Raw genomic sequence first — 57,671 nt, 5'->3', positions numbered from 1 at the left:
TGCCTGAGTATAAGGCCGCACCTGAAATTACACGTGAGCGACTGTATATTGATGCTATGGAGAAGGTGTTAAGTCATAGCCGTAAAGTGTTGGTTAATGATAAGGGAGGGAATTTGATGGTACTTCCCCTGGATCAAATGCTACGTGGGCAGACAACACTAAATAAAGCCGATGGCGATAAAAACACCAGTTTGATTGATCTGAGCCGGCCTTCGTCTGCTAAAAGCAGTCAAAGTAAGGATGTAAAAAGCGCCAGTACGGGTAGTCTCTCGGATCAAGGTCGAGCTAACGTTCAACGTAGCGTTCCCATTCGCGTAGGGAGAGAATAATCAATGCGTAAGCCTTTTTTACTTATCATCGCTATGGTAGTGATAGCGTTTTACGCGTCAGTGTTTGTTGTACAGGAAGGTCAACGCGGTATCGTACTGCGTTTTGGCAAAGTACTGCGTGATAACGATAATAAGCCGTTGGTTTATGTGCCAGGGCTCCATTTTAAAATGCCGCTTATCGAAACGGTGAAAACACTGGATGCACGTATTCAAACTATGGACAACCAGGCAGATCGCTTTGTTACTAAAGAGAAAAAAGATCTCATTGTTGATTCCTATTTAAAATGGCGTATCAGTGATTTCAGCCGTTACTATCTGGCGACAGGAGGTGGAGATGTTTCACAGGCTGAAGTGTTGCTAAAACGTAAGTTTAGTGATCGCCTGCGTTCTGAAATTGGTCGTTTGGACGTAAAGGATATTGTGACTGATTCTCGTGGTAAGCTCACGTCTGATGTGCGTAATGCTTTGAACACGGGCACAGTTGATGATGAAATGGTCACTACTGATGCAGATGATGCGATTGCGATTGCGGCGGCGCGAGTCGAGCGGGAAACTCGTGGTAAACAACCGGCGGTTAACCCGAATAGTATGGCAGCCTTAGGAATCGAAGTCGTCGACGTACGGATTAAGCAAATCAACTTACCCGCTGAAGTCTCTGACGCTATTTTCCAGCGCATGCGTGCGGAACGTGAGGCAGTAGCTCGTCGCCATCGTTCACAAGGCCAGGAAGAAGCAGAGAAACTGCGAGCAACCGCTGATTATGAAGTGACACGTACACTGGCAGAAGCAGAACGTCAGGCACGTATCACGCGTGGTCAAGGTGATGCGGAAGCTGCTAGATTGTTTGCTGAGGCTTTCAGTAAAGATCCTGATTTTTACGCTTTTATCCGGAGTCTACGTGCTTACGTAAAAAGCTTTGGCTCTAATGATGTGATGGTGCTTAGTCCTGACAGTGATTTCTTTCGTTTTATGAAATTGCCGGAAAAATCTACGAATCGTCCATGATGTAATGTTTGTTATTATTAAGGCTCGTTAATACGAGCCTTTCTTTATGAACCTGTTTGGAATCTCTTGTGCTCGCCGTGTTTTGGTCAAGTAATTCGTTAAAGGCGCGCTCAAAACGCTCATTGACTCCCTTTTGTTGTATACAAAGGGTAAACCGCGCTTTTTCGCTCATTTTTTCCTCGTCTGAGCGTCGCTCAAAAAGATTTGGACAGGTTCTTAAAATCTGTTTAAACCTATTCAATAGACTTTTTGCGTGTAATAGCTTTGTTACCACTGAGGCGATATGTTGATATTTGATGGTCGATCCATTGATACTGATGAGCAGGGTTATTTAAAAAACAGCACGGATTGGTCCGAGACGTTGGCTCCGCTTTTAGCGGAACGGGAGGGTATCGTCTTGACGGAATCACATTGGGAAATCGTGCACTTTGTACGTGATTTCTACCAAAAGTATAATACTTCACCTGCGATTCGTATGCTAGTCGTTGCTATGGCGCAAAAATTTGGTGAAGCAAAAGGTAATAGCCGTTACCTGTATCGCTTATTTCCTAAAGGTCCAGCAAAACAAGCGACTAAAATTGCCGGATTGCCTAAGCCAGTGAAATGTATCTGATCCACTATCGTCCGAGCGATTGCTTTTATTAATAAGATTTTTTAATATCAATGTGTTATCGAAAATTTTATCATTGGACTTCTTGCAAAACCGTTGTTCGTTATGTGAAGTCAAAGCGTATTCATAAACCTAAGGCATATTTCAGCACATACTCTTTCAACTTACCGGCTCGCTGTGCTGCCATCAGTGCCAGGTTGCGCACTATTTTTACAGGCAGCAAACTATTACTGAACGCGGTATAAAAAAGATCCATGCCACTTTGCATTAACAAATTGTCTCTTCTGCGTCGATACTGATAGCGTAACAATACCTCCTTACTATACCAGGCTCTGGTTAGCTCACGAGCTTGATTAAGCACATCAATCAATGCATCCACATCCTTATAGCCTAAGTTGACGCCTTGTCCGGCTAGCGGATTAATAGTGTGTGCAGCATCACCCAATAGTGCTAACCCAGATTCAACGTAATGTTGCGCATGACAGCGAGTTAGCGGGAAGGATCCCGTTGCGATAGCATTGACTTTGCCGAGACGTGCTGGAAAAGCGCGGGTGATCTCTTGATTGAGTTGTGAAAGCGGCATCGCTTGTAACTGGCGAATACGTTGCGGACTATCATACCAGGCCAACGATGCCCAATGACCAAACAATGGCAAAAAAGCACGCGGTCCGGATGGAAAAAATTGTTGCCAGGTGGTTTCCTGTTGTGGTGTTTCTGTTTCCACTGTGACTAACATACAAGCTTGACGATATTGCCAACCGCTGGTGCCTATACCCGCTAAACGTCGTACTAGCGAATGGGGGCCATCAGAACCGATGATTAAACGTGTCTTTAATTGTTGTGGTCTGTCCAGCGTCAATTGCCAGTGATCATCTATTCTTCGCATATTTTTCAATTCTGCTGGACAGAGTAATGTCAAGCCATTGCATTCTTTCATCTGTTGCCACAATGCCAGTTGTAATACGCGGTTTTCAACCATGAAACCCAATTCTGGCAACGCCAGGAATGCAGCATCAAAAATCACCTCTGAACCGGATAATTCCCAAGTTTCAAGGCGGCGATAGGGCGCGTAACGCATCTGCTGTACTCGCGCCCATACTCCTGGCTGCTTTAGCAAACCAATAGTGGTGTAATTGATGGCGGATACCCGCAGATCTGGAGGGCTATTATCATCAAAAGGTAAGAGGGCTTTGTGTTCTAACAGAGCAACCGACCAACCACATCGTGCTAAGTTTAATGCTGCAGCTGCACCCACTATTCCACCGCCCACTACGACTACATCATAATTTTGTTGATCATCATTCATGCTAGTTATACTTTTAAATTTGTGTGTTGATCGTTAAACAGTGGATTTGTGTTATTGACATTAATAGCGCTTTCCGGTGACTTTTTGCCGATTAACAGGTTATCACTGGTCAGGATGGCAGCGAATGAATACAATGCCGTTTAATTAAGTAGTTAAGCCTTTATTCATTTAAAGAGTATGGAGCAGATAAGATCCCAATGAGAAAAAAACTGCATATTAAAACCTGGGGCTGCCAGATGAACGAATACGATTCATCAAAAATAGTAGACCTGTTAGCCAGTACTCATGGCTATCAATTGACCGAACTACCGGAAGAAGCTGATCTTTTGTTGCTGAATACCTGTTCTATTCGTGAGAAAGCACAGGAAAAAGTCTTCCATTTATTGGGGCGTTGGGAGCTATTGAAAAACAGTAATCCGCAGCTACTTATTGGTGTTGGTGGCTGTGTTGCCTCGCAAGAAGGGGAAAATATCCGCCAACGTGCTCCCTGTGTAGATATAATATTTGGACCGCAAACTCTACATCGCTTACCAGAAATGATCAACCAGGTACAGGGAACACAGAGTCCGGTAGTAGATATTAGCTTTCCTGAAATTGAAAAATTTGATTGTCTGCCGGAGCCGCGTGCTGACGGGCCTTCTGCTTTTGTCTCTATCATGGAGGGGTGTAATAAATACTGTACTTTCTGTGTAGTACCCTATACTCGGGGTGAAGAGGTGAGTCGACCCAGTGATGATATTTTATTTGAAATTACTCAGTTAGCGGCTCAGAATGTCCGTGAAGTGAATTTGTTGGGTCAGAATGTAAATGCTTATCGTGGTGCTACCTATGATGGTGGTGTTTGCAGTTTTGCTGAGTTACTGCGGTTGGTTGCTGCCATTGATGGTATTGATCGTGTGCGTTTCACTACTAGTCATCCTATTGAATTTAATGATGATATTATCAAAGTATACGAAGATACGCCCGAATTGGTAAGTTTTTTGCATCTACCGGTACAAAGCGGTTCTGACCGTATATTGGTAATGATGAAACGTGCTCATACCGCATTGGAATATAAAGCGATCATTCGTAAATTGCGCAGAGCACGCCCTGGTATTCAGGTTAGCTCCGATTTTATCGTTGGTTTCCCCGGTGAAACATTAGACGATTTTGAAAAAACGATGAAACTGATAGCCGATGTTAATTTTGATACTAGCTATAGTTTTATTTATTCCCCTCGTCCTGGCACGCCAGCCGCGGATCTGCCAGATAATGTTTCTGTAGAAGAAAAAAAGCAGCGTTTACAAATTTTACAGCAACGTATTAGTCAACAGGCTATGCATTTCAGCCGTGCTATGGTTGGCACGACACAACGGATTTTAGTTGAAGGCCCATCACGCAAAAATGTGATGGAATTAGCGGGGCGCACAGAAAATAACCGTGTGGTGAATTTCGAAGGTTCACCAGCAATGATTGGTAAATTCGTTGATGTGGAAATTGCCAGCGTCTACGCAACTTCTTTGCGTGGTATCCTTGTGCGTACTGAAGAGCAAATGGATCTAAGGAACATACCACGATGCATTTCCGTGCGATAGCCCGTATTGTTGGTCATCTGGTCATCTTATTCTCCGTAACCATGATTGTTCCCGGGGTAGTGGCATTGATTTATCATGATGGGGCTGGTCGAGCCTTCGTCGAGACGCTTGTTGTTGCTGTCACCATCGGCTTGCTTCTTGCCTTGCCGAACCGAAAACAGAAACATGAATTGAAGCCTCGAGAAGGATTTTTAATAGTGGTACTTTTCTGGACGGTGTTGGGAAGTGTGGGAGCACTACCCTTTTTATTTTCTGAGCGGCCTAATCTTTCTGTCACTGATGCCTTTTTTGAATCTTTCTCTGCGGTTACTACTACCGGGGCGACCACATTGGTGGGATTAGAATCTCTACCGAAAGCGATTTTGTTTTACCGGCAAATGTTGCAATGGCTCGGTGGTATGGGCATCATCGTACTGGCTGTAGCTATTTTACCTATTCTTGGGGTTGGTGGTATGCAGTTGTATCGAGCGGAAATGCCTGGCCTGCTAAAAGATAATAAAATGCGTCCGAGGATTGCCGAAACAGCTAAAACGCTTTGGTTGATCTACGTGCTGTTGACCATTGTTTGTGCATTTGCTCTCTGGTGTGCTGGGATGTCGGTATTTGATGCTATATCTCATAGTTTTTCGACCATTGCTATAGGTGGTTTTTCCACTTACGATGCAAGTATTGGTTATTTTGCTAGCCCAGCTATTAATACCATTATTGCGCTATTTTTATTGATCTCTGGTTGTAATTTTGCGCTGCATTTTGCGGCTTTTAGTGGGTTGAATCTGAAGGTATATTGGCGCGATCTCGAGTTTCGTATATTTATCCTAATACAACTCACATTAGTTATTATCTGCACTCTTGTACTCTGGCAATACAATGTTTATCAATCCGGTTTAGAGACATTAAGTCAAGCATTTTTCCAAGTGGTTTCGATGGCAACTACCGCGGGTTTTACCACTGATAGTTTTGCTCAGTGGCCATTATTTCTGCCCATGTTGTTGTTATGTTCCGCTTTTATCGGTGGTTGCGGTGGTTCAACGGGGGAGGCTTGAAAGTGATCCGCATTTTGCTGTTATACTTGCAGGGGTTGAGGGAATTAAAACGGCTGGTCCATCCAAATGCAGTTTACACTATAAAATTGGGTCGTAGGGCACTACCGGAACGAATACTTGAAGCCGTTTGGGGTTTTTTTTCCGCGTACGCGTTGGTTTTTATTATCAGTATGCTGGCGATCATTGCGACTGGTGTGGATGAATTCACCGCATTTTCTGCGGTCACTGCAAGTTTAAACAATTTGGGACCAGGACTGGGTGTTGTGGCTGATAATTTTATCTCCATGAACGATACGGCAAAATGGATATTAGTAATCACCATGTTATTTGGTCGCCTAGAAGTTTTTACTTTACTGGTTTTGTTTACACCTACGTTTTGGCGCGAGTGATCTTAAATAGGGTCGTCACGTAATAAAAAATATATTATCACGTAGCAAGTAACGACTACTGTTGAGATGATTCAAGAATGAATTTAGCCCATCGCTGACACGATATATCCGATCATGTTTGGAGCCTACTGGAACCTCATCTGCCGGGAAGAAAAGGTATCTGGGATGGAATAGACTTGTTGCCTAATAGAGAAACGAACATTTTTTAAGCATTTTAGGGATGCGTTTTGCATTACCTCGTGCGAAAAAATCGCTTAAAGGCCCTTCTATGACGCCCGTTATTGCTGAATAAGCACCGATCTACTACAAGTCTAATAGCTCGAGATAATCGGCAGTTTATTAATGTGGTTTTCTGGATATTGAAAACCAGACCCCCCTGGCGTGACAAAGGGCTATGAGAGTCTCTCCTCGAAGAGCTAATTGTGGAGCCGGATTTTGAATGGCTAATGATGGATGCCATTCATAGTCAAGTTCATCTTCACGTGGCAGGCATAAAAGAGGGGTAATCAAGATCGGACGTACAAAGGGGGCTCAACAGTAAGATACATTTGGCCGTGGGTGCGCATGGTATGCCGGTCAGAGCGATTATTACATCAGGTACCGAAGCAGATTGTACGAGAGCTATGGACTTCATTGAGGGCATGACAGCGGAATGTCTGTTGGCTGACAAAGGCTATGACAGTAATAACATGATTAAGCAAGCAGAAGAAGTTGGCATGGAAGTGGCTGTCCCGCCCAAAAAGAATCGGAAGATTCAACGTGAATATGACAAGGACCTCTACAAACATCGACATCTTGTGGAGAATGATTTTCTACATCTCAAACGCTGGCGGGGTATTGCCACGGGTTATGCAAAAAATACCCCTCGTTTTTGGCTGCTGTACAAATACGATACATTGCTCTACGGTTCAATATTTCATGACGATACTATCTAGTACTACAGTCGTAGTTAGGTTGTGTATAATGAGGGGCTGTGGGATTGGGATTGATGTTATTTTAATCTATGGTGTTAGATGACGTCGGTGGCTCAGCGATTTTTGACAAATTAACGAACAGGCTAGGGAGTTTATTCCCTCGTTCTGAAACCCGTGAACGGGTAGCAGGTTATGTAAAGGGGTTACTGAGCCAGTGTCAGCGTAAAACCTGCTGGCAATTGGCGGAATGGTTGGGTGAGGACTCCCCGCATAGGTATTCAGTATTGACTTGAGCGAGTGCACCCAGTGGGATGCAAAGGGAGAAGGTCTCGCTGGAAAAATTGGTTCAGGTGGAAGTCGGCGCAGGCAGATTGAACAAGGCTTCCAGATGACGAAAGGTGAATGTGGACTAGACTACTATGAAGTTCGCTAGTGGAAAGGGTGGTACCGCTATATTACCCTATCACTACTTGCCCTACTGGTCGTGATACGCCAGTCCGCTCAAAAAAAACTTCCCGGGACGCGTACCCTGGTCCCTTCCCGAACTGAGGAACCTGTTCACAAGCTGGTTATGGCCACGAATACTATCGCTCTCCCATGCTTTGCAGTGGTCTGACTGGCGACGGCGCATCAATATTGTGCCTGGCAATGTCACTGGCCTCGCAGGAAAAACCTGGCACTATGAGGGGATTCGACCCAACTACGACTGCAGTACTAGAACCTATGTAAGGGACATCACTATGAAGGTACTACTACTTTATTCCAGCAAAGATGGACAAACCAAAAAAATTGCTACTTATATTTCTGGACAGTTATCAACAACGGTAACTTGTAAGATACAAAAATTGTCTCCGACAACTGAAATCGACCTGGAGCAATACCAGCAAATAATGATTGGTGCATCGGTTCGTTATGGGCATTTTAGCCCGGTATTGAATACATTTATCAGGCGACATGTAGAACAACTCAACCATATACCTGGTGCATTTTTTGCGGTTAACTTAACGGCTCGAAAATTGGAAAAACGCTCTCCACAAACGAACAGCTATGTTCGTAAATTTTTATCGAGCACACCTTGGCAACCAAGATTATCTGCCGTATTTGCGGGAGCATTGTGTTATCCGCGTTATGGCTGGTTTGATCGAATAATGATTCAGCTTATTATGCACATGACAGGTGGTGAAACAGATGCGAGTAAGGAAGTGGAATATACTGATTGGCAACAGGTAAATGATTTTGCTAAGGCTTTCAGCCTTATATCGAATGGAAAGTAAAAGGCGTTTTTATTACAGCAAATAGCTGAAAAAAAATGCAATTAAAATTCTTTTTCAAATTAAGGGTTGCAGGTTGAGATAAACTCCCTATAATGCGCCTCCACTGACGTAAGGTGATTTAACGAACCTTCGCAGTAGCTCTTTAACAATTAATCAGACAATCTGTGTGGGCACTGGCAATATGCTATCGCTTGGTTTTGAAAAAGACTGGGCAAAAGCAAGAATAAAGTGCTGAAGAATGTATGAATCCGTGATCGTTTTGTTTTTTACTGCAAAGTGGTTGAGGCTGATTTCATATTGAAGCGCAGAGCAGTAAATAAAATTGAAGAGTTTGATCATGGCTCAGATTGAACGCTGGCGGCAGGCCTAACACATGCAAGTCGAGCGGCATCGGGAAGGTAGCTTGCTATCTTTGCCGGCGAGCGGCGGACGGGTGAGTAAAGTCTGGGGATCTGCCTGATGGAGGGGGATAACTACTGGAAACGGTAGCTAATACCGCATGATGTTACGCGACCAAAGCGGGGGACCTCCGGGCCTCGCGCCATCAGATGAACCCAGATGGGATTAGCTAGTAGGAGAGGTAATGGCTCCCCTAGGCGACGATCCCTAGCTGGTCTGAGAGGATAACCAGCCACACTGGAACTGAGAGACGGTCCAGACTCCTACGGGAGGCAGCAGTGGGGAATATTGCACAATGGGCGCAAGCCTGATGCAGCCATGCCGCGTGTGTGAAGAAGGCCTTCGGGTTGTAAAGCACTTTCAGCGAGGAGGAATGAAGCAATGCAAAGAGTGTTGCTAATGGACGTTACTCGCAGAAGAAGCACCGGCTAACTCCGTGCCAGCAGCCGCGGTAATACGGAGGGTGCGAGCGTTAATCGGAATTACTGGGCGTAAAGGGCACGTAGGCGGTTTCTTAAGTCAGATGTGAAATCCCCGAGCTTCACTTGGGAACGGCATTTGAAACTGAGAGTCTAGAGTTTTGTAGAGGGGGTAGAATTCCAGGTGTAGCGGTGAAATGCGTAGATATCTGGAGGAATACCGGTGGCGAAGGCGGCCCCCTGGACAGAGACTGACGCTGAGGTGCGAAAGCGTGGGTAGCAAACAGGATTAGATACCCTGGTAGTCCACGCTGTAAACGATGTCGATTTGTAGGTTGTGGTTATAAACTGTGGCTTGCGGAGCAAACGCGTTAAATCGACCGCCTGGGGAGTACGGCCGCAAGGTTAAAACTCAAATGAATTGACGGGGGCCCGCACAAGCGGTGGAGCATGTGGTTTAATTCGATGCAACGCGAAGAACCTTACCTACTCTTGACATCCAGAGGAGTCGACAGAGATGTTGACGTGCCCTTCGGGGAGCTTTGAGACAGGTGCTGCATGGCTGTCGTCAGCTCGTGTTGTGAAATGTTGGGTTAAGTCCCGCAACGAGCGCAACCCTTATCTTTTGTTGCCAGCACGTAGAGGTGGGAACTCAAGAGAGACTGCCGGTGATAAACCGGAGGAAGGTGGGGATGACGTCAAGTCATCATGGCCCTTACGAGTAGGGCTACACACGTGCTACAATGGCGTATACAAAGAGAAGCGAGCCTGCGAGGGTGAGCGGACCTCATAAAGTACGTCGTAGTCCGGATTGGAGTCTGCAACTCGACTCCATGAAGTCGGAATCGCTAGTAATCGTGGATCAGAATGCTACGGTGAATACGTTCCCGGGCCTTGTACACACCGCCCGTCACACCATGGGAGTGTTTTGCAAAAGAAGTAGGTAGCTTAACCTTTGGGATGGCGCTTACCACTTTGTGAACCATGACTGGGGTGAAGTCGTAACAAGGTAACCGTAGGGGAACCTGCGGTTGGATCACCTCCTTACCTGAAGATAGGTATTGCGTGGTGTCCACACAGATTGTCTGATAGAAGTCGTTTCGTTTTTGTGCACTGAATATTTTTCCGTCCCCTTCGTCTAGAGGCCTAGGACACCGCCCTTTCACGGCGGTAACAGGGGTTCGAATCCCCTAGGGGACGCCATTTATTGGTATGAAAGAGGCAGTATAAGCGAGACAAAATATCTTAAAGCGTGTGATGGAATGTGTTTTAAGATATTGCTCTTTAATAATCTGGAACAAGCTGAAGCTGAGGCGATGAAGTCATGCGTGATGAAAATTAGGCGTGTGTCGTTGTGAGAACTCAGTACCCGAAGACAATTTCGGGTTGTAAGGTTAAGTAATGAAGCGTACAGGGCGGATGCCTAGGCAGTCAGAGGCGAAGAAGGGCGTGCAAATCTGCGAAAAGCGTCGGTAAGCTGATATGAAGCGAGAGAGCCGACGATCCCCGAATGGGGCAACCCAGTGCAATAAGTTGCACTATCGTTAGATGAATAAATAGTTTAACGAGGCGAACCGGGGGAACTGAAACATCTAAGTACCCCGAGGAAAAGAAATCAACCGAGATTCCCCTAGTAGCGGCGAGCGAGAGGGGAGCAGCCCAGAGTGTGTATTGTTAAGAGTGGTTAGGGGAATGACCTGGAAAGGTCGGCGATAAAGGGTGATAGCCCCGTACCTAAAAATGCGCTGACATTGCACTCAAAGAGTAGAGCGGGACACGAGAAATCCTGTTTGAAGACGGGGGGCCCATCCTCCAAGGCTAAATACTCCTGACTGACCGATAGTGAACCAGTACCGTGAGGGAAAGGCGAAAAGAACCCCGGCGAGGGGAGTGAAAGAGACCCTGAAACCCTGTACGTACAAGCAGTGGGAGCCTTGAATAGGGTGACTGCGTACCTTTTGTATAATGGGTCAGCGACTTATATTTTGTAGCAAGGTTAACCGTTTAGGGGAGCCGTAGGGAAACCGAGTCTGAATAGGGCGACGAGTTGCAAGGTATAGACCCGAAACCCGGTGATCTAGCCATGAGCAGGTTGAAGATAGGTTAACGCCCGTTGGAGGACCGAACCGACTTATGTTGAAAAATGAGCGGATGACTTGTGGCTGGGGTGAAAGGCCAATCAAACCGGGAGATAGCTGGTTCTCCCCGAAAGCTATTTAGGTAGCGCCTCGTGAGATTATCTTCGGGGTAGAGCACTGTTTCGGCTAGGGGGCCATCCCGGCTTACCACCCCGATGCAAACTGCGAATACCGAAGAATATATCACGGGAGACACACGGCGGGTGCTAACGTCCGTCGTGAAGAGGGCAACAACCCAGACCGCCAGCTAAGGTCCCGAAGTCATGGTTAAGTGGGAAACGAAGTGGGAAGGCGAAGACAGCCAGGATGTTGGCTTAGAAGCAGCCATCATTAAAAGAAAGCGTAATAGCTCACTGGTCGAGTCGGCCTGCGCGGAAGATGTAACGGGGCTAAACCATGCACCGAAGCTGCGGCAGTGGTGATTACAGATGTAATGACTGTTGGGTAGGGGAGCGTTCTGTAAGCCGCAGAAGGTGAATAGAGATGTTCACTGGAGGTATCAGAAGTGCGAATGCTGACATAAGTAACGATAAAGCGGGTGAAAAACCCGCTCGCCGAAAGACCAAGGGTTCCTGTCCAACGTTAATCGAGGCAGGGTGAGTCGACCCCTAAGGCGAGGCTGAAAAGCGTAGTCGATGGGCAACAGGTTAATATTCCTGTACAGTTTGTTATGACGAAGTGGTGACGGAGAAGGCTATGTTATCCGGGAGACGGTTTACCCGGTTCAATCGTGTAGGGAGTGCAGTTAGGCAAATCCGGCGGCACACAATCTTGAGGCGAGATGAGGAGGTACGTAAGGTACGTAAGTAACAGATGCCCGGCTTCCAGGAAAAGCCACTAAGTGAGATGTAACAGACGATCGTACCCGAAACCGACACAGGTGGTCAGGTAGAGCATACTAAGGCGCTTGAGAGAACTCGGGTGAAGGAACTAGGCAAAATGGTGCCGTAACTTCGGGAGAAGGCACGCTGATGTAGGTGAGGCACTGAGAACGTGCTGAGCGTATGTGAGTCGCAGAGACCAGCTGGCTGCAACTGTTTATTAAAAACACAGCACTGTGCCAACACGCAAGTGGACGTATACGGTGTGACGCCTGCCCGGTGCCGGAAGGTTAATTGATGGTGTAATCTGCGAGGAGAAGCGCTTGATCGAAGCCCCGGTAAACGGCGGCCGTAACTATAACGGTCCTAAGGTAGCGAAATTCCTTGTCGGGTAAGTTCCGACCTGCACGAATGGCGTAATGATGGCCAGGCTGTCTCCACCCGAGACTCAGTGAAATTGAACTCGCTGTGAAGATGCAGTGTACCCGCGGCAAGACGGAAAGACCCCGTGAACCTTTACTATAGCTTGACACTGGGACTTGAGAACTAATGTGTAGGATAGGTGGGAGGCGACGAGATGTGGACGCCAGTTTGCATGGAGCCGTTGTTGAAATACCACTCTTTATTTTTTGATTTTCTAACTTAGCGCCGTGACCCGGCGCAAGGACAGTGTCTGGTGGGTAGTTTGACTGGGGCGGTCTCCTCCTAAAGCGTAACGGAGGAGCACGAAGGTTAGCTAATCACGGTCGGACATCGTGAGGATAGTGCAAAGGCATAAGCTAGCTTGACTGCGAGAGTGACGGCTCGAGCAGGTACGAAAGTAGGTCTTAGTGATCCGGTGGTTCTGAATGGAAGGGCCATCGCTCAACGGATAAAAGGTACTCCGGGGATAACAGGCTGATACCGCCCAAGAGTTCATATCGACGGCGGTGTTTGGCACCTCGATGTCGGCTCATCACATCCTGGGGCTGAAGTAGGTCCCAAGGGTATGGCTGTTCGCCATTTAAAGTGGTACGCGAGCTGGGTTTAGAACGTCGTGAGACAGTTCGGTCCCTATCTGCCGTGGGCGTAGGAAGATTGAGGGGGTCTGCTGCTAGTACGAGAGGACCGGAGTGGACGCATCGCTGGTGTACGGGTTGTCATGCCAATGGCATAGCCCGGTAGCTAAATGCGGAAGAGATAACCGCTGAAAGCATCTAAGCGGGAAACTTGCCCCGAGATGATTCTTCCCAGAGATAGTAATCTCCGAAGGGACGTTTAAGACGAAGACGTAGATAGGCTGGGTGTGTAATTGCAGTGATGCATTGAGCTAACCAGTACTAATGACCCAGGAGTCTTAACCTTACAACACCGAAGTTGTTTTATGTTGATTCAGCTTGCTTCTAGAAGCAGACATGTTGAGAGAGACATGTTGAGAGAAAGAATTTGCCTGGCGGCCCTAGCGCGATGGTCCCACCTGATCCCATTCCGAACTCAGAAGTGAAACATTGTAGCGCCGATGGTAGTGTGGGGTTTCCCCATGCGAGAGTAGGACACTGCCAGGCATCCATTTTAATTTATCAATGCGGAGCATTGATAATATAAAAGAATCGGTGGTGCGGTAGTTCAGTTGGTTAGAATACCGGCCTGTCACGCCGGGGTCGCGGGTTCGAATCCCGTCCGCACCGCCACCCCGAGTTTGTTATTGACTTAAAGCTCGGTTGTTAGAGCCTGTTAGTTGTTTATTGCGTATGATAATGTTTCGTCAGAAATCATTTCAAAATATTTATTAATTCTTTCCATTTTTTGCTGAGCATTTTTTTATTTGAGCGTCGTTAATGACTGTTCTGAATAGACTTTTAACTTTTAGTCTGTTGAGACACCGCTGACAGAGTTTGTTAGTACTTTCTCCTTAACTCAAGTAAATAATTGATACACTTATCACTACTTGGGACGCTGGAAATTATATTATTAATTTCATGTAGAATTACCATTTTATTGAGAAAAATAATTTTTCTCAATAAAAAACCGGTATCTTCAAGTCACGTGAGGGCATCACATAACCTTTAAATGGGCTGAGATGCATTTAATACTGAAAGTATTGGCTCTCGCACCATTTTTTAAATTTGTTAATCAAAGCATTCGTTGAACTGTCATGGCTAGAGATATTTGTACTATTCTGTAATTCAAGTAGGATTTCATGCGCCAGTTGTTTACCGAGTTCCACACCCCATTGGTCAAAACTAAAGATATTTAGGATTGCTCCCTGTGTGAAAATCTTGTGCTCGTACAGGGCGATTAACATCCCTAGACTAAAGGGAGTGATCTCACGTAGTAAGATTGAGTTGGTCGGTTTATTGCCTTCGAAGACTTTAAATGGTATGACATATTCCATTTGTTCTAGATTTTTACCAGCAAATTCGGTTTCTACTTCGGCTCTGGTTTTACCAAATGCGAGTGCTCTTGTTTGAGCAAAGAAATTTGATAGTAGTTTGAGATGATGATCATTGAGTGGATTATGGCTGATAACTGGAGCGATAAAATCGCAAGGGATCATTTTGCTACCTTGATGGATCAATTGGTAGAAGGCATGTTGACCGTTGGTGCCAGGCTCGCCCCAGATAATCGAACCCGTCTGATAGTTTACCGGTTGACCATTACGATCAACACATTTGCCGTTAGATTCCATGTTTCCTTGCTGGAAATAGGCAGGGAAGCGGTGCATATATTGGTCATAGGGAAAAATAGCTTCAGTTTCCGCACCAAAAAAATTGTTATACCAGATAGCAATTAATGCCAATAAAATCGGTATATTCTGCTCAGCTGGAGTTTCTTTAAAATGGCAATCCATTGCATAAGCACCGTCCAACAATTTTGTAAAATTATTAAAACCGATTGACAATGCGATAGATAAACCAATGGCTGACCACAGAGAGTAACGACCACCCACCCAATCCCAGAATTCAAACATATATGCTATATCGATACCAAATTCACTTACCGCTTTGTTATTGGTGGATAGTGCCACGAAATGCTTGGCGACATCTGTTTGATTGGCTGCTTTTAGAAGCCATTCACGTGCGCTCTGAGCATTAGTCATGGTTTCTTGGGTGGTGAATGTCTTGGATGCGATCAAAAACAGTGTTGTTTCCTGTTTAAGTGGTTTTAACGTTTCGGTAATATGGGTACCATCAACGTTAGAAATGAAATGCACTTGCAGATGATTTTTATAGGGGTGTAGTGCCTCAGTCACCATATAGGGGCCAAGATCTGAGCCGCCAATGCCAATATTGACCACATCAGTGATTGCTTTACCACTATAGCCTTTCCAAATCCCATCGATAACATCCTGACAGAACTTTTTCATTCTTGCCAGTACCTCATTCACTTTTGGCATCACATCTTCGCCATCCAGTAAAATAGGATCATTACTACGATTGCGTAAAGCGATATGTAAAACCGCGCGATCTTCTGTACGATTGATTTTTTCACCGCTAAACATCGAGTTAATTGCAGCCTGTAGATTAGTTTCTTTTGCCAGCGCTTGTAATTTTTCCATGGTTGCAGTGGTAATGCGATTTTTTGAAAAATCTACCAGCAGTTGATCGCCAAATGTGACTGAAAACTTGCTGAACCTCTCTTCATCTTCGGCAAAGAGATCACGGATGTGCACATTTTTTATTTTTTCAAAATGTTGCTGTAACGCTTCCCAGGCAGGAGTGTGGCTGGGATTAATATTTTTCATAATGATATTCTTCCAGGCTAGTAGATTAATAAAATGATGCTGTTATTGTATCTCGTTAGCCTGGGGTTGAGATCTTTTCTTAGAGCCTGTTCCAAATCTTTTTCGCTGTGCTCAGAAGAGAAAAAATGCAATCCATTCTTTGTATACAACAAAAAGGGAGTAAATGAATATTTTGAGCGTGTTTTTGACGAATTACTTGACAGCAACACGGCGAGCACAAGAGATTTCGATCAGGTTTCTAGTGATAAATCCAGTTTTCTGCCAATATTGCCGATAAAGAGAGAGTAGTTTCATTCCATCCAAGGGTAAATTAACCTGTTTAACATAGTTTCTTTCTACGATGATTTTGGGCCGTTCTTCTGTTTGTAAATAGAATGATTTAAAGAAATAAAGTGCATTACCCTGTTTAATTTTTGGTACCCAAATCTTTGCCCATTCTCCTGGAGAAACAAATTCAATCGGAGAAGCATCATTAGCGATTTGTTGTAATATTTCAACCCAAGGTAAGCTAGTCAGATAGCTGAGATTGACGCATTGCTTAGCGTGTAAGCCATTTATACTGCTTTGGACTAGTAAATCAGCAACTTTATCAACCGGAGTGATATCAACATCATAATATTTCCACAACGGCGCTATCCCCTGTTGTAGGCAGCCTTTAATTACACTCAAGCCGTGATTATTTTCCGTATTTGAATAACCGTAGCGAGTACAACCGGTAATATTACCCATGCGATAAATCGTACCATATAAACCTTGGGCAAATGCCTGTTGTATTAAACGTTCCGCTATCCATTTTGATTGTATATAACCATTTTCCTTAGGGGGAGCATTGGCGACGCAATTTTCTTCTATCAGATTTCCTTGTTGTAATGCAGTGGATAATGTCGATATGTAAAAAAACTGTTTTTTCCGTCCTTGTTGACATAGTGCTAATAAAGTCAATGTGCTGCTAACATTGGCATGACGTAGAGAAAAATAATGATATAAATGATTAACTTGTGCACCACAGTGATAGATTGCATCGATCTGTATGACGATATTCTGCCATTGGCTACTATTTAATCCTAAATTTTCTTGTTTAAGATCGCCAAGTAAAATGATTATGCGTTTAAAGTCAATATTAAGACGGTAGTGGGTTGCATTTGCTTGTAATTTTTCTTGTGCTGTCACCTCATTATTTGCACGGATCAGGCAGTAGGTGATGCTATTAGGTAGGCTTTGCTGTAACTGAGATAATAAATAAATGCCCAAAAAACCGGTCGCACCAGTAAGCAAAATAGTTTCAAAGTTCACTGAAGGCTCAGACAAATAAGGACGGGTGTTAGCTAGCCACTGATCTTGTTCTACAGATTGCTGGATAACATTATTTTGCTTAATAGCTTTACCGTCAATTTTGAGCGCGAGATCACCTAGATGTTGTGTAGTAAATAAAATTAGGTAATCCCCCGGCTTTGCCGGGGGACTCCGTAAGGTTTGACCGTGTGGTGCGGTCACCCGAATCTTCTATCTCGACCAAGAGATAGGAAATTCAAATGAAAGATTACCAGAGTCTTAGCCATACGAAATGGGATTGTAAGTATCACATTGTTTTTATCCCGAAAGGCCGTAAAAAAACAATATTTGGTGAAATTAGAAAGCATCTCGGTGAGATGTTTCACGAGTTAGCAAGTCAGAAGGAATGCAAAATTATTGAAGGACATTTGATGATTGATCATATCCATATTTGCATAAGTATTCCGCCGAAATATTCAGTGTCATATGTAATGGGTTATCTAAAAGGAAAAAGTGCAATCTCAATCGTACGACGGTTTATGGGTAAAGTCCGGAATTATAGTGGTGAGAATTTTTGGGCTAGAGGTTACTTTGTATCTACAGTGGGTTTGAACGAAGAGCTGATACGAGCTTACATTCGATACCAAGAAAAACAAGACAATCATTATGAACAATTGAAGCTTAGGATGTAATGACCGCCTTCAGGCGGTTCAAGGTTTGTTGGCCTCTTCTAGGGGCTAATAATTAAAGCCCCCGGCTTTGCCGGGGGATATTTACTTGCTTTTATGGTGGTCATAATAAAATAAAAATATTATTAATCTATATCAAGTTATAACCTTACTTTTATTTATATTTGTATTTGGTTGAGCCTAAATATACTTTCGGCAACAGTGATAAGATTTTATCTTTTTTTTCTGCTATTTTCCAATCTATCTCATTCTATACTTTTAAGGAGGATGGGTTAGCTGAGCGTCGCTCACGACGGTTTTGCAAGAAGTCTAATATAACGCTATGGATGGTGTTTTGCCCGTGTATACTGTGTTGATATATCTCGATCACAACCAATTGAAAAAAATTATCATGATTCAGGGTACGTTATACATTGTTTCCGCTCCCAGTGGTGCGGGTAAATCGAGCCTACTTCAGGCTTTGTTAAAAACAGCACTGTCTCAGGGTGGTAATGACGGCGGTTCCGTTAAGGCGTCTGGTTTGCAACTATCCATTTCACATACCACGAGGGCTAAACGTCCTGTAGAGAAGGATGGTAAAGATTACTTCTTTATCTCTGAAGAAGAGTTTTGTCAGATGATCGACGAGGGTGCCTTCCTTGAATGGGCTAACGTTTTTGGTCATTATTACGGTACTTCACGTAAGGCTGTTGAAGACAAGCTGTCGTTAGGGATTGATGTTTTTTTAGATATTGATTGGCAGGGTGGGCAAAACGTCCGTGCTGAGTGGGCAGCAGCTCGTAGTATCTTTATTCTGCCACCTTCAAAAGAAGCATTGAATTGCCGGTTACGAAGTCGTGCTCAGGATAGTGAAGAAGTCATTGCGAAACGTATGGCACAAGCCGTTACCGAGATGAGTCACTTTGCAGAATATGATTATTTAATTGTTAACGATCAATTCGAACAGGCATTATCGGATCTGAAAACGATTATTTGCGCCGAGAGGCTGTGTTTAGGTCGTCAAAAACAACGATATGATGCTTTAATTGGCAAATTATTGGAAGATTAGTCACTGTTTTTATTAGACTTCTTGCAAAACCGTCATTCGTTATGTGAAGTCAAGGAGCCCGTAGCATAGCAACCACCGTCTACATATACGAGTACATGAGGATTGTGAACACTGTGTAATGTCGAATTCACATCACACAGTAGGTTATGCAAGAGGTCTAGTCAGTATGCAGTAAAACTCTGTCGTGAACACAATAGATTTCGAACCGGTTCTAACTAACTTGTGTTAGAATTTTTCCTGTCTATCGTTAATATCATACTTTCAGTTTATGGAGCCGGAAAATTATGGCACGTGTGACCGTTCAAGATGCTGTAGAAAAAATTGGGAACCGTTTTGATTTAGTGTTGGTCGCTGCTCGTCGGGCGCGTCAGTTACAAACTGGTGGTAAAAAGGAACGAGTTGCTAGGGAAAACGATAAAGTCACGGTGATTGCGCTACGTGAGATCGAAGAAGGTTTGATTAATGGCTCAATACTTGATGTTTTAGAACGTCAGGAACGTGAACCAGTCCAAGTAGCTCCTTCCATTGATGAAACGCTTCACTAGTCCGAATGCGAGCCTGCTTTGTATCTGTTTGAAAGCCTGAATTTGCTGATTCAGCGTTATTTGCCAGAGGAGCAAATTAAACGCCTTAAACAAGCCTATTTTGTCGCACGTGATGCTCACGAAGGGCAGCTGCGTTCTAGTGGTGAACCCTATATCACTCACCCTGTTGCGGTAGCCTGTATTTTGGCAGAAATGCGCCTTGATTATGAAACCTTGATGGCCGCATTGTTACATGATGTTATCGAGGACACACCTGCGACTTATCATGATATGGAGCAGTTGTTCGGTAAAAGTGTTGCTGAGTTAGTGGAAGGTGTATCAAAGCTTGATAAATTGACCTTTCGTGACAAAAAAGAAGCTCAGGCAGCAAATTTTCGTAAAATGATTATGGCGATGGTGCAAGATATCCGTGTCATTTTGATTAAATTGGCTGATCGTACACACAATATGCGCACTTTAGGTTCGTTACGTCCCGATAAGCGCCGGCGTATTGCCCGTGAAACTCTCGAAATTTATAGTCCCCTCGCGCATAGGTTGGGGATCCATCACTTAAAAACTGAGCTGGAAGAATTAGGTTTCGAAGCGTTGTATCCCAACCGTTACCGGGTGATTAAAGAAGTCGTTAAAGCCGCTCGTGGCAACCGCAAGGAGATGATCCAGAAGATTCTTACGGAAATCAAAGGGCGTTTGACTGAGGCCGGTATTTCTTGTCGGGTCTGTGGACGTGAAAAACATCTTTATTCCATCTACTGTAAGATGAATTTAAAAGAGCAACGCTTTCATTCCATCATGGATATCTATGCTTTTCGTGTGACAGTAAAAGAAATTGATGTTTGCTACCGTGTGTTGGGTCAGGTTCATGGCCTATATAAGCCACGACCTGGCAGAATAAAAGATTATATTGCTATACCAAAGGCTAATGGCTATCAAGCATTGCATTCTTCTTTGATTGGCCCTCATGGTGTACCCGTTGAAGTACAAATCCGTACGGAAGATATGGATCAGATGGCTGAGATGGGGGTTGCCGCGCACTGGGCATACAAAGAAAGTGGATCCGGTACTACTGCCCAGATCCGCGCTCAACGTTGGATGCAAAGTTTACTGGAGTTACAGCAAAGTGCCGGTAATTCATTTGAATTTATCGAAAGTGTTAAATCTGATCTGTTTCCTGATGAAATCTATGTTTTCACGCCTGAAGGGCGGATTGTCGAACTACCAGCAGGTGCGACAGCAGTCGATTTTGCTTATGCGGTACATACTGATATCGGTAATGCCTGTGTCGGGGTACGGGTTGATCGTCAGTCTTATCCTCTTTCACAGCCACTTAGCAATGGCCAAACGGTAGAAATTATCACCGCTCCCGGTGCTCGACCTAACGCTGCCTGGCTGAATTTTGTCGTTAGCTCGAAAGCACGTGCCAAAATTCGCCAACTATTGAAGAGCCTTAAACGTGATGAATCGGTCGTCCTGGGTCGTCGTTTGCTCAATCATGCGCTAAGCACTGGGCGTAACCTGGCTGATATTCCGGCAGTAAATATTCAGAGCGAGCTGGATCGGATGAAGCTATCTTCTATCAACGATCTGTTTGCTGAAATTGGTCTGGGTAATGTGATGAGCGTGGTAATCGCTAAAAATCTGGAAGACAGTCCGGTCAATATTAGTGCGCTAGGCAATCGAAAATTGCCGATTAAAGGTGCGGATGGTGTATTAATTACTTTCGCAAAATGTTGTCGACCTATTCCAGACGATCCCATTATCGCCCATATTAGTCCAGGAAAAGGTCTAGTGATCCACCATGAATCCTGTCGTAATATTCGTGGTTATCAGAAAGAACCCGAGAAATTTATGGCAGTTGAATGGGATAAAGATAGCGAGCAGGAATTTATTGCCGAAATTAAAGTTGAAATGTTTAATCAACAAGGTGTATGGGCTAATTTGACGGCAGTAATTAATGCCGCGCGATCTAATATTCAAGGGCTGAATACCGAAGAAAAAGAAGGGCGGGTTTATTGTGCTTTTATTCGTCTGACGATCCGTAACCGTGTCCATTTGGCTAATATTATGCGTAAAATTCGTATCATGCCCGATGTAGTTAAAGTGAGTCGTAATCGCAATTAACCTTGCAAGCCACGGAGTCTTTAAATGAAAGGCCATTTGCTGGATACCATACCACTGCATTTGCTTTCGGGAGTTGGTGCAAATCAGGTTGCCAAGCTAGCCAGAATGGGTCTGGAAACCGTTCAGGATCTGTTATTGCATTTACCCGTTCGTTATGAAGATCGTAGTCATCTTTATCAAATTTCTGACCTCCTTCCCGGTATGTTGGTAACTGTTGCCGGTGAAATAACAGGCTCTGAGATCAGCTCTGGTCGCCGCCCTATACTGACAATTCAGCTCAGTGACAGTAGTGGTGTCATTGCTCTACGCTTTTTTAACTTTAATACCTCAATGAAAATCAGCTTGTCGGATGGCAAACAAATTATTGCTTATGGTGAAGTTAAACAGGGAAGATATGGAATAGAAATTATTCATCCAGAGTACCGTGCTTACGATGAAAATGTAGGTATCGAGTTGAATGATAGGTTAACGCCGATTTATGCCAGTACTGAGGGGATGCGTCAGGCTACCTTGCGTAAGATTATTGATCAGGCACTTGATTTGCTAATTAGCGCTACTATTCCTGAATTGTTGCCGGTTGAATACAACGATACAGATTTCAGTTTACCAGAAGCTATATACATACTGCATAGTCCACCTGCTGATATTGAGCGAACTGTTTTAGAACAATGGCAACATCCAGCACAGTATCGTCTGATTTTAGAAGAACTCTTGGCCCATAATCTCAGTATGTTAGCTGTAAGGTCAGCGGTGCGGAATTATCGGGCGCAATCCTTGCTTCCCCCTCGACAATCCAATCATGCCTTAAAAAAACGTTTTCTAACGGCTCTGCCCTTTAAACCTACCCATGCACAACAACGTGTCGTTGTTGAAATTGAGCAAGATTTGGCACAAGATTTTCCGATGATGAGACTGGTACAAGGCGATGTAGGATCCGGTAAAACATTGGTGGCTGCGTTGGCAGCATTACGTGCTATTGCTCATGGTAAACAGGTCGCTCTAATGGCTCCCACTGAATTACTGGCAGAGCAACATGCGGAAACCTTCCGGCAATGGTTTGAACCGCTTGGGTTATCTGTCGGTTGGTTAGCGGGTAAACAGAAAGGTAAAGTACGTTTGGCTCAGCAGGAAGCAATAGCAAAGGGGCAGGTTTCTATGGTGGTGGGTACTCACGCCATTTTTCAGGAACAGGTACAATTTTTTGGATTGGCATTGGTTATTATTGACGAACAACATAGGTTTGGGGTTCATCAGCGTTTGGCGTTATGGGAAAAAGGAAAAACACAGGGTTTTCATCCCCATCAGTTAATCATGACGGCAACACCTATTCCACGTACGCTTGCGATGACCGCCTATGCTGATTTGGATACATCGGTGATTGATGAACTACCGCCGGGTAGAACACCCATCACTACGGTTGCGATCCCTGATACTCGCCGCAGTGATATTATTCAACGGATTAAACATGTGTGTTTAGAAGAAGGGCGGCAAGCATACTGGGTCTGTACTTTAATTGAAGAATCAGAGGTATTAGGGGCACAGGCCGCAGAGGCGACTTATACGGAGCTGCAAGCCACACTTGTAGATATCAGCATTGGTCTGGTACATGGTCGCATGAAAGCACAGGAAAAGCAGGTTGTCATGCAAGCCTTTAAACAAGGTGCATTGCAATTATTAGTTGCAACAACGGTGATTGAAGTAGGTGTCGATGTGCCCAATGCCAGTCTGATGATCATTGATAATCCAGAACGTCTCGGTTTAGCACAGCTACATCAGTTACGTGGGAGAGTAGGGCGTGGAAGCATCGCGTCACACTGCGTATTGTTGTATAAGACACCACTCAATAAAATGGCACAAAGGCGTTTGCAAGTATTACGTGACAGTAATGATGGTTTTGTTATTGCTCAACAGGATTTGGAAATACGCGGCCCTGGTGAGTTATTGGGCACTCGGCAAACGGGTAGCACAGAATTTAAAGTCGCTGATTTGCTAAGAGACCAGGCATTGTTACCGGTTGTACAGGATCTTGCCCGTAATCTGCACCTGCAGTACCCTGAGCAGTCGAAAGCGTTAATCGAGCGGTGGTTGCCTGAGCGGGAACGTTATACTAATGTTTAAATAGACCTACCCTACGGCACCGAATACAGGCAATAATAGATAGATTTTGATAACCAGTGCATTGGCAATATCAATAAAGAAAGCACCGACCATAGGGACAACCAGGAAAGCAAGATGGGATGGACCAAAACGATCGGTAATAGCTTGCATATTGGCAATGGCTGTTGGCGTTGCTCCCAAACCGAAGCCGCAGTGTCCCGCTGCCAAGACTGCGGCATCGTAATTTTTGCCCATCACCCGATAGGTGACAAAAATGGCATAAAGTGCCATTGCTAAGGTTTGTACTAGCAGAATAATTAACATGGGCACAGCGAGCGATGCCAGCTCCCAGAGTTTCAAACTCATCAATGCCATTGCGAGGAACAACGATAAACTGACATTCCCTAACACTGACACAGCACGATCGAACACCTTGTAAAAACCGATCACTGATAGGCTATTGCTTAAGATAACACCGACGAATAATACGCAAACAAAAGTAGGCAGTTCAAACGCCGACCCTTGTAATTCACTGGCAATAAAGTTACCCACGACTAAACAGCTTGCGATCATCGCAATAGTCTCTATCATCACTAATGAAGTGATCATACGACCGGTATCCGGTTTTTCAAATGCGGAGAGTAATTCGCTGTCGTCAGGGCAACCCTCAGGCGTTGAGGAATGTTTCACCAGATAACGCGCTACAGGCCCGCCGATTAAGCCTCCTAATATCAAACCGAAAGTGGCACATGCCATAGCAACCTCTGTTGCGTTTCCAAATCCGTAACGTTCGGTAAACAGTTTACTCCAGGCGGCACCGGTGCCGTGTCCACCGGATAGTGTGATGGATCCTGCCAGCAAGCCCATCAGTGGATCCAGCCCCATCATTTTTGCTAGCGTGATCCCAATGGCATTTTGCATCAGCAATAGCCCAACGACGACAAAGATAAAGGTCATTAATAACCTACCACCATGGCGTAGACTGGCAAGGTTGGCGTTTAAACCGATGGTGGCGAAAAATGTCAGCATCAAGGGATCTTTCAATGACATATCGAAACGGATTTCCCAACCCCAAATTTGTTGCACTAGCAAGAGCAATACTGCTATCAGTAACCCGCCCGCTACAGGTTCAGGGATGGTGTATTTTTGTAGAAAGGAGACAGATTTTACCAGTTTTCGGCCGAGTAACAGAACCAGTGTGGCCGCAACTAACGTGCCATAGATATCGAGATGAAACATCTTGGTACTCCATCGATTAACATTATGCAAAAAACTTGTGCCACACTATAGGATAGGTGATGGCTTTATTATCGCCTACTAATCATCATGTGGCTTTCAGGTAAACTACCATGTTTTATTTATAATAAAAATCAACATATTAAAACTAAAAGGTCACAACCAATTAAATTCGGTCAAAATACTCGCTGAACTATATCGTATCTTAACGTGTTACTTGATAACCTAAAAGTGATAAATCAGTATCAAATTTCATTCCATCTACTCCTTCTATATTTTGTATAAATATTTTTCTTTCTTTTTTTTTCAAAACGTTGACAAGATAAGTTATATAATTCCTCGAATGCATGAGGATTGCGAGCATTACGTAACGCCGAATTCACACTACTCAGTAGTTTTTACAAGAAGTCTCATTAAAGTGTAAAAATAATGATTATTAACAATATAGCAAATTCCTTTAGCAACTATAGTAAGGGGCGGGAAGCCAGATTTATTTATCCTCAGGCTAATATGATCGCAGGCGTGGATGAAGTGGGTCGAGGCCCACTGGTTGGCGCAGTCGTGACCGCGGCGGTGATCCTTGATCCAGGGCAACCGATCAGCGGGTTAGCCGATTCAAAAAAACTCAGTGAAAAACGACGCCTGGCACTCCACGATGAGATCATACAAAAAGCGTTGTCTTGGAGTCTTGGTCGCGCCGAGCCGGAAGAAATCGACCACTTAAATATTTTACAGGCTACTCTGTTGGCCATGCAGCGGGCGGTGGCTGGTCTGCATTTATCCCCTGATTATGTGTTAATCGATGGTAATCGCTGCCCCATTTTACCCATGCCAGCGCTAGCCGTAGTACGGGGAGACAGTCGCGTTGCTGAAATCAGCGCCGCATCTATTTTGGCGAAAGTAACCCGTGATCGGGAAATGGTAGAGTTGGATCGCCGCTTTCCGGGCTATGGTTTTGCACAACATAAAGGTTATCCAACCGCATTGCATCTAGAAAAATTAGCGGCTCTCGGTGCGACAGCATATCATAGACGTAGTTTCGCGCCGGTTAAACGGCTACTGACAATAAACCTCTAATTTTTGGTGTCTTGATATGGCCGATCCACGTTTTGTCCATTTGCGTGTGCACAGTGATTATTCCATGATCGATGGATTAGCCAAGGTTAACTCCCTGGTAAAAAAAGCAGCAATTTTGGGAATGCCTGCTCTAGCTATCACTGATTTTACTAACCTGTGCGGTCTGGTAAAATTTTATGGCAATGCTCACACTGCTGGCATTAAACCTATTATCGGCGCTGATTTTTATCTACGAAATGACCTCTTGGGCGATGAACTTGCTCAACTCACCCTACTGGCACGTAATGATCAAGGGTACAAAAATCTAACCTTATTAATCTCTAACGCTTATCAACGTGGTTATGGTGCCAATGGCCCTATCATTGATCACGAATGGTTAATTACACACCATGAAGGGTTGATCCTACTATCAGGTGGTCGCAGCGGCGATGTCGGTAAATTTATGCTGCGTGATAATCACGTGCAGATGCGGCAATGTATTGAATTTTACCAGAAGCACTTTGCTGATAATTATTATCTGGAGCTAATTCGTACCGGTCGAGCCGATGAAGAGCCGTACCTGCGTGGCGCGCTGGTATTATCCAATGAATACGGACTGCCGGTAGTGGCGACGAACGATGTCCGTTTCGTTGATCAGACTGACTTTGATACACATGAAATCCGCGTGGCGATCCATAATGGCTTCACATTGGGGGATGCTAAACGACCACAAAATTACAGTCAGCAGCAGTTCATGCGTGATGAAGCGCAAATGTGTCAATTGTTTGCCGATATCCCCGAAGCACTCACCAACACTGTTGAAATTGCTAAACGCTGCAATGTGACCCTGCGTCTCGGAGAATATTTTTTGCCTCAGTTTCCAACTGGCGCAATGAATACCGAAGATTTTTTAATAGAAAATGCCAGGCAAGGATTAGAAGAACGTTTAGTCTTCCTTTTTCCCGATTCTGACGTCCGGTTGCAACAACGACAAAAATACGATGAACGTCTCGATGTAGAACTTAAAGTGATTAACCAGATGGGTTTCCCTGGTTATTTTTTGATCGTCATGGAATTTATAAAATGGTCAAAAGACAACCGCATTCCCGTAGGGCCAGGGCGAGGTTCCGGCGCGGGTTCTTTGGTCGCTTATGCACTCAAGATCACCGACATTGATCCGTTGGCCTTTGATTTGCTGTTTGAACGCTTTTTGAATCCCGAGCGCATTTCAATGCCTGATTTCGATGTTGATTTCTGTATGGAGAAACGCGATCTGGTCATTGAGCATGTGGCAGAGATGTACGGTCGTGATGCAGTTTCGCAGATTATTACTTTTGGTACTATGGCTGCCAAGGCGGTTATCCGCGATGTTGGGCGGGTACTGGGGCATCCCTATGGCTTTATTGATCGCATCGCGAAATTAATCCCGCTCGATCCTAGCATGACGCTGGAAAAAGCCTTTGCAGCGGAACCACAGCTAACAGAAATCTATCAGGCAGATGAAGAAGTCAAAACGCTGATCGATATGGCACGGAAGCTAGAAGGTGTAACCCGTAACGCAGGTAAACATGCAGGGGGTGTCGTGATAGCTCCCACCAAAATTACCGATTTCGCGCCGCTCTATTGTGATGCAGAAGGAAAAAATCCCGTTACTCAGTTTGATAAAAATGATGTTGAATATGCCGGACTGGTGAAGTTTGACTTCCTCGGTCTACGCACCCTGACGGTTATCAATCTGGCACTGGAAATGATCAATGCACAACGCGATAACGTGGGATTAGATCCCATAGATATTACCGCTATTCCACTGGATGATAAAAAAAGTTTTGCCCTGTTACAACGTGCGGAAACCACGGCGGTATTTCAGCTTGAATCCAAGGGAATGAAAGATTTAATCAAACGCTTAAAGCCTGACTGTTTTGAAGATATGATCGCTTTGGTAGCATTGTTTCGCCCTGGCCCGTTGCAATCTGGCATGGTGGATAACTTTATTGACCGTAAGCATGGACGTGAAGCCTTATCTTATCCCGATATTCAGTGGCAACATGAATTACTCAAACCGGTATTGGAGCCAACCTACGGCATTATTCTGTATCAGGAACAGGTAATGAAGATAGCTCAAGTTTTATCGGGCTACTCACTTGGCGGTGCAGATATGTTACGCCGTGCTATGGGTAAGAAAGATCCGCTTGATATGGCCAAGCAGCGTTCTACTTTCGAAGATGGTGCAAAAAACCAGGGGATTGACGGTGAACTCGCGGTTAAAATTTTTGATCTGGTAGAAAAATTTGCCGGTTATGGTTTCAATAAATCGCACTCAGCAGCTTATGCGTTAGTCTCTTATCAAACTTTGTGGTTAAAAACACATTATCCTGCTGAATTTATGGCTGCGGTAATGACTGCCGATATGGATAATACAGATAAACTGGTCGGACTGGTTGATGAAGGCCAGCGTATGGGGCTGAAGATTTTGTCGCCGAATATCAACAGCGGATTTTATCGTTTTCATGTCAACGATAAAGCTGAAATTGTTTACGGTCTTGGTGCGATTAAAGGTGTAGGTGAAGCACCGATTACTGCGATCCTCGAAGCGCGTAAGTTGCAAGGTCATTTCACAGATCTGTTTGATCTTTGCGCCCATACCGATACTAAAAAATTAAATCGACGGATATTAGAGAAACTGATCATTTCTGGTGCCTTTGATCCCTTGGGACCACATCGCGCGGCGTTGATGCATTCCTTAGCTGCCGCATTGAAAGCGGCGGATCAACATGCTAAAGCAGAAGCAACCGGACAGGTGGATATGTTCGGCGTTCTAACCGAAACACCGCAACAGGTTGAAGAATCCTATGCTAACGTAACACCTTGGTCAGAGCAGGAAGTTCTGGATGGTGAGCGAGAAACATTGGGGCTGTATTTAACTGGACATCCCATCACACAATACCTGGTGGAGTTAAAACGTTATGCAAAGGGGCGTTTAAAAGATGTACAGGCAACGGATTGGGGAAAAACAACCACAGCAGTAGGTCTGGTGATCGCAGCACGGATTATGACCACTAAACGCGGTAATCGTATTGGCATCTGTACGCTTGACGATCGCTCAGGGCGTTTGGAAGTGATGCTTTTTACCGATGCCTTAGAGAAATATCAGCACTTATTAGAAAAAGACCGTATTCTTATCGCTACCGGACAAGTCAGTTTTGATGATTTTAATGGCGGCCTTAAAATGACTGCGCGTGAATTAATGGATATCAATGAAGCACGTGAGAAATATGCCCGTAGGCTTGCTATCGCATTGACTGATCAGCAAATTAATGATCAATTTTTAAACCATCTTCGAGAAGCTTTGGAGCCGCATCGATCAGGGACAATCCCGGTGCATCTCTATTACCAACGAGCTGATGCATGCGCTAGGTTACGCTTCGGAGCAACATGGCGGGTAACACCGACAGAACGCTTATTAATTAAACTGCGCAATCTGTTAGGTGATACACAGGTGGAATTGGAATTTGACTAAAATAGGAATGTTATGAGTATGCATTTTCTTGATTTTGAACAGCAGGTTGCCGAACTGGAAGCGAAAATTGATGCCTTGACGGCGCTCAACCGTCAAGGCGAAAAATTAGAGATTAATCTGGATGAAGAAGTGCAGCGTCTACGAGACAAAAGTGCCGAACTGACACAAGAGATTTTCGCGGGTCTTAGCGCTTGGCAAATAGTTCAATTGGCACGCCATCCTTGTCGCCCTTATACACTGGATTATATCGCCAAGATATTCACTGATTTCGATGAGCTGAAAGGCGATCGTGCTTATGCTGATGATAAAGCTATCGTCGGGGGTATGGCTCGTTTGGATGGGCGTCCAGTGATGATTATTGGTCATCAAAAAGGTCGTGAAACCAAAGAAAAAATCCGCCGTAACTTCGGTATGCCAGCACCGGAAGGTTATCGTAAAGCACTACGTCTAATGGAGATGGCGCAACGTTTTAAACTGCCCATCATTACTTTCATTGATACACCGGGTGCCTATCCTGGTGTGGGTGCCGAGGAGCGTGGCCAGTCCGAGGCCATTGCCCGTAACCTGCGTGAAATGTCACGTTTCAAAGTACCTATTATTTGTACCGTTATTGGTGAAGGGGGGTCAGGCGGGGCACTTGCTATTTCTGTTGGTGATCGAATAAATATGTTGCAGTACAGTATCTACTCCGTCATTTCTCCCGAAGGTTGCGCTTCTATTCTGTGGAAAAGCGCAGAGAAGGCACCGTCAGCCGCCGAAGCCATGGGGATCACGGCTCAGCGACTAAAGGAACTAAAGATGATCGATACCGTGGTCGCCGAACCGTTAGGGGGGCACACCGTGATATTGTAGCGATTTCCGCATCGTTGAAAGCACGTCTGCTGGCTGATCTCATGGATCTGGATGAACTTACTGAAGATAAATTGCTCGAAGAGCGCTATAAGCGTTTGATGAACTACGGTTATTGTTAAATCGATACACGTGACTCAGGAACAGGTGCAACGAATGAATAAAGAGGCAACCCTGTTACAGCATGTTGAAAAACAATTAGCTGGGCATACAGGTTTGCTGGTGGGTTTTAGCGGTGGGCTGGATTCTACTGTGTTACTCCATCTGCTGACACGAATACGTGATAGCAGGCACTCGGTGTTTCACCTCCGGGCAATCCATATTAATCATGGGCTTAGTCCGGCTGCAGGTGCCTGGACAGGACATTGCCAATATCAATGTAAACAATGGCAAGTCCCACTAACAATAGTGCCAGTGCAAATTGATGCACGCGACTATGGCATTGAAGGCGCCGCTCGAGCCGCACGTTATCAGGTGTTTGCCCAGCATCTGGCTGCTAAGGAACTGTTGCTTACAGCTCAACATCAGGACGATCAATGTGAAACCTTTCTGTTAGCATTAAAACGCGGCAGCGGTCCGGCGGGTTTGTCATCGATGGCTCGATTGACGACCCTAACACAAAATCAGTTACAGCGTCCATGTCAGTTACTACGACCTTTGTTAGCTTATTCTCGAACCGATTTAGCACGTTATGCACAGCAACATCAATTGTGCTACGTAGAAGATGAAAGTAACCAGGATGCTCGTTTTGATCGTAATTTCCTACGATTGCGGATTTTGCCTCTATTACAGCAACGCTGGCCGCATTTTGCTCAAGCTACAGCACGCAGCGCCAACCTTTGTGCAGAACAAGAACAATTGCTCGATGAATTACTTGCTCCCACACTAGATCAATTGCAACATTCCGATGGCTCCTTGTCCACTGAGGGATTACTCCGCTTCTCGGAAGTGAAACGCAATGCTTTATTACGTCGTTGGCTGTCTGGACAGGGTGTCACTATGCCTGCTCGTGATCAGTTGCAACGGCTATGGAAAGAAGTGGTGTTGGCACGGGTAGACGCCACCCCTCATTTGCAATGTGGTCAATATCAACTGCACCGTTTTCGCCAACGTCTCTATCTATTAACATCGAGAATAGACATCACAGAACAGGTACTGCTATGGCCTGTCACGAGAAATTTGGCTATTGAACATCCAAACTATTTAGCCATTGAAAATGCAGTCATAAAAAAGAGAGGTGCTGAGGATTTGGTGTTACCCGCTAACTTGGGTACGTTGAAACTGCTTGCTACTGGCGGGCAACAAGTGCGTGCGCCGACGGCAGATGAAATCGTCAGTGTGCGTTTTGGTTTGCAGGGGGAAGTAAAGATTATCGGTCGTCATCGTTCGCGGCAAAGCAAAAAATTATGGCAAGAACTGAATGTGCCACCTTGGGAACGTAACAGGATCCCGCTGTTGTATTTCAATGAACAATTGATAGCCGCCATTGGTACGTTTATCACGCAAGAAGGACAAATAAAAGCCGGAGAGCAGGGCTGGCATTTGCATTGGGTTAGAAATTGATAACAGATTTCTCCTGATCCGAGGTGATCAAATCTTCACCGACCAATTGTAATTGGTACATTTGATAATAACGTCCTCGTTGAGCGAGCAACTGTTGATGTTTCCCTTGCTCTACTGTGATACCACGATGCAAAACCAAAATATTATCGGCATCGACAATGGTCGATAGACGGTGAGCAATGACCACCAGCGTGGTTTTTTGGCGAATTAATTGTAATGCGTGTTGGATAGCCTGCTCAGTGCCGGAATCGATATTTGCGGTGGCTTCGTCCAAGATCAGTATTTGTGGTGCTTGTACTAAAGTGCGTGCCAAAGCTAATAATTGCTTTTCACCGACAGAAAGCGAGTTACCTTTTTCCCCTAACTGTGTATGTAATTCTTGTGGCAACCTGCGCACCTTAGCGGCCAATTGCACAACTTCCAGGACTTCCCATGCTTGCTGTTCACTGATATCTCGTCCTAGAGCAATGTTGGCGAAAAAAGAATCGGCCAGTATGACGGGATCTTGCGCCACCATAGCCACTCCGGCACGTAAGACGCGATGGGACAATGCAACTAGAGGTCGATTATCCAGCAAAATTTCTCCCTGTAATAGCGGATAATGCCCCATCAGCAGGCTCGCAAGGGTACTTTTACCGCTGCCGGTATGACCTGCTAACGCGATAAACCCACGCGAGGGGACGTCAAACGAAATGTCATGTAGTACTTTTTTATCTGAATAATAGGCGAACGTGACATTATTCATCTGAATACTTCCTCCGGTCAGTAAACGGTCATCAGTACCATAACTTTGTTGTACCTGATCCATCAGACCAAAGATACGTTCTCCTGCTACCACCGCTTGTTGCATAATTGATTGTTGAGCAGTCAATCCAATCAATGGTTCATGCAAGCGACTAAGATAATTAATAAAAGCATAAAGGACACCCACACCTACTGAACCTGGTAGACTGAATCCAAACAACAGCAATAAACCACAAAGTACCAACGCAGAGAATAAATTCAGCAGGGGGCGCAGTAAAAAACCTTCCAGACGTAGCGTCCGCATGCGCGCCAAATAATGCTCACCACTGATTGCCGCCATACGTTCAGCAAAGCGAGTCTGTTGGCGAAACTGCTGGATAACTGTCATACCGCCTATCACTTCATTGAAGCTATCATTAATAGCGGCCAGATGGGCACGGACAAGGCGTACCACCGGAGTACTGTAATGCTGATAAACTGTCATGACTGCCAAAACAGCCGGAAAAATTGCTATCGATACCAACGCCATCCGCCAGTCAAGACTAAACATCGCCACCAGCATTGCTCCAATCAGTGCAGCACTCTTTATCACGTTAGAAACGACAACAACATACAAATCTTTGACGATTTCTGTGTCATTAGTGACACGTGAGATAATTTGTCCTACTGGTTGGTTATCGAAAGCATTCAACGGCTGACGTAATGCCACGTCCATCACTTCAATACGCAAACGTTGCACTACCCCCAATGCTGCCTGATTAAACAATAATGTTTGAAAATAATGCAGAGTCGCTGCCAATAATTGCAATAATAGATAAGCGAGTACTAACCCACTCACTAACTTGAGAGGCAAATGACCACTGGCGACAACATGGTCGATAAAATAGCTGATTAACACCGGTGCTGTGACCTCCGCTGCTGCGGCAATCCACAGCATCAACACCGCCAGCAGTAGCGGTTTACGATAGCTAGCACCGTAAGACAGCAACCGCTTTAATGTTGGCCAAAACTGTTCGACTTTATTCACTATCAAGCTCAATTTTTAGGCGTTTATCTTGATCCAACTGTACTTTAATTTGCTGATAACGGTACATCTCTCGATACCAACCTGGTTGGTTAAGCAAGATAGGGTGACAGCCACGTTGTATCACGTGACCTTGTTGCAGTACCAAAATTTCGTTGGCTTCAGTTAGCACCGATAAGCGATGAGCACTGATAATAACCGTGCGATCCTGTCCCCAACGCCGCAGATTTTTTAAAATTTGATGTTCGGTTTGCCCATCCACAGCGGAGAGCGCATCGTCCAGAATCAGAATTTCCGTGTTTAATAAAAGCGCACGCGCAATAGCAATACGTTGTTTTTGTCCTCCGGACAGCATCACACCACGCTCACCCACCTCCGTCGCATAGCCGTGAGGCAAATGCAAAATATCCTCATGCACACTCGCTAAACGGGCAACTTGTTCAATTTGTTGCCATGTTGCCTCTGGCTGACTAAAAGCAATATTAGCCGCAACGGTATCAGAAAATAAAAACGGCACTTGGCCTACGACCGCAAGACGAGCACGCCAATCATCCAGGCGAATTTTTGTTAAAGACAGTCCCTGGTAGCAAATTTGGCCTTCATCAATATCGAATTGCCGTTGTATCAGGGCTAATAGAGTGCTCTTGCCAGAACCTGTTGGCCCGCACAGCCCCAACATTTGACCGGGTTCAAGTTTCAGTGCAATATCTTGTAATGATGGCTGGCGATTGATGGGATTATCGTTTTGAAAACAAGGATTATTTTCAGGATTATCCTGAGAATAGTGGTGACTCCGAGGATAATAAAAATGGCGGATATCGATGCTCAAAGTAGCAGGCTCAGCTTGTAGTGAGCAATGCCCATCCGTTACCAGAGGAGCCTCTGCTAGCAAGCTACAAATACGGGAGTAAGCCGCGCTGCCTCTCTCGACAATATTAAACATCCACGCCAAGGATAGCATCGGCCAGATCATCAAACCTAAATACATCATAAAACCAGTTAATTGACCCAATGTGATGCTTCCATGCATCACCATCCAACTGCCACCTCCTATCGCCAACAGATTAGCCAGACCAATGGTAATGTAAATGGTGGGATCATAACGGGCGTCGACCTTGGCCACTGACATATTTATGACACCGGTTTCAGCGACAACCTGAGCAAATTGATCTGACTGGTGTTTTTCCAGACCAAAAGCTTTAATCATACGAATACTGCTCAAACTTTCTTGCGCCTGATTATTTAACGCTGAAAAAGCCCCCTGAGCCGATTTAAAGCGTTGATGAAGTTGACTGCCATAGTGTTTGAGCATCATCACCATCACGGGCATCGGGAGCAATGAAAGTAATGTCAGTTGCCAGCTAATCTGACTGCTCATTACAATCAGAACGGCACACCCCATCACCAGGGAATCAATCAGTGTCTGCACCCCTTCTCCTGCGGCAAAAACCACACGATCAACATCGTTAGTAGCACGCGCCATTAAATCTCCAGTACGGTGACGCAAATAAAAACCCTGACTCTGACGACTTAGCTGATGGTATAACCGGGTACGTAGCTCGACAGCCAATTTATAGGAGGCACTAAAGAGCAAAATGCGCCAAAGATAGCGTAAAAAATAAAGGATAAGTGCAATGACTAACATAACACCGATCCAGACTAGGAACATATCCGTAGACATCTGCTGACTGATAATACCGTCGACAATGACTGCAACCAGTTTGGGGGGTAATAACTGTAAAACAGCGACCATGATCAACAGCACCACCGCACCTAAGTAACGACGCCACTCTCGACGAAAGTACCAACCGAGTTGAACAAACAATCTCACTTCTGTTTCAGTCCTTAATGGATAAAGACGCAGCTTCACCCATTTTTGCCAGTCCTTTATCCATAAAGATAAATTAACATTATTGCCGGATGATTGAAACACAGCGTACAATATTTGTAAGAATGTCAAACTTCTTCAGTCGCGAATAAAAAAGTAATGGATACAAGATGAAAAGTATTGAAGTTGATGAAGAACTTTATAGCCACATTGCTGCCCAGACACAACGTATCGGTGAAAGTGCTTCCGATATTCTACGGCGTATGTTGAACTTTACTGCGGGTCAGAAGACGGTGCACGTTTCTACCTCGATGAATGTTTTAACGGTCGCCAACGGGGTGCAAAAACCGATTGTTCCACGCATCGGCGATCCATTGTCTGCACTCGACAGACTATTGCTTGCGGATAAATACCTTAAGCAGACAAAGACAGTTAATCGTTTTCTGATGGTTTTGTCGACATTGTACCATCTGGATATGAAAAAATTTGCAGTCGCCACCGAGTCATCACAGGGACGCACCCGGGTTTATTTTGCGGTTGATCAACGCAGATTGCTACAAAATGGTCGCCATACGAAACCCAAGTTGGTGACGACTACCCCGTATTGGGTGATTACCAATACCAGTACCCAACGTAAACGCAGTATGCTACAAGGCGTTATGCAAGCTATGGAACTCCCTATGGATGTCATCGAGAAAGTGTGTGCTACCCTTTGAATGTATGACAAAGGGGTTGTTATGACTGACGAAAGATATATGGCGAGGGCTGTAGAGCTGGCATTGTTAGGCCGGTTTACCACGGCACCGAACCCGAATGTGGGTTGTGTCATTGTACGTGAAGGAAAAGTTATCGGTGAGGGGTATCATCTATACCCCGGAGAGCCGCATGCTGAAATTTATGCACTGCGTATGGCGGGTAAATTGGCGCAAGGGGCGACTGTTTATGTCACTTTGGAGCCTTGCTGCTACCATGGGCGAACGCCTCCCTGTACCGACGCTTTAATCGCGGCAGGCGTCAAACGCGTGGTGGTTGCGATGGATGATCCTAACTCTGAAGTCTCAGGGCGTGGCAGGGCGGCGTTGGCACAGGCAGGGATCCTGGTTGAATACGGCGTGATGATGGCAGAAGCTGAAGCGATCAACCCAGGTTTTTTAAAGCGAATGCGCACCGGTTTACCTTATCTGCAATTGAAAATGGCGGCTTCATTAGATGGCGGCACTGCGATGGCGTCGGGTGAAAGCAAATGGATCACCTCAGAACAGGCGCGGCAGGATGTGCAACATTTTCGTGCGCAAAGTGCCGCTATTCTTAGCAGCAGTGCGACTGTGCTAGCAGATAACCCAGCACTTACAGTACGTTGGCTGGAATTGGGTATCGACGTTCAGGCTAGTTATCCACATGATAGATCGTTCCCATCACAAGGGCAGATACGCCAACCCACCAGGATCATATTGGATAGCCGTAATCGGCTACTACCTCAGCATAAGGTAATACAGCAAAGTGGATCTTGCTGGTTGGCTAGAATTAACACCGATAAACAGATTTGGCCTGGCAACGTAGAGCAACTCAGCTTGCCTGCTTCTGCGAGTGGCGTCGATCTTGTCTCATTAATGATAACCTTGGCGAAACGTGAAATTAACTCGGTTTGGGTAGAAGCGGGCGCACAGCTTGCTGGCGCTTTATTACAAGCGGGTTTGGTAGACGAGTTGATCCTCTATCTCGCACCCAGGTTATTAGGTGATCATGCACGTGGATTATGCATTTTACCGGGGTTAAATAACCTAGCAGATGCCCCTCAATTTAGCTTGGCTGAGGTACGTCAGATGGGTTCGGATCTGCGTCTGCGTTTAGAGCCTGTTCGAAAATCTCAATACTGATAATTTATGAATGCACAAGCGCAGGTGGTAAAAGAATGTGATAGAATCCGCCCCCAGCCTGGCCTGCGGATATCGGCCTATATATTGAGGAGCTGCTATGAATGTTATCGAGGGTGTTGTGACTAATCGGGATGCTTGTGTGGTGATCGCGATTGCGCGTTTTAACACTTTTATCAACAATAGTTTGCTGGAAGGTGCCATTGATGCTTTAAAACGTTTCGGTCAGGTACAGGAAAAAAATATCACGGTAGTTTGGGTGCCTGGGGCTTATGAATTACCATTGACGGTACAGGAATTAGCCAACACTAAGCGTTACGATGCGATCGTTGCATTGGGTACTGTTATCCGGGGAGGTACGCCGCATTTTGAATATGTTGCTGGTGAGTGCAGTTCTGGCCTGGCGAAGGTTGCCATGAACCACAGCATTCCCGTAGCCTTTGGTGTGTTAACGACAGAAAGTATTGAACAGGCTATTGAACGTGCTGGTACTAAAGCGGGAAACAAGGGGGCAGAGGCTGCCTTGGCCGCACTTGAAATGATCAATGTCATCAAGGCTATTAGAGCCGATAGTTAGTGAAAAGGGGAATTGTGTGAAACCTACAGCTCGTCGTCGCGCTCGTGAGTGCGCTGTCCAAGCGATTTACTCTTGGCAGTTGTCTAAAAACGACATCGCTGATATTGAGTTGCAATTTCTGTCGGAGCAGGATGTTAAAGATGTCGACATCACGTATTTCCGCGAGTTGTTTTCTGGCGTTGCCATGGATACAGATACGTTAGACAGGCGGATGGCACCTTATCTTTCCCGTAAGGTTGAAGATTTGGATCAAATTGAAAAAGCTATTTTGCGCCTTGCGATATTTGAACTTAGCAAACGTAGCGATGTTCCTTATAAAGTGGTGATCAATGAAGCTATTGAATTAGCTAAAGCCTTCGGCGCTGAAGACAGCCATAAATTTGTCAATGGGGTATTGGACAAAGCCGCTCCAGCTATCCGCAAACGAAAATAGTCTATTATTAAGCCTCCTGTGTCGCCCCACAACATAAAATTTGTACTACGCGTCGGGCTTCGCAGGAAGTTTATTGCTCATCTCTCTGGAATTATATTATGGCCTGTGACGAATTTGATCTCATTACGCGCTATTTCGATCGCTGTAGAAAAAATCACCAAGGGGTAAAATTGGGCATTGGTGATGACTGTGCATTATTGACGGTGCCGGAAAAGCAATGGTTAGCCATCAGTACCGACACGCTGGTATCAGGTGCTCATTTTTTGCCTAATATCAATGCGGCAGATTTAGCTTACAAAGCGCTAGCTGTGAACGTGAGTGATCTGGCGGCGATGGGTGCGGAACCGGCCTGGTTATCTTTAGCCTTGACGCTGCCTGAGGTGAATGAAGCCTGGTTAAAAACGTTTAGCGATAGTTTGTTTGAGCAGCTTGACTATTACCACATACAATTGATCGGTGGGGATACGACGCGTGGTGCATTGAGTCTGACATTAACCATTCATGGACGATTGCCGGCAGGCAAAGCACTCACTCGGGCAGGGGCGAGTGTGGGGGACAGGATCTATGTTAGCGGAACCTTGGGTGACAGTGCGGCAGGTTTGGCGCTGTTGCAAAATCGATGGCCGGTTGATCAACGGCCGATTGATGACGACGCGGATCGTGAATTATTAATTCAGCGTCATTTGCGACCGCAACCCAGAGTTTATTTAGGATTATTGCTACGTAATGTCGCGAGTGCGGCTATTGATATCTCTGATGGATTGATTGCTGATCTGCAACATATCCTAAAAGCGAGTAACTGTGGTGCACGTATTGAATTAGATAAACTGCCCTATTCAGAAACGTTGAAAAAATGCGCCAGTGCCGAACAGGCACGTCATTGGGCATTAAATGGAGGCGAAGATTATGAACTGTGTTTTACCGTGCCTGAAATAAATTGCGGCTCTCTGGAAGCATCACTCAATCAGGCTGCTGTGGCTTATACCTGTATTGGTCAACTTATCTCACCCGATGAAGACATTAGATTTTTCACAGCAGGAAAATTTATTCAGCCGTTGTTACAACCCTTTAAGCATTTTACTGTGACTAAAGTTGATGATGAATGAAGCTAAAAGCCGTCTGCGGCTCACTAACCCCTGGCACTTATTGGCGACGGGGTTTGGCAGTGGATTATCTCCCGTGGCACCGGGCACGGTGGGATCGCTGGTCGCTATTCCACTCTGGTTACTGTTGATCCCATTACCGTGGCAATTTTATTTTTTGTTCGTGATATTCAGTATCGGCATTGGTATTTATCTTTGTCAGCGCACAGCCAAAGATATGCGGGTGCATGATGATGGCAGCATTGTATGGGATGAATTTGTTGGAATGTGGATCACGCTTATGGCGTTGCCAGTTAATAATTGGCAATGGGTGGCCATCGGATTTATTATTTTCCGTCTATTCGATATCTGGAAACCCTGGCCGATCCGTTGGTTTGATCGCAATCTGCAGGGAGGGTTGGGCATTATGATCGATGATATTATCGCTGGGCTATTTGCCGCGGCTATTGTTTATCTGCTGGGTCAGTATTAGATACCGGTGTGCGATGACCATACAAATTACAGATTATCTATTCGAAGAAAATGGTTCTTTTCCTGGTAACCGCTCAGGAGGGTTATTAGCGGTAAACGCCGTTTTCAACCCACTGGCACGAATATATTGGCAATTTCCCTTCTTAAAATCTCCTTCTAACATGCGGATTTTATGGTCACCATGAGGGCCTTCTATCACTCCTGCACCAGAGTAACCAACAACTCTAAATTCTTTCTCATCTTGCCACTTTCCTATAGCTTTAGCTAGATGCTGAGCCAATGGCATTTCATTTTTCCGGGTTACAATATTATTTTGTAATGTTTGTTCGTTAAATGAAGTGGCTACTTCTCTGTCAGCAGAGTGGCATGAAAGTATGTGTATACTTACGCGATTTTTTACCGGCTCTACTATTCTGTTAAGTTCAGTGGCAATCTCTTCAACACTTTTCTTTTGAAGACCTAAATCAGATGGCGAGTAAATATTTGGCTTTCCGGCGGCACCGTGACCTATAAGATATATTTTTTCCAACTTTGAAGTATTCGCTTGAGAGAATGGCACAAAGGTCATTTTTTCTAATACTAAAAGTTGGCCACGTAATCTAGTAATTTGATTATGAAAATTTGATCTCTCTTTACTGGTTAGTAATATCTTATCGGAAGATAAGATATTATTTAATTTTATTAAATAACAATCAATCTTTTTCTCCTTTGAATTTTTAAATGCCTGGAAGACATTTTTTATATCTTTCATAGGACCATTAAATAATACTGGATAAGATTCTTTGTCTTTTAAAACTCGTGGTAGATTAGTTTCTATTGCTTGGTCAAGGCTATCAGCAATCGCCTTAATATCCATCTTTTTAATAACATCCTCGTTTAAAAAAGGACTATAAATATAAGCTTTGGTAGGCATAGCCTTATGAGACTCTTCAGATAATGTGGTTTTTTCTATTTGATTAATAGAAGTAGGAACAATACGACGCAGAGTAGGAGTATAGTAAGAAAAAGGAGCCCGAGGAGATGGCATATTAGATTTAATGAGGGGCTTTAGAACTATTTTATTTGAGATCCCTGTTTCATTTTTTGACGGCCTTATACCAGGGAATACATTTTTTCCAGGTATATTTTCATCAGTAAATTTTGGGTCTGGAGCTGGATTCTTGTTTTCATTTTGTTTTGTTACTATGGTTGCTGCTGTTTTCGGTTCTACGGTAGGTGCTTTTTTTGGCGCAGGGGTTGGCACTATTTCTGGCATAAAAATTTGTTTCTTAACAGCTTGTACTTGTTTCTCTGCTACTTTTGGCGAGTGCAATGTTGCTTTCCCTTCTGCTGCGGCTGCTTGAGGTGTCGGTTGAATTTTATTAAAAATCGCTGTTTTTCCCCCTACGTAGTTTGTGAAGACCTCTTTTTCAAGAGGCCTTACTCCCGTTAATTCAACATTTATTTTATTTGCTATTTTTGTTGTATGAGCATTACCACCATTGTTACGAAAATAGAGCATGATTCCTTTCATACCGTTTCTTACAGCGACTAGTTTTTCCCTTATTTTATTACCCAGTTTTTCCTTTATTTCTTTTAAATGGGGGGGAACTGGATATGTGTCCTATTTTCTATCCCGGAACTTGATGTTTTCATAATAAACTCATATTTATACTGATATTTCATAGAATATTATCTATAATCTTATTATGAAAATATCAAAAAACGCTTATGCAATTGTAAAACAATTGTCAACATCCGGTGCTGTTATATCCTGTGTAGATCCTTGGCTCGGTCAATATGGGGGGGGTTAATTGCTTAACTAAGAAAAAAACCGTAGTCATGAATACACCACGGTTTTATGCTGATCATTGTTTTAAATTTAACGCTAGTTATTTTTCGCAGACTTGAACAACATCTCAGATAAAGGTATTTCTTTAAATGATGATTTTTTAATATTATCAGGATTATTGATTAAGTCTTTAACATACGAAATATACGTAGGTTGTATAATACGTTTGAGAAAATCTTCAAATATTTTCTTGTTTCCATTATTCATAGTACATTTAACATTTCTTCTTTCGGCTACTTGTAGCTCTCTTTTAATACTATGAGGGGAGTTTTTTCCTTTGAATATAGCCATCAAATCAGCATGTTGCTCAGGTACCGAACTCGTATTCTTCGATGGTTCATTTATTTCTGTTTTATGTTGTATTGGTTTTGATGTTTTTGGCGCTGCATTTTTTTGTATATTGGCTTTTATTCCTGTCTTACTTGTTGTATGAGTTAGACTCTGTGTAGGTACGCTATTTGATTCTTCAATTTTTGGCACTATGTTAAGAGGTGCGGATGGAGCTGTAAGAATAAATGTTGCACTTCTTATAATTTTATTGTTACTAATTCCTGCAGCAGTTGTATTTTTTATGCCATTTTTTTGGCTCTCTGTGTCAGAAGGTATGCGCCGTAGTATTCTAGATTTAGGTGTTGTAGTGTTTTCACCCTTAACCCCCATTTGTGCGGTCGTACTAGGCTTCGATTGAGATACTTTTATTACTTCAGTTTTTTCAGAAGGTACACGTTTTGGTGTTCCAGATTTAGATGCTGGAGTGTTTCCATCCTGAACCACCATCTGTGTGTGTGTCGTTTGACGTGGGAAGCTGTTACCCACGCGCTCGGGGATTCTTGCATCTGGAGCTTTGACTCTTACCGCTGTTTTTTTTGTTGTTTTAGCTGTTTCGCTACCAGTCATAATTTTGGGCATTCTTTCTGGAATATTTCCTGCAATATTTCCTGCAAATTTCATCGTATTAAATAGAGTTTCCCCTTCTGCTGTAGGAGAGTTGGAACTGGGTACAGGTCTGCTAACTATTAATGGTGATGATTGTGATACGTTCGGCATAATAACCTCAATATTGTATTTATATGTCAGAGGATATTACCCATCACGCTATTATAACAATATCAAAAAACGCTTATGCAATTGTAAAACAATTGTCAATATTTGATGATTTATGTAGCCTTATTATTGTCCTGTAAAAATCCAGTATAACTTTAATAACACCATCTGATAGAGTAAAATGGAAACACAGTCATCAGAGCATCAGGCGTCATTGCCTATGCTTCCTTTCCCGTATTTTTCTCGGTGCGAGTACTCCTACAATATCTGGCGACTAAGCCATAAAATCGCCATCCTGGTGATTATTTTTTACTCGATATGCTGTAACGAATACGATGAATTTTTATAAGTAATCCACTACAGCGGTATTTTACTTTTTTATCTGCTATAACTTATTAAACATTTCTTCAAATTTAGAAGAATTTTAATCATTTTTGTTGTCTATTTGTATATAGTCATCAAGAAGTAAAAGGAAAGCCGTTGCATGATTAAACCTCAAATTGTTATGAAATATGGCTTGCGGACGATCATTCTGATTACTGTTGCTGCAATATTATCCGCTTGTAGCTCGCCAAAGCCACAAAAGCGGCAAACGGCACAGAATCGGCTTTCATTGTACAGCTCACAAAGTGAATTCGAAACAGGAGTTCGCAATGTTCAGATCAAGGCAAAAATTTTAAAACAATATGCAGGTTGGAAAGCAGTACGCTATCGTTTCGGTGGCAGCAGTAAAAAAGGGGTTGATTGCTCTGCTTTTGTTCAACTGACTTTCCGAGAGCAATTTGGCATAAATTTGCCGCGTTCTACCTCTGAGCAACAAAAGATCGGTAAAAAAATTCAGCGTATTAAATTACATGCCGGCGATTTGGTATTATTTCGTGCAGGTCCAACAGGTCGTCATGTGGGTATTTATCTGGGTAATAATAAATTTGTTCATGCGTCCGCCAGTATTGGCGTAACCATATCCAGCCTTAACGATCAATATTGGCACAAACGCTATTATGCTGGACGTAGAGTGCTTAATAGCCATAGACGAAGTTAATGTGATCACGATATTTTAAATCTATTTTGATCATTTATTGTCTCTTGATCGACTCGCGTAAAAATAAAGAGAGACCGCGGTGATAATACAGAATGTTATTGAGCCAACCATCGGCCAAACGCTACTCACTGGCGCGATAGAAAGCAAAGTACCCACGAGTGCTCCAATGCTAAAACGCAATGTTCCCGCCAGAGAAGCCGTTGTTCCCGCCATATGCGGAAAATCATCGAGGACGACTGCCATTGCATTGGATGAAACCATTGCAATACATCCCACGTAAGCGGCGATACCCAAGACCAATGCCCAAAAACCAAGGTCAATAATACAGACTACCAGTAACCAGATCCCCATTATTAATTGAATTAACAGCCCAAAGCGCAACATATTCATTGCCCCAAAGCGCTTCACATTTCGGCTGTTAATCAAGGTTATCAGGAATAAAAAAACGATATTCAGCGCAAAATAAAATCCGAAATGTTGTGGAGACACACCATTTAAATCAATATAAACAAAAGGCCCCGCGCTAAGGAAAGCAAACATGCCAGCAACTGAAAAACCACTCGACAACATGTAGCTCAGTACCCGTTTATGACGGAATAAAGAGGCAAAGTTGTGCAGGGTAGTACGCAAGTGAAACTTTTGTCTCTGTGAAGGAGGTAGCGTCTCCTGGATATAGATGGCTACGAGTAGGGTGCCGATTAACGCTGCTGCCGATATAGTCCAAAAAATGGCGTGCCAGCTAAACCATAGCAATAACAATCCGCCAATCATCGGTGCCAGCAAAGGTGCCATGGTAGTGACTAGGGTTACAAATGACATCATCCGTGAAAAATCATCTTTTTGAGTGAAAATATCACGCATTAGCGCACTGATCACCACACTTGCCGCTGCCGCTGATATACCGTGCAGTAAACGCAAAGTAATTAATTGCTCAATTGATTGTGTTAATGCACAGGCAATACCGGAACCGGCGAATGTTAATGTTCCCCACAATATCACTGGTTTACGTCCGATACTATCCGCCATTGGCCCGTAAAATATCTGCCCGATAGCAAATCCCAACACATAAGTATTGAGCGTCATTTGTACACTGCCTTCTGTTACACCGAATTCGTTAGCGATGGTCGGCATACTCGGCAGATACATGTCAATCGCCAGCGGCATCAGCATGGAAAGCAGACCAAGGATAAAAATCAATCCGATATGAGAAACCTGGTTTTTCTGCATACTAAAGGGTGCCTCCACTGTTTATTATCAACAACATGTTATTTAATACTGGCAATTTCTTGTTCAGTCAGCGGGCGATATTCACCAGGGGCAAGATCGTCATCCAGAATAATTTCTCCGATCCGTTCACGGTGTAAACCAGTGACATGGTTGCCAACAGCCGCAAACATGCGTTTTACCTGGTGATAACGCCCTTCACTGAGGGTCAAACGTACTAATTGTGGTTCAATAACGATAAGTTGTGCAGGTTTTGTCAATGATTTTTCATTGTGTAGTTGCACACCCTCAGCAAAATGTTGAGCAGTGTCTTCTGCATTGGGTTGTGCCAGGGTGACCAAATAGGTTTTTTCACATTTGTGTTTTGGCGCAGTAATACGGTGTGACCACTGACCATCATCGGTGATTAAAACGAGGCCTGTTGTATCAATATCTAAACGTCCGGCAGTATGAAGTTTGTGAGCAGTAGGTTCATCAAGAAGATGGAGTACTGTTGTGTGATTGGGGTCTTCTGTAGAACAGATATAGCCCTGTGGTTTGTTCAGCATGAAATAACGCGATCTAGCTTGCTGTTGCAGCAGATCACCATCAAAGACGACTTTTTGATCAGGCGTCAGTTTAATGGCTCCATTTCTAGCAGGTGCACCATCTATCGTGACATGCTTTGCCCGTAACTGCCGTGCAACCCGTGTACGGCTCATCCCTAACTGTTGGGATAAAAATTTATCCAATCGCATTGATCCAATTTGCCTGTTGTTGCGTTGTGACCCAATCACCTGGCCTACGATCTTTGACGGACTGTTTTAGCCAGGTACCGTGCTCCGGGCGCTTTGATTCCACACTACTCGTTACGGTTTTGCAAGAAGTCTAATGTTACATCATATAATCCGTGAGATTTAAATAACAGACACTGTTGCCCGATTTTGATTTTGTCGTGGTCCGCCACATGATAGCCATCAATGACTATACTTGTGAGAATCTGTTCGAAATCCTTTGTGCTCGCTGATACTTCGTCAAAAACGGGCTCAAAATGCTCATTTACTCTATGTAAACTGTGCTTTTTCGCCCATTTTTTCCTTGTCTGAGCGTCGCTCAAGAAGATTTGGAACAGATTCTAATCGACAGAAATTCAGTGCATATCAAATCATGACGAAGAATAAAGGGGCTCTTCATGAAAAAAATAAAGATGCTATTAAAAGTATTATCCCTCTTATTATTGCTAATGCCTTCTTTGGCTTTTGGTGGTGACTGTAAATCTTCGTGGGAGCCTTACCCTTTCATCGGTATCATAAAAATATGCGCTGCACAAGGAACTGTACAGCAAACAGCTTCACCTGATACGGAAAAGAGGTGCGCTCAGAAATTAAAAAATGAATCTAACAAGTGGCGCTATAGGGGACGTTTCAGCCTTGATCCCAAGACAAGGATCCTATAATAGCCCGGTGATCTATGGTTTCGTTTGCCGCCTGAACAATCTTTCGCTAGAATGCCGCCGGCTTTACTCGCGGTTTTTTTACCGTAAAGACGACTACTTGACCTGCTGCTGGGTCGCCTGTGGCAGAGTGATATTCCTTACTTAAGAGAAAAAAATGATCATTATTAACGCAGATGTACGCAATGTGAAGGGGAAGGGTGCGAGCCGCCGCCTGCGTGCAGAAAATAAATTTCCGGCAATTATTTATGGTGATTCGAAACAGCCGATTTCTATCACTCTCGACCATGACAGCACTAAACATGCCGAATTGAAACCCGGTTTTTATGGTGAAACGCTGGTTCTAGCGATCGACGGAGAAGAAATCGAAGTTCAGGTACAGGCAGTTCAGCGTCATCCGTTCAAGCCTAAGCTCACGCATATTGATTTCGTTCGTGTTCCTGCTAAGTCATTAACTTCTTAGAGCCTATTACGAAATCTTCAAGATTACTTCTTGTAATCGGGATAGAGGCAGACCTCAGGGTCTGCCGTTTTTATGTCATTATGTAAATTAGCTGACAGGATGAATAATGGCAAAACGCATACTAGTGATAGAAGATGAAGCGCCAATTCGAGAGATGCTGTGTTTTTTGCTGCAGAAAAATGGCTACCAGCCATTAGAAGCCGAAAACTATGATAACGCGGTGGCATGTCTTACCGAACCTTTTCCTGATTTGATACTTCTTGACTGGATGCTACCTGGAGGCTCTGGTATTCAGTTTATTAAATATATAAAACACGCAATTTTAACCCGGGATATTCCAGTAATGATGTTGACTGCTCGTGGTGAAGAGGAAGATCGGGTACGCGGGCTAGAACTCGGTGCCGATGATTACATTACGAAACCTTTTTCACCTAGAGAGCTGGTGGCACGTATTCAAGCAGTTATGCGCCGTATTGCTTCGACGGCAATTGAAAAGGTAATTGAAATGCAAGGCTTGATTCTGGATCCATCCTCACATCGGGTCATGGTGAATGATCAGGTATTATCCATGGGGCCTACTGAATTCAAGTTACTGCATTTCTTTATGACACGTCCTGAACGGGTTTACAGTCGTGAACAATTGTTAAATTATGTTTGGGGCACTAACGTTTATGTTGAGGATCGCACTGTCGATGTACATATCCGCCGGCTACGAAAGGTGCTTGAAACAGATGGCTATGACAAAATGATACAGACGGTACGGGGGACCGGGTACCGTTTTTCAACACGCTATTAAACCTCTGGTGAAAGCTAAAAACTTTCGCAAGGGCTCTGTAAATTTTCGATGCCGGAGACGTTGTTGTGTTAGAACGCTTATCATTGAAAAAACTGATGTTAGAGTTGGTTTTTTTTTGTCTACCCGCCCTATTAACCGGGCTGTTTATTAGCTATCTCCCCTGGTTACTACTGATTTCAGTACTCGCTGTCCTGCTGTGGAATTTCTATAACCAGCTTAAACTTTCTCATTGGTTGTGGTTGGATCGAAGCATGACGCCCCCTACGGGGCATTGGAATTGGGCGCCATTATTCTATGGCCTTTATCAAATGCAACTGCGCAATCGCAGGCGGCGACGTGAGTTAGCTTTGTTGATTAAAAGTTTCCGTAGTGGTGCCGAATCGCTGCCTGATGCGTTAGTGATCACGACCATTGAAGGTAATATTTTTTGGTGTAACGGTTTGGCACAACAGTTATTGGGATTCCGCTGGCCGGAAGACAATGGTCAGAATATTCTTAATTTACTACGTTATCCAGAATTCAGCGATTATATGCGCCAGCAAGTATTCTGCCTACCGTTGACGTTACAATTGAATAATGGCCATTACGTAGAATGTCGTGTCATGCCATATTCTGCAGGGCAATTGCTGTTGGTCGCTCGTGACGTCACCCAGATGATCCAGCTGGAAAGCACCAGACGTAAATTTTTTGCCAATGTTAGCCATGAACTGCGCACACCATTGACGGTACTGCGAGGTTACCTCGAAATGATACGAGATCAGGAATTAGAGAATGCTTTACGAGATAAGGTATTAACAACCATGGAAGAACAAACCAAACGGATGGAAATTTTGGTCAAGCAATTATTAACTTTGTCACGGATCGAGACAGCACCCAACACTGACATCAATGAGCGGGTGGATATGACAATGATGCTGCAAATATTACAGCATGAAGTTGAAACACTCAGTAATGGACGTCATCAAATCATCTTCACTATTGATAGACAGCTTAACGTTTTTGGTAATGAAGATCAGCTACGTAGCGCAGTTTCCAACCTAGTTTATAACGCAATTGACCATACAGCCCCCGGAACCAGAATTGAGGTTTCCTGGCAACGCGTGCCGCAAGGCGCACAGTTTCAGGTGAGTGATAATGGGCAGGGGATTGCCGTGGAACACCTCCCACGATTGACTGAACGTTTTTATCGGGTAGACAAAGCACGTTCGCGGAACACTGGAGGTAGTGGGCTGGGGTTGGCCATTGTTAAACACGCGTTGCACCATCATGATAGCAACCTGGATATTACAAGTGAAATTGGTGTGGGCAGCTGTTTTGCATTTATTTTACCTGACTTTCTGATTAAACCTCTTGCAAAACCGTAAGTTCGTCATACGAAGTTAAGGTGCCTGGTGTGCAGCAACCGTAGTGTTAGAACCTGTTCCAAATTTTCTTGAGCGACGCTCAGACGAGGAAAAAGCGCAGTTTGTTCTTTGTATACAAAAAGGGAGTCAATGAGCATGTTGAGCGCGTTTAGCAGGTTTTGCAAGGATCTACCACGTTAGAATTTGAAATTTTAGCAGAAGCGCTGAGAAGTGTTTTTTTTGGCGGAGGAGGTGAGATTCGAACTCACGAACGGTTGCCCGTCGACGGTTTTCAAGACCGTTGCCTTCAGCCACTCGGCCACCCCTCCACAACGAACGGGGGCACTATAAACAGTGCAGAGTGACTTGTAAAGCACGGCCTAGTTTAATCGGCTAAAAAGACGTCAATAACTATAATAAAGAATCAATCAGCCAACAAGTGATGGGTATTTAGCCGCTACGGCCTGCAATCTGAAGAACCTAGTGCCGTGAAAATTCGAGGTTTACAGATTAACCATCAGATGAACGAAACCAAGCTATAGCAATTAACATTCTGTTGTTCTAAGCGCTCTTTGCCACCCAATTCGGGTAAATGAATGATAAAAGCCGCATCATCCACTTTACCACCTAGTTGACGAATCAATTTTACTGTGGCTGCGACAGTGCCGCCCGTTGCTAACAGATCGTCAATGACCAGCACTTTATCTCCAGATTTGATACTGTCACGGTGGATCTCCAGCCTATCAGTGCCATATTCCAGGCTATAGCTTTCACAGAGAGTTTCACGTGGCAGCTTACCCGCTTTACGGACCGGAATAAAACCCACGCCTAGAGAGAGTGCAACCGGCGCACCAAATAAAAAACCACGAGCCTCAGTACCTACAACCTTAGTGATGTTAGCTTCCTGATAATGTTTGACTAATAGGTCAATACTAGCAGCGTAAGCCTTTGCATTAGCCAACAGACTGGTAATGTCGCGGAAAAATACGCCAAACTTTGGATAATGGGGGACAGTTTTAATATTTTCTTTAATGAATTCAATTTGCTGTTCTAAGGTTGGTGCGATTATGGTCATAATTTGTACCTGATAAAAATGTGTTATACCGTAGATTTTTTATAAAGCTGTAACCTCCCAAAAGGCGAACATCAATGAAAACAGAAGAACTATTACAAGTGCTGACCAGCCAAATTGAAACCCTATCGGAAAGAATTGATCCACAGGGCAGTGTTCCTGTTCCACAAACGCGTTTCGACCACGGTTTGTTTAGTCGTCATGGTACCCGTTTGTGAGATTACTTGCTAGAAATGCGTAGCAATCTCATTCAACTGAAACAGGTTGTGGCAGAAAATCGTTTACCACAGGTGACGTTCCTAGCGGAAAAACTGGTTGCACAGGTTGCAGCATTACAGAGTGAATTGGCGACGCAAATACAGCTAAAAAAAAATCTGTTACCACAGACAATGACGCAAAATCCTTACGATAAATTGGCTGAACATCAGGGGTATGAGCGTCGTTTAATAGCAATGATAGAGGATAAAGAAAATCAATTAGCTCAACAGATCCACTCTTCAGAACAGCAGCGGATACGGAAAGAACTAGATGTGATAGAAGGTAGGTTGGCATGTTGTCGTCAAGCATTGCTTCACATTGAAAAAAATATTGAGGAACAAGAAAATGAGTTTTGAACATTTATCACATTTGTTTAATGATTCACGTTACTGCTGTACGTTATTACCTATAATAACGGTTACATTGAACATTGGCAGTGCCTTCGCTTCTTTGTTCGACATTTGTATACCGCAAACTAATAAAATTAATGTTGGCTTTTATGTTAATAGAACAGGCTTCACCTGAGTCGGTAGAGCGGGCTTCTCCAGAAATACAATTGGCGGTAGATCTGATCTATTTGCTGGAATGTAACGAAATAGCACCGGAAACAGCGTTAGCTGCTCTGACCATTGTGCGGCGAGATTGTCAAGAAAAACTGGATAGACAGCATTCTCATTCTATAATTGAGCAAATAGTCTGAGTAGGTATGATGCTGGCCATTAGAGCCTGTTCCAAATCTTTTTCGCTGTGCTCAGACGAGGAGAAAATGGGCGAAACAGTGCAGTTTGTTCTTTGACACAAAAAGGGAGTCAATGAGCATTTTTAGCTCGTTTTTGACGAATTACTTGACCAAAGAACAGCGAGCACAAAAGATTCCGAACAGGTTCCTAGAAGCTATAGTAGTGTCCGATAATATTAAGCAGAGTTTTAATTTTACACACTGATAATTGCTAAAGTATTCTATGCTTCATGGCGCCGTGGATTTTTAAAACTGGCTATCCATTAGGTTTCTTGCAAAACCGCCGTTCGTTATGCGAAGTCAAGGCGCCTTGGCGTGTAGCAACCGCAGGGGGTACCGAGAGTATATGGGGATTGCGAGTACCAGGTAACATAGGATTTACAGCGTGTGGTAGGTTTTGCAAAAGGTCTATTGATAGATAACAGATCGGATACTTGAGGCTTATATGAGTAGAACAAGAAAAACAATACCTCCGGTTGCAGTTCTGATACTGGTTAGTGGCTTGGTACTTATAGGATGTAATGATAAAGAGACTTCACAAAGTACCTCTGTACCACCGGTACCTGAAGTCGGTATCGTGACTGTACAAGCACAAGACATCAAAATGACTACCGAGCTTCCTGGTCGTACATTACCATCCCTTGTAGCTGAAGTCCGCCCTCAAGTGAGCGGTATCATCCTGAAACGTAACTATGTCGAAGGCAGCGAGGTTGCCGCTGGTACTTCGTTGTATCAGATCGATCCTGCGGTTTATCATGCTGCTTATAACAGTGCCAAAGGTGATTTGACCAAAGCACAGGCCGCTGCTGAAATCGCGCGTTTGACGGTGAATCGCTATAAGCCCCTGTTGGGCACAAATTATATCAGTAAGCAAGAGTACGATCAGGCATCTTCTTCCCTGCTGCAGGCTAATGCGGCGGTGCTCGGTGCCAAGGCGAGTCTGGAAACTGCACGCATCAATTTAGCTTATACCAAAGTGATTTCACCTATTACTGGGCGTAGTGGAAAGTCATCTGTTACAAAGGGAGCATTAGTGACCAATGGGCAGGCCACCGCTTTGACAACCATTCAGCAACTTGATCCCATGTATGTGGACGTCACACAATCGAGTGATGACTTTTTGCGTTTGAAAAAAGAGTTAGCGAACGGCGTGTTGAAACAGGAAAATGGTAAAGCCAAGGTACATCTGTTATTGGAAAATGGTAGGGAACATCCGCTAACGGGTACCCTGAAATTTTCTGATGTTACCGTCGATGAAAGTACCGGCTCCATTACGCTGCGCGCTGTTTTCCCCAATCATGATGGCTCCCTGTTGCCAGGGATGTTTGTCCGAGCACGCTTGGATGAAGGCGTAAGAGCTGATGCCTTGCTAGTACCACAACAGGGTATCACCCGTAATCCACGTGGTGACGCAACCGCAATGGTGGTAAATAAAGATGACAAAGTAGAGTTGCGTGAGCTGACAACAGCACAGGCTATTGGTGATAAGTGGTTGGTTACTGCCGGATTGCAGCCGGGCGACCGTGTCATTGTAACGGGTTTACAGAAAATTAAACCCGGTGTTGCAGTCAAAGCACAAGAAGTTAATAATTCAGCAGCCACAGCGGTTCCTAACGCCAGTGAATAAAAGACAGGTGACAGAAATTTCAATAGGAGCCGCCAGTTCATGACTAATTTCTTTATAGATCGTCCCATTTTTGCCTGGGTTATCGCCATCATGATTATGTTGGTGGGTGGGTTTGCGATAATGAAATTGCCAGTAGCGCAGTACCCAACTATTGCACCACCTTCTATTGCAATATCGACCAATTATTTGGGTGCCGATGCAGCCACGGTGCAAAGTACAGTGACACAAATTATCGAACAGAATATGAATGGTATCGATAATCTGCTGTATTTATCTTCTAGTAGTGACTATTCAGGCAACGTAGAAATCCTCCTGACATTTAAACCGGGCACCGATCCAGATATCGCACAGGTACAAGTCCAGAACAAATTACAGCTGGCTATCCCGCTGTTACCACATCAAGTACAGCAGCAAGGTGTCAGCGTCGAAAAATCTAACGATACTTACTTAATGTTTCCTAGCTTTGTTTCTGAAGATGGTTCCATGCGGCAAGAAGATATTGCTGACTACATAGCGACTAATATTAGGGATCCTATCAGTCGAATATCGGGTGTGGGTGATGCGCCTCTTTTCGGCGCACAGAACGCAATGCGTATCTGGCTGGATCCGGATAAATTAAACAGGTTTAAACTCACCCCGTGGAGGTGATTAATGCCATTCGAGTACAAAATAGCCAGGTTGCTGCGGGGCAGCTCGGCGGTACTCCGGCAGTACCGGGTCAACAACTTAACTCTTCAATTATCGCTCAAACCCGTTTGACTTCATCAAAAGAGTTTGGCCGGATCTTATTGAAAGTGAATACTGATGGTTCACAAGTACGCTTAGAAGATGTCGCTACCGTGGAACTGGGCTCTGAAAACTATAATGTGATTGTACGTTATAACGGCAAACCGGCGGCAAGTCTCGGTATTAAATTAGCGACCGGGGCTAACGCTTTGAAGACCGCCGCGGCAGTAAGAGCAGAATTAGACAAATTGCAGCAATTTTTTCCACAGGGTTTGAAAGTAGTTCATCCGTATGACACCACGCCATTTGTGAAAGCTTCCATTAATGAAGTGGTAAGAACACTGGTTGAGGCCATTATCCTTGTTTTCTTGGTAATGTACCTATTTTTACAAAACTTTCGAGCAACCTTGATCCCAACTATTGCGGTTCCGGTGGTATTGCTGGGCACTTTCGCTATCCTTTATTCATTCGGCTACTCGATAAATACGCTCACGATGTTTGGTGTTGTGCTGGCTATTGGCTTGTTGGTCGATGATGCCATCGTCGTGGTAGAGAACGTCGAACGCGTTATGCAAGAGGAAGGATTGTCACCAAGAGCCGCAACCAAAAAAGCGATGGGGCAGATCCAAGGCGCTTTGGTGGGAATTGCACTGGTTTTGTCTGCGGTATTTGTCCCTATGGCCTTTTTCGACGGTTCTACCGGTGCAATTTATCGGCAATTTTCGATTACTATCGTTTCTGCCATGATGCTATCGGTCTTAGTGGCGCTTATCCTGACTCCCGCTTTATGTGCAACCATGCTCAAGCCTCTCGCTAAAGGTAGCCACGGCGTAGAACGTGGTTTTTTCGGCTGGTTTAATCGTCTATTTGCCAAAAGCACGCAACATTACAGTGATAGTGTCAGTCATATTCTGCGTGGTACCGGCCGTTATTTAGTGATTTATCTGTTTATTATCATGGGTATTGTCGTGCTGCTGTTGCGTTTGCCAGCCTCTTTTCTACCAGAAGAAGACCAGGGGGTATTATTGACTCTGGCTCAACTCCCCGCGGGAGCGACACAACAACGTACTGAGAAAGTACTTGAACAAGTCACTGATTATTACCTGGCTCAAAATGCCGTTGACTCAGTTCTTACGATTAACGGTTTTGGTTCCAGTGGGCAGGGCCAAAATGTGGGTTTGGCATTTATCAGTTTGAAAGATCGGGATGAACGTCCAGGAAAAGAAAATACAGTTCATGCGGTTGTCAATCGTGCCGCTCAGGCTTTTGCAGGTATTAAAGATGGCTTGGTATTCGCCTTTAACATCCCTGCTATTGTCGAACTAGGTACCGCGACAGGTTTCGATTTTCAGCTGATTGATCAAGGGAATTTGGGGCATCAAAAACTGACGGAAGCACGTAATCAGTTATTAGCTATGGCAGCACAACATCCTGATGTGTTGGTGGCTGTCAGACCGAATGGTTTGGAAGATACACCCCAGTTCAAAATTAAGGTGGATCAGGAGAAAGCTCAGGCGCTTGGCATTAGTATCTCGGATATTAATACCACTCTCGAGTCTGCTTTAGGTGGCAGTTATGTGAACGATTTTATTGACCGTGGTCGAATCAAGAGAATTTTCGTTCAGGCCGATGCGCCATTTCGTATGTTACCAAGCGATATCGATAAGTGGTACGTGCGGAATAGCGCAGGCAAAATGGTGCCGTTCTCTGCCTTTTCAAGTACAAAGTGGGAATACGGATCTCCACGACTGGAACGCTATAATACTCGACCATCGATGCAGATTTTAGGGGAAGCCGCGCCGGGTAAAAGTAGCGGTGAAGCGATGGATCTGATGCAGGAGTTAGCAGCAAAGCTCCCCGCTGGTATAGGTTATGAATGGAGTGGGATGTCCTATCAGGAGCAACTATCGGGTAGTCAAGCCCCCGTGCTGTACGCTGTTTCTCTGGTTGTGGTATTTCTCTGTCTGGCTGCACTGTATGAAAGCTGGTCGATTCCGTTTTCAGTGATGTTAGCAGTACCGGTAGGGATTATTGGTACATTGCTGGCCACTGCTTTACGTGGATTAGACAACGATGTTTACTTTCAGGTTGGTTTACTAACGACTATTGGGTTATCTGCCAAAAATGCTATCTTGATAGTTGAATTTGCCAAAGAATTGATGGAAAAAGAAGGCAAAGGTCTGGTTGAATCGACCCTTGAAGCTGTTCGCATACGCCTCCGGCCGATTCTTATGACTTCTTTGGCTTTTATACTTGGTGTTATGCCGTTGGTTGTCAGCAGTGGTGCCGGTTCTGGTGCACAAAATGCAGTGGGTACTGGCGTGATGGGTGGTATGGTTAGCGCAACGGTATTGGCGATTTTCTTTGTGCCAGTGTTCTTCGTGGTGATCCGCCGTCATTTCAGCAAGAAAAGCGATAATGTCGATAAGATAGAGGAAAAATAACATAGCTGTGTGATGCTGAAAGCCAGTAAGTGGCTTTCAGCTTTTAGAACCTGTCCGAAATCTCTTGTGCTCGTCGTGTTTTGGTCAAGTAATTCGTCAAAAACGGGCTCCAAATGCTCATTGACTCCCTTTTGTTGACAAAGAATAAACCGCGCTTTTTCGCCCATTTTTTCCTCGTCTGAGCACAACGAAAAAGAGTTGGAACCGGCTCTTTAGCGAGCCCAGAACAATTTTTTAGCAAAGCCCAGCTCATTATTTGTCATTTTTATTTCTAACAGACGAAGTTGCCAGAGGGGTGTTACAGCCGTTTTTGCTACTGGGAAACGTTGACAATAACGTTTGCGGATGTGTTTATCTTCACTGGTTAACACGGCAATATCACCACGATATTGGATACCTTTAATCAATCTCGGGTCATCGGGTTGGTTGGCAATGGTACCAACCACCCGTGGATTGAGTTGCATTAATTCGGCGTGGCGAGTGGTCGGTTCTGTCATCAGATATAACCTCATGTCCTGTTGATCAAAGAGGTAAAAACAGTTGGCACACCACATATCGGCAGCCTGACTAGCACACAGGGTCAATACGTGCTGTTGGTCTAAAAAATCGCAAATTATTGCTAAATTTGCTGAATTTTGCATCAATACTTGCTCCGTATTATAAGAACCTATTCGAAATTTCTTGTGCGTGCCGTGTTTTGGTCAAGTAATTCTTCAAAAACGCGCTCAAAATGTTCATTGACTCCCTTTCTTATTGTATACAAAGAGTAAACTGTGCTTTTTCGCTCATTTTTTCCTCGTCAGAGCACAACGAAAAAGATTTGGAACAGGTTACAAAAAAACGTGAAAAGAAATTAATAAGCGGTCAACGAAAATCATTAAATAATGTTAGTATCCATTTTCTTATTCTATAGTTAGAGAGGCTGGAAGGTTTGTTTTTTTAACTCGACTTCTGTATAGCCTACTGCGTGATGTAAATGCGGTGTACGCGGTGCATGTACTTGTTGTGCCGTGCAGTTATTGCGCGCCGGGCGCCTTGATTTCACACCACTCGTTACGGTTTTGCAAGAAGTCTACTAAATATATCTGGATTACATATGAAGAAAGTCATGATCGTTTGCGGTGTCGTCACATTGGTCGGTTGTACTGGTTTCTCACTGATTAAAAATTTTGGTAGTGAACCTCTGGTGACTGAGGCGTCAAAAGTGGGTGCAACCAAACAACATGTTTTACAGGTAGGTGGTCAGCCTAGACAGAGTTAAACCATCCGCAATGGCAGTGGGACATGCTTTGATTACGTGTTACAGAAAGAGGGTGAATCTACACCTTTTTATGTTGCCTTCAATCCACAGGGGCTGGTCACCGCGGGCGGCTTTACTACCTGTAATAATGCGGATCAACAGGGTTTATTAAAAGCCGGCCAACCTAACCGCCAAATTTATTAATGTGTTAGAGCCTGTTCCGAATCTCTTGAGCGGCCGCTAAGACGAGGAGAGAATGGGCGAAAAAGCGCAGTTTATTCTTTGACCACCCTTCGATTTTACTACCTTTGATACAGCTTATTTATCCATTTTTTTGTCATTGGGTTTTATCCGCTATTTCGACTAATTATATGGATTTTTTGCTCAAAATCGTTCTTAAT

The 57,671-nt window shown here is 44.3% G+C and carries 39 protein-coding genes, 3 tRNA genes, 3 rRNA genes and 7 pseudogenes (1 of these 52 only partly in view); 39 read left to right on the top strand and 13 right to left on the bottom strand.

Features of this window, described 5'->3' with window-relative positions; genetic code table 11:
• From hflK to tusE, 3 genes and pseudogenes are all read left to right on the top strand, one after another.
• A pseudogene (hflK, locus tag CCS41_RS13460) lies at nucleotides 1-329 on the top strand (FtsH protease activity modulator HflK); it begins 918 nt to the left of the window's first position.
• 3 nt (nucleotides 330-332) lie between these two features.
• Nucleotides 333-1,334: a protease modulator HflC gene (hflC, locus tag CCS41_RS13455; RefSeq protein ID WP_072549848.1), complete on the top strand. Its 1,002-nt coding sequence runs from the start codon at nucleotides 333-335 to the stop codon at nucleotides 1,332-1,334.
• Nucleotides 1,335-1,617: 283 nt separating this feature from the next.
• On the top strand, nucleotides 1,618-1,947 hold the full coding sequence (gene tusE, locus CCS41_RS13445) for a sulfurtransferase TusE (RefSeq protein ID WP_072549850.1): 330 nt from the start codon (nucleotides 1,618-1,620) through the stop codon (nucleotides 1,945-1,947).
• 121 nt (nucleotides 1,948-2,068) lie between these two features.
• Here the strand turns inward: tusE and ubiF are convergent, their stop codons facing one another.
• Nucleotides 2,069-3,250, bottom strand: coding sequence for a 3-demethoxyubiquinol 3-hydroxylase (gene ubiF, locus CCS41_RS13440; protein ID WP_072549851.1), 1,182 nt, complete (start codon nucleotides 3,248-3,250; stop codon nucleotides 2,069-2,071).
• 197 nt (nucleotides 3,251-3,447) lie between these two features.
• Here ubiF and miaB point away from each other — a divergent pair.
• From miaB to CCS41_RS13380, 10 genes and pseudogenes are all read left to right on the top strand, one after another.
• A pseudogene (miaB, locus tag CCS41_RS13435) lies at nucleotides 3,448-4,794 on the top strand (tRNA (N6-isopentenyl adenosine(37)-C2)-methylthiotransferase MiaB); the annotation flags it as partial.
• Between the two features lie 11 nt (nucleotides 4,795-4,805).
• Nucleotides 4,806-6,256, top strand: a pseudogene (gene trkH / locus CCS41_RS13430) (Trk system potassium transporter TrkH).
• Nucleotides 6,257-6,570: 314 nt separating this feature from the next.
• Nucleotides 6,571-7,178 (top strand): annotated as a pseudogene (locus CCS41_RS16820) (IS5 family transposase); the annotation flags it as partial.
• Between the two features lie 81 nt (nucleotides 7,179-7,259).
• Entirely contained in the window at nucleotides 7,260-7,463 is a 204-nt protein-coding gene (locus tag CCS41_RS13410; protein WP_072549855.1) for a hypothetical protein, read from the top strand.
• A 447-nt stretch (nucleotides 7,464-7,910) separates the two neighbouring features.
• Nucleotides 7,911-8,444, top strand: coding sequence for a menaquinone-dependent protoporphyrinogen IX dehydrogenase (gene hemG / locus CCS41_RS13405; RefSeq protein ID WP_072549856.1), 534 nt, complete (start codon nucleotides 7,911-7,913; stop codon nucleotides 8,442-8,444).
• Between the two features lie 319 nt (nucleotides 8,445-8,763).
• Nucleotides 8,764-10,309 (top strand): 16S ribosomal RNA (locus CCS41_RS13400).
• Nucleotides 10,310-10,389: 80 nt separating this feature from the next.
• A tRNA-Glu gene (locus CCS41_RS13395) sits at nucleotides 10,390-10,465 on the top strand.
• A 189-nt stretch (nucleotides 10,466-10,654) separates the two neighbouring features.
• Nucleotides 10,655-13,565 (top strand): 23S ribosomal RNA (locus CCS41_RS13390).
• Nucleotides 13,566-13,649: 84 nt separating this feature from the next.
• Nucleotides 13,650-13,765 (top strand): 5S ribosomal RNA (gene rrf / locus CCS41_RS13385).
• The 16S, 23S and 5S rRNA genes sit together here with 2 tRNA genes alongside, the layout of an rRNA operon.
• Nucleotides 13,766-13,815: 50 nt before the next feature.
• A tRNA-Asp gene (locus tag CCS41_RS13380) sits at nucleotides 13,816-13,891 on the top strand.
• A 395-nt stretch (nucleotides 13,892-14,286) separates the two neighbouring features.
• Here CCS41_RS13380 and pgi read toward each other — a convergent pair.
• Nucleotides 14,287-15,945, bottom strand: a complete 1,659-nt coding sequence (pgi, locus tag CCS41_RS13375) for a glucose-6-phosphate isomerase (protein WP_072551160.1) — start codon at nucleotides 15,943-15,945, stop codon at nucleotides 14,287-14,289.
• Nucleotides 15,946-16,137: 192 nt separating this feature from the next.
• The gene (locus CCS41_RS13370) at nucleotides 16,138-17,439 is read right to left on the bottom strand and encodes a thioester reductase domain-containing protein (protein WP_072551161.1); all 1,302 of its coding nucleotides are present in this window, start codon (nucleotides 17,437-17,439) and stop codon (nucleotides 16,138-16,140) included.
• Nucleotides 17,440-17,477: 38 nt separating this feature from the next.
• On the opposite strand from CCS41_RS13370, the gene tnpA reads away from it, so the two are divergent.
• The 5 genes from tnpA to recG all read left to right on the top strand — a co-directional run bounded on the left by tnpA (nucleotide 17,478) and on the right by recG (nucleotide 23,735).
• Entirely contained in the window at nucleotides 17,478-17,909 is a 432-nt protein-coding gene (tnpA, locus tag CCS41_RS13365; protein ID WP_119797021.1) for an IS200/IS605 family transposase, read from the top strand.
• A 388-nt stretch (nucleotides 17,910-18,297) separates the two neighbouring features.
• Entirely contained in the window at nucleotides 18,298-18,954 is a 657-nt protein-coding gene (gene gmk / locus CCS41_RS13360; RefSeq protein WP_072550472.1) for a guanylate kinase, read from the top strand.
• Nucleotides 18,955-19,238: 284 nt separating this feature from the next.
• The gene (gene rpoZ / locus CCS41_RS13355) at nucleotides 19,239-19,499 is read left to right on the top strand and encodes a DNA-directed RNA polymerase subunit omega (protein ID WP_072550468.1); all 261 of its coding nucleotides are present in this window, start codon (nucleotides 19,239-19,241) and stop codon (nucleotides 19,497-19,499) included.
• Nucleotides 19,500-19,517: 18 nt separating this feature from the next.
• Nucleotides 19,518-21,617 (top strand): bifunctional GTP diphosphokinase/guanosine-3',5'-bis pyrophosphate 3'-pyrophosphohydrolase, encoded by a 2,100-nt coding sequence (gene spoT / locus CCS41_RS13350; protein ID WP_119797684.1) that lies wholly within the window; start codon nucleotides 19,518-19,520, stop codon nucleotides 21,615-21,617.
• 24 nt (nucleotides 21,618-21,641) lie between these two features.
• Nucleotides 21,642-23,735: an ATP-dependent DNA helicase RecG gene (recG, locus tag CCS41_RS13345; RefSeq protein WP_072550466.1), complete on the top strand. Its 2,094-nt coding sequence runs from the start codon at nucleotides 21,642-21,644 to the stop codon at nucleotides 23,733-23,735.
• Nucleotides 23,736-23,741: 6 nt separating this feature from the next.
• Here recG and gltS read toward each other — a convergent pair whose 3' ends face one another.
• Complete coding sequence (gltS, locus tag CCS41_RS13340; RefSeq protein ID WP_072550465.1) at nucleotides 23,742-24,953, bottom strand: sodium/glutamate symporter; 1,212 nt, start codon at nucleotides 24,951-24,953, stop codon at nucleotides 23,742-23,744.
• Nucleotides 24,954-25,379: 426 nt separating this feature from the next.
• Between gltS and rnhB the strand changes: the two genes are divergently transcribed.
• The 4 genes and pseudogenes from rnhB (at nucleotide 25,380) to tilS (ending at nucleotide 31,935) form a co-directional block, all read left to right on the top strand.
• The gene (gene rnhB / locus CCS41_RS13335) at nucleotides 25,380-26,027 is read left to right on the top strand and encodes a ribonuclease HII (RefSeq protein ID WP_072550464.1); all 648 of its coding nucleotides are present in this window, start codon (nucleotides 25,380-25,382) and stop codon (nucleotides 26,025-26,027) included.
• A gap of 16 nt (nucleotides 26,028-26,043) precedes the next feature.
• The gene (gene dnaE, locus CCS41_RS13330) at nucleotides 26,044-29,523 is read left to right on the top strand and encodes a DNA polymerase III subunit alpha (RefSeq protein WP_072550463.1); all 3,480 of its coding nucleotides are present in this window, start codon (nucleotides 26,044-26,046) and stop codon (nucleotides 29,521-29,523) included.
• Between the two features lie 12 nt (nucleotides 29,524-29,535).
• Nucleotides 29,536-30,494: pseudogene (gene accA / locus CCS41_RS13325) on the top strand (acetyl-CoA carboxylase carboxyl transferase subunit alpha).
• Between the two features lie 34 nt (nucleotides 30,495-30,528).
• Complete coding sequence (gene tilS / locus CCS41_RS13320) at nucleotides 30,529-31,935, top strand: tRNA lysidine(34) synthetase TilS (RefSeq protein WP_072550461.1); 1,407 nt, start codon at nucleotides 30,529-30,531, stop codon at nucleotides 31,933-31,935.
• Here the strand turns inward: tilS and CCS41_RS13315 are convergent.
• Both CCS41_RS13315 and CCS41_RS13310 read right to left on the bottom strand, forming a co-directional pair.
• Nucleotides 31,925-33,706, bottom strand: coding sequence for a SmdB family multidrug efflux ABC transporter permease/ATP-binding protein (locus CCS41_RS13315; RefSeq protein ID WP_072550460.1), 1,782 nt, complete (start codon nucleotides 33,704-33,706; stop codon nucleotides 31,925-31,927). The two genes, tilS and CCS41_RS13315, sit on opposite strands and share 11 nt — an antisense overlap.
• Complete coding sequence (locus CCS41_RS13310) at nucleotides 33,699-35,534, bottom strand: ABC transporter transmembrane domain-containing protein (protein ID WP_072550471.1); 1,836 nt, start codon at nucleotides 35,532-35,534, stop codon at nucleotides 33,699-33,701. Before CCS41_RS13310 ends, CCS41_RS13315 begins: the two co-directional genes overlap by 8 nt.
• A gap of 167 nt (nucleotides 35,535-35,701) precedes the next feature.
• Between CCS41_RS13310 and seqA the strand changes: the two genes are divergently transcribed.
• The 6 genes from seqA to pgpA all read left to right on the top strand — a co-directional run bounded on the left by seqA (nucleotide 35,702) and on the right by pgpA (nucleotide 39,990).
• Nucleotides 35,702-36,247 carry a replication initiation negative regulator SeqA gene (gene seqA / locus CCS41_RS13305; protein ID WP_072550459.1) on the top strand — a complete coding sequence of 182 codons (546 nt, stop codon included), beginning with the start codon at nucleotides 35,702-35,704 and terminating at the stop codon, nucleotides 36,245-36,247.
• A 21-nt stretch (nucleotides 36,248-36,268) separates the two neighbouring features.
• Entirely contained in the window at nucleotides 36,269-37,408 is a 1,140-nt protein-coding gene (gene ribD, locus CCS41_RS13300; RefSeq protein ID WP_072550470.1) for a bifunctional diaminohydroxyphosphoribosylaminopyrimidine deaminase/5-amino-6-(5-phosphoribosylamino)uracil reductase RibD, read from the top strand.
• 97 nt (nucleotides 37,409-37,505) lie between these two features.
• Complete coding sequence (gene ribH, locus CCS41_RS13295; protein WP_072550458.1) at nucleotides 37,506-37,982, top strand: 6,7-dimethyl-8-ribityllumazine synthase; 477 nt, start codon at nucleotides 37,506-37,508, stop codon at nucleotides 37,980-37,982.
• A gap of 16 nt (nucleotides 37,983-37,998) precedes the next feature.
• Nucleotides 37,999-38,415, top strand: coding sequence for a transcription antitermination factor NusB (gene nusB, locus CCS41_RS13290; RefSeq protein WP_072550457.1), 417 nt, complete (start codon nucleotides 37,999-38,001; stop codon nucleotides 38,413-38,415).
• Between the two features lie 98 nt (nucleotides 38,416-38,513).
• Entirely contained in the window at nucleotides 38,514-39,521 is a 1,008-nt protein-coding gene (thiL, locus tag CCS41_RS13285; RefSeq protein ID WP_072550456.1) for a thiamine-phosphate kinase, read from the top strand.
• The gene (pgpA, locus tag CCS41_RS13280) at nucleotides 39,514-39,990 is read left to right on the top strand and encodes a phosphatidylglycerophosphatase A (protein ID WP_072550455.1); all 477 of its coding nucleotides are present in this window, start codon (nucleotides 39,514-39,516) and stop codon (nucleotides 39,988-39,990) included. Before thiL ends, pgpA begins: the two co-directional genes overlap by 8 nt.
• 33 nt (nucleotides 39,991-40,023) lie before the next feature.
• Here pgpA and CCS41_RS13275 read toward each other — a convergent pair whose 3' ends face one another.
• Together CCS41_RS13275 and CCS41_RS13270 are read right to left on the bottom strand one after the other, a co-directional pair.
• Nucleotides 40,024-41,502 carry a hypothetical protein gene (locus CCS41_RS13275; RefSeq protein WP_162860088.1) on the bottom strand — a complete coding sequence of 493 codons (1,479 nt, stop codon included), beginning with the start codon at nucleotides 41,500-41,502 and terminating at the stop codon, nucleotides 40,024-40,026.
• A gap of 354 nt (nucleotides 41,503-41,856) precedes the next feature.
• Complete coding sequence (locus CCS41_RS13270; protein WP_162860087.1) at nucleotides 41,857-42,867, bottom strand: hypothetical protein; 1,011 nt, start codon at nucleotides 42,865-42,867, stop codon at nucleotides 41,857-41,859.
• A 481-nt stretch (nucleotides 42,868-43,348) separates the two neighbouring features.
• Between CCS41_RS13270 and mepS the strand changes: the two genes are divergently transcribed.
• Nucleotides 43,349-43,906, top strand: a complete 558-nt coding sequence (mepS, locus tag CCS41_RS13265) for a bifunctional murein DD-endopeptidase/murein LD-carboxypeptidase (RefSeq protein ID WP_072550452.1) — start codon at nucleotides 43,349-43,351, stop codon at nucleotides 43,904-43,906.
• A gap of 30 nt (nucleotides 43,907-43,936) precedes the next feature.
• On the opposite strand, the gene CCS41_RS13260 is transcribed toward mepS, so the two are convergent.
• Nucleotides 43,937-45,133: a Bcr/CflA family multidrug efflux MFS transporter gene (locus CCS41_RS13260; RefSeq protein WP_072550451.1), complete on the bottom strand. Its 1,197-nt coding sequence runs from the start codon at nucleotides 45,131-45,133 to the stop codon at nucleotides 43,937-43,939.
• 38 nt (nucleotides 45,134-45,171) lie between these two features.
• Nucleotides 45,172-45,867, bottom strand: a complete 696-nt coding sequence (gene rsuA, locus CCS41_RS13255) for a 16S rRNA pseudouridine(516) synthase RsuA (protein WP_072550450.1) — start codon at nucleotides 45,865-45,867, stop codon at nucleotides 45,172-45,174.
• Nucleotides 45,868-46,207: 340 nt separating this feature from the next.
• Here rsuA and CCS41_RS16185 point away from each other — a divergent pair, with 340 nt between their 5' ends.
• The 4 genes from CCS41_RS16185 to phoR all read left to right on the top strand — a co-directional run bounded on the left by CCS41_RS16185 (nucleotide 46,208) and on the right by phoR (nucleotide 49,185).
• Nucleotides 46,208-46,378, top strand: coding sequence for a hypothetical protein (locus CCS41_RS16185; RefSeq protein WP_205411438.1), 171 nt, complete (start codon nucleotides 46,208-46,210; stop codon nucleotides 46,376-46,378).
• 341 nt (nucleotides 46,379-46,719) lie between these two features.
• Nucleotides 46,720-47,025, top strand: a complete 306-nt coding sequence (rplY, locus tag CCS41_RS13240; RefSeq protein ID WP_072550447.1) for a 50S ribosomal protein L25 — start codon at nucleotides 46,720-46,722, stop codon at nucleotides 47,023-47,025.
• A gap of 106 nt (nucleotides 47,026-47,131) precedes the next feature.
• Nucleotides 47,132-47,821, top strand: a complete 690-nt coding sequence (gene phoB / locus CCS41_RS13235; protein WP_072550446.1) for a phosphate regulon transcriptional regulator PhoB — start codon at nucleotides 47,132-47,134, stop codon at nucleotides 47,819-47,821.
• 65 nt (nucleotides 47,822-47,886) lie between these two features.
• On the top strand, nucleotides 47,887-49,185 hold the full coding sequence (phoR, locus tag CCS41_RS13230) for a phosphate regulon sensor histidine kinase PhoR (protein WP_072550445.1): 1,299 nt from the start codon (nucleotides 47,887-47,889) through the stop codon (nucleotides 49,183-49,185).
• 220 nt (nucleotides 49,186-49,405) lie between these two features.
• Here the strand turns inward: phoR and CCS41_RS13225 are convergent.
• Together CCS41_RS13225 and apt are read right to left on the bottom strand one after the other, a co-directional pair.
• Nucleotides 49,406-49,493, bottom strand: a tRNA-Ser gene (locus CCS41_RS13225).
• Nucleotides 49,494-49,681: 188 nt separating this feature from the next.
• Nucleotides 49,682-50,239: an adenine phosphoribosyltransferase gene (apt, locus tag CCS41_RS13220; RefSeq protein ID WP_072550444.1), complete on the bottom strand. Its 558-nt coding sequence runs from the start codon at nucleotides 50,237-50,239 to the stop codon at nucleotides 49,682-49,684.
• Nucleotides 50,240-50,313: 74 nt separating this feature from the next.
• On the opposite strand from apt, the pseudogene priC reads away from it, so the two are divergent.
• The 4 genes and pseudogenes from priC (at nucleotide 50,314) to CCS41_RS13200 (ending at nucleotide 56,030) form a co-directional block, all read left to right on the top strand.
• Nucleotides 50,314-50,850: pseudogene (priC, locus tag CCS41_RS13215) on the top strand (primosomal replication protein PriC).
• Nucleotides 50,851-50,993: 143 nt separating this feature from the next.
• On the top strand, nucleotides 50,994-51,194 hold the full coding sequence (gene rsmS, locus CCS41_RS13210; protein WP_119797681.1) for a pleiotropic regulatory protein RsmS: 201 nt from the start codon (nucleotides 50,994-50,996) through the stop codon (nucleotides 51,192-51,194).
• 484 nt (nucleotides 51,195-51,678) lie between these two features.
• Nucleotides 51,679-52,860 (top strand): efflux RND transporter periplasmic adaptor subunit, encoded by a 1,182-nt coding sequence (locus tag CCS41_RS13205; RefSeq protein ID WP_072550442.1) that lies wholly within the window; start codon nucleotides 51,679-51,681, stop codon nucleotides 52,858-52,860.
• Nucleotides 52,861-52,899: 39 nt separating this feature from the next.
• Nucleotides 52,900-56,030, top strand: a pseudogene (locus CCS41_RS13200) (efflux RND transporter permease subunit).
• A 212-nt stretch (nucleotides 56,031-56,242) separates the two neighbouring features.
• Here CCS41_RS13200 and CCS41_RS13195 read toward each other — a convergent pair.
• Entirely contained in the window at nucleotides 56,243-56,671 is a 429-nt protein-coding gene (locus CCS41_RS13195) for a YhbP family protein (protein WP_072550440.1), read from the bottom strand.
• A 455-nt stretch (nucleotides 56,672-57,126) separates the two neighbouring features.
• On the opposite strand from CCS41_RS13195, the gene CCS41_RS15770 reads away from it, so the two are divergent.
• Both CCS41_RS15770 and CCS41_RS15765 read left to right on the top strand, forming a co-directional pair.
• Complete coding sequence (locus CCS41_RS15770; protein WP_162860086.1) at nucleotides 57,127-57,291, top strand: hypothetical protein; 165 nt, start codon at nucleotides 57,127-57,129, stop codon at nucleotides 57,289-57,291.
• A 36-nt stretch (nucleotides 57,292-57,327) separates the two neighbouring features.
• A complete protein-coding gene (locus CCS41_RS15765; RefSeq protein WP_162860085.1) occupies nucleotides 57,328-57,474 on the top strand; it encodes a hypothetical protein in 147 nt (48 codons plus the stop codon).
• The last annotated feature ends 197 nt before the right edge of the window (nucleotides 57,475-57,671 follow it).

It is taken from the genome of Candidatus Fukatsuia symbiotica (genome assembly GCF_003122425.1).
Classification (GTDB): domain Bacteria; phylum Pseudomonadota; class Gammaproteobacteria; order Enterobacterales; family Enterobacteriaceae; genus Fukatsuia; species Fukatsuia symbiotica.
The sequence above is the reverse complement of the archived record's forward strand: the minus strand, read 5'-3'. Positions and strand labels throughout refer to the sequence as shown.

Excerpts from the sequence above, each read along its gene's own strand:
- hflC (WP_072549848.1), top strand. The coding sequence starts at position 333 with ATGCGTAAGCCTTTTTTACTTATCATCGCTATGGTAGTGATAGCGTTT.
- tusE (WP_072549850.1), top strand. The coding sequence starts at position 1,618 with ATGTTGATATTTGATGGTCGATCCATTGATACTGATGAGCAGGGTTAT.
- ubiF (WP_072549851.1), bottom strand. The coding sequence starts at position 3,250 with ATGAATGATGATCAACAAAATTATGATGTAGTCGTAGTGGGCGGTGGA.
- CCS41_RS13410 (WP_072549855.1), top strand. The coding sequence starts at position 7,260 with ATGGTGTTAGATGACGTCGGTGGCTCAGCGATTTTTGACAAATTAACG.
- hemG (WP_072549856.1), top strand. The coding sequence starts at position 7,911 with ATGAAGGTACTACTACTTTATTCCAGCAAAGATGGACAAACCAAAAAA.
- pgi (WP_072551160.1), bottom strand. The coding sequence starts at position 15,945 with ATGAAAAATATTAATCCCAGCCACACTCCTGCCTGGGAAGCGTTACAG.
- tnpA (WP_119797021.1), top strand. The coding sequence starts at position 17,478 with ATGAAAGATTACCAGAGTCTTAGCCATACGAAATGGGATTGTAAGTAT.
- gmk (WP_072550472.1), top strand. The coding sequence starts at position 18,298 with ATGATTCAGGGTACGTTATACATTGTTTCCGCTCCCAGTGGTGCGGGT.
- rpoZ (WP_072550468.1), top strand. The coding sequence starts at position 19,239 with ATGGCACGTGTGACCGTTCAAGATGCTGTAGAAAAAATTGGGAACCGT.
- recG (WP_072550466.1), top strand. The coding sequence starts at position 21,642 with ATGAAAGGCCATTTGCTGGATACCATACCACTGCATTTGCTTTCGGGA.
- gltS (WP_072550465.1), bottom strand. The coding sequence starts at position 24,953 with ATGTTTCATCTCGATATCTATGGCACGTTAGTTGCGGCCACACTGGTT.
- rnhB (WP_072550464.1), top strand. The coding sequence starts at position 25,380 with ATGATTATTAACAATATAGCAAATTCCTTTAGCAACTATAGTAAGGGG.
- dnaE (WP_072550463.1), top strand. The coding sequence starts at position 26,044 with ATGGCCGATCCACGTTTTGTCCATTTGCGTGTGCACAGTGATTATTCC.
- tilS (WP_072550461.1), top strand. The coding sequence starts at position 30,529 with ATGAATAAAGAGGCAACCCTGTTACAGCATGTTGAAAAACAATTAGCT.
- seqA (WP_072550459.1), top strand. The coding sequence starts at position 35,702 with ATGAAAAGTATTGAAGTTGATGAAGAACTTTATAGCCACATTGCTGCC.
- ribD (WP_072550470.1), top strand. The coding sequence starts at position 36,269 with ATGACTGACGAAAGATATATGGCGAGGGCTGTAGAGCTGGCATTGTTA.
- ribH (WP_072550458.1), top strand. The coding sequence starts at position 37,506 with ATGAATGTTATCGAGGGTGTTGTGACTAATCGGGATGCTTGTGTGGTG.
- thiL (WP_072550456.1), top strand. The coding sequence starts at position 38,514 with ATGGCCTGTGACGAATTTGATCTCATTACGCGCTATTTCGATCGCTGT.
- pgpA (WP_072550455.1), top strand. The coding sequence starts at position 39,514 with ATGAATGAAGCTAAAAGCCGTCTGCGGCTCACTAACCCCTGGCACTTA.
- CCS41_RS13275 (WP_162860088.1), bottom strand. The coding sequence starts at position 41,502 with ATGAAAGGAATCATGCTCTATTTTCGTAACAATGGTGGTAATGCTCAT.
- CCS41_RS13270 (WP_162860087.1), bottom strand. The coding sequence starts at position 42,867 with ATGCCGAACGTATCACAATCATCACCATTAATAGTTAGCAGACCTGTA.
- mepS (WP_072550452.1), top strand. The coding sequence starts at position 43,349 with ATGATTAAACCTCAAATTGTTATGAAATATGGCTTGCGGACGATCATT.
- CCS41_RS13260 (WP_072550451.1), bottom strand. The coding sequence starts at position 45,133 with ATGCAGAAAAACCAGGTTTCTCATATCGGATTGATTTTTATCCTTGGT.
- rsuA (WP_072550450.1), bottom strand. The coding sequence starts at position 45,867 with ATGCGATTGGATAAATTTTTATCCCAACAGTTAGGGATGAGCCGTACA.
- rplY (WP_072550447.1), top strand. The coding sequence starts at position 46,720 with ATGATCATTATTAACGCAGATGTACGCAATGTGAAGGGGAAGGGTGCG.
- phoB (WP_072550446.1), top strand. The coding sequence starts at position 47,132 with ATGGCAAAACGCATACTAGTGATAGAAGATGAAGCGCCAATTCGAGAG.
- apt (WP_072550444.1), bottom strand. The coding sequence starts at position 50,239 with ATGACCATAATCGCACCAACCTTAGAACAGCAAATTGAATTCATTAAA.
- rsmS (WP_119797681.1), top strand. The coding sequence starts at position 50,994 with ATGTTAATAGAACAGGCTTCACCTGAGTCGGTAGAGCGGGCTTCTCCA.
- CCS41_RS13205 (WP_072550442.1), top strand. The coding sequence starts at position 51,679 with ATGAGTAGAACAAGAAAAACAATACCTCCGGTTGCAGTTCTGATACTG.
- CCS41_RS13195 (WP_072550440.1), bottom strand. The coding sequence starts at position 56,671 with ATGCAAAATTCAGCAAATTTAGCAATAATTTGCGATTTTTTAGACCAA.
- CCS41_RS15770 (WP_162860086.1), top strand. The coding sequence starts at position 57,127 with ATGAAGAAAGTCATGATCGTTTGCGGTGTCGTCACATTGGTCGGTTGT.